Source organism: Flavobacterium sp. GW821-FHT11G01 (assembly GCF_058808175.1).
On sequence record NZ_JBXARK010000014.1, the window covers coordinates 57672 to 115342 of the forward strand.

Annotated in this window: 44 protein-coding genes (2 of these 44 cut by a window edge); 30 read left to right on the forward strand and 14 right to left on the reverse strand. The window is 32.1% G+C overall.

The genetic code is table 11. From position 1 onward, the window contains the following. The 12 genes from AC1RRN_RS20410 to AC1RRN_RS20465 all read right to left on the reverse strand — a co-directional run. Window positions 1–1926, reverse strand: partial view of a DUF6443 domain-containing protein gene (locus AC1RRN_RS20410; protein ID WP_492969066.1) — the start only. The gene continues 2088 nt to the left of window position 1, outside the view; 1926 of the gene's 4014 nt are visible here — the first part of the coding sequence; the start codon lies at window positions 1924–1926; the stop codon falls past the left edge of the window. Between the two features lie 202 nt (window positions 1927–2128). Next, window positions 2129–6283 carry a DUF5977 domain-containing protein gene (locus tag AC1RRN_RS20415; RefSeq protein ID WP_492969067.1) on the reverse strand — a complete coding sequence of 1385 codons (4155 nt, stop codon included), beginning with the start codon at window positions 6281–6283 and terminating at the stop codon, window positions 2129–2131. A 660-nt stretch (window positions 6284–6943) separates the two neighbouring features. Then, window positions 6944–7861, reverse strand: a complete 918-nt coding sequence (locus tag AC1RRN_RS20420) for a hypothetical protein (protein ID WP_492969068.1) — start codon at window positions 7859–7861, stop codon at window positions 6944–6946. A 48-nt stretch (window positions 7862–7909) separates the two neighbouring features. Beyond that, entirely contained in the window at window positions 7910–8977 is a 1068-nt protein-coding gene (locus tag AC1RRN_RS20425; protein WP_492969069.1) for a hypothetical protein, read from the reverse strand. 2 nt (window positions 8978–8979) lie between these two features. Beyond that, window positions 8980–9963, reverse strand: a complete 984-nt coding sequence (locus AC1RRN_RS20430; protein WP_492969070.1) for a hypothetical protein — start codon at window positions 9961–9963, stop codon at window positions 8980–8982. Window positions 9964–9967: 4 nt separating this feature from the next. Then, the gene (locus tag AC1RRN_RS20435; protein WP_492969071.1) at window positions 9968–10978 is read right to left on the reverse strand and encodes a hypothetical protein; all 1011 of its coding nucleotides are present in this window, start codon (window positions 10976–10978) and stop codon (window positions 9968–9970) included. 36 nt (window positions 10979–11014) lie between these two features. Next, complete coding sequence (locus AC1RRN_RS20440) at window positions 11015–11536, reverse strand: hypothetical protein (RefSeq protein WP_492969072.1); 522 nt, start codon at window positions 11534–11536, stop codon at window positions 11015–11017. A gap of 1 nt (window position 11537) precedes the next feature. Beyond that, window positions 11538–12734 (reverse strand): hypothetical protein, encoded by a 1197-nt coding sequence (locus AC1RRN_RS20445; RefSeq protein ID WP_492969073.1) that lies wholly within the window; start codon window positions 12732–12734, stop codon window positions 11538–11540. Further along, on the reverse strand, window positions 12734–14926 hold the full coding sequence (locus tag AC1RRN_RS20450) for a type II secretion system protein GspD (RefSeq protein ID WP_492969074.1): 2193 nt from the start codon (window positions 14924–14926) through the stop codon (window positions 12734–12736). Before AC1RRN_RS20450 ends, AC1RRN_RS20445 begins: the two co-directional genes overlap by 1 nt. Window positions 14927–14966: 40 nt before the next feature. Next, window positions 14967–16370 (reverse strand): GspE/PulE family protein, encoded by a 1404-nt coding sequence (locus tag AC1RRN_RS20455; RefSeq protein WP_492969075.1) that lies wholly within the window; start codon window positions 16368–16370, stop codon window positions 14967–14969. Further along, on the reverse strand, window positions 16371–16847 hold the full coding sequence (locus tag AC1RRN_RS20460) for a hypothetical protein (protein WP_492969076.1): 477 nt from the start codon (window positions 16845–16847) through the stop codon (window positions 16371–16373). Further along, window positions 16848–17258 carry a type IV pilin protein gene (locus AC1RRN_RS20465; RefSeq protein WP_492969077.1) on the reverse strand — a complete coding sequence of 137 codons (411 nt, stop codon included), beginning with the start codon at window positions 17256–17258 and terminating at the stop codon, window positions 16848–16850. Window positions 17259–17532: 274 nt separating this feature from the next. On the opposite strand from AC1RRN_RS20465, the gene AC1RRN_RS20470 reads away from it, so the two are divergent. The 6 genes from AC1RRN_RS20470 (at window position 17533) to AC1RRN_RS20495 (ending at window position 28624) form a co-directional block, all read left to right on the forward strand. After that, entirely contained in the window at window positions 17533–20808 is a 3276-nt protein-coding gene (locus AC1RRN_RS20470; protein WP_492969078.1) for an RHS repeat domain-containing protein, read from the forward strand. Window positions 20809–20815: 7 nt separating this feature from the next. After that, window positions 20816–24436, forward strand: coding sequence for a DUF6443 domain-containing protein (locus AC1RRN_RS20475; protein WP_492969079.1), 3621 nt, complete (start codon window positions 20816–20818; stop codon window positions 24434–24436). A 23-nt stretch (window positions 24437–24459) separates the two neighbouring features. Then, entirely contained in the window at window positions 24460–24966 is a 507-nt protein-coding gene (locus AC1RRN_RS20480; protein WP_492969080.1) for a hypothetical protein, read from the forward strand. Between the two features lie 608 nt (window positions 24967–25574). After that, window positions 25575–26204: an REP-associated tyrosine transposase gene (locus tag AC1RRN_RS20485; protein ID WP_492969111.1), complete on the forward strand. Its 630-nt coding sequence runs from the start codon at window positions 25575–25577 to the stop codon at window positions 26202–26204. 250 nt (window positions 26205–26454) lie between these two features. Continuing rightward, complete coding sequence (locus tag AC1RRN_RS20490) at window positions 26455–27354, forward strand: RHS repeat domain-containing protein (RefSeq protein WP_492969112.1); 900 nt, start codon at window positions 26455–26457, stop codon at window positions 27352–27354. Between the two features lie 670 nt (window positions 27355–28024). Next, complete coding sequence (locus tag AC1RRN_RS20495; RefSeq protein WP_492969081.1) at window positions 28025–28624, forward strand: REP-associated tyrosine transposase; 600 nt, start codon at window positions 28025–28027, stop codon at window positions 28622–28624. Window positions 28625–28918: 294 nt separating this feature from the next. On the opposite strand, the gene AC1RRN_RS20500 is transcribed toward AC1RRN_RS20495, so the two are convergent. After that, entirely contained in the window at window positions 28919–29833 is a 915-nt protein-coding gene (locus AC1RRN_RS20500) for a hypothetical protein (RefSeq protein ID WP_492969082.1), read from the reverse strand. A 13-nt stretch (window positions 29834–29846) separates the two neighbouring features. Next, the gene (locus tag AC1RRN_RS20505) at window positions 29847–30785 is read right to left on the reverse strand and encodes a hypothetical protein (RefSeq protein ID WP_492969083.1); all 939 of its coding nucleotides are present in this window, start codon (window positions 30783–30785) and stop codon (window positions 29847–29849) included. A 333-nt stretch (window positions 30786–31118) separates the two neighbouring features. Between AC1RRN_RS20505 and AC1RRN_RS20510 the strand changes: the two genes are divergently transcribed. From AC1RRN_RS20510 to AC1RRN_RS20625, 24 genes are all read left to right on the forward strand, one after another. Beyond that, entirely contained in the window at window positions 31119–31847 is a 729-nt protein-coding gene (locus tag AC1RRN_RS20510; RefSeq protein WP_492969084.1) for a hypothetical protein, read from the forward strand. 56 nt (window positions 31848–31903) lie between these two features. Next, the gene (locus AC1RRN_RS20515) at window positions 31904–32839 is read left to right on the forward strand and encodes a hypothetical protein (protein WP_492969085.1); all 936 of its coding nucleotides are present in this window, start codon (window positions 31904–31906) and stop codon (window positions 32837–32839) included. Between the two features lie 51 nt (window positions 32840–32890). Continuing rightward, on the forward strand, window positions 32891–33778 hold the full coding sequence (locus AC1RRN_RS20520; protein WP_492969086.1) for a hypothetical protein: 888 nt from the start codon (window positions 32891–32893) through the stop codon (window positions 33776–33778). 18 nt (window positions 33779–33796) lie between these two features. After that, window positions 33797–34756 (forward strand): hypothetical protein, encoded by a 960-nt coding sequence (locus tag AC1RRN_RS20525; RefSeq protein ID WP_492969087.1) that lies wholly within the window; start codon window positions 33797–33799, stop codon window positions 34754–34756. 1 nt (window position 34757) lies between these two features. After that, window positions 34758–35708 (forward strand): hypothetical protein, encoded by a 951-nt coding sequence (locus AC1RRN_RS20530; RefSeq protein ID WP_492969088.1) that lies wholly within the window; start codon window positions 34758–34760, stop codon window positions 35706–35708. 4 nt (window positions 35709–35712) lie between these two features. Continuing rightward, a complete protein-coding gene (locus tag AC1RRN_RS20535; RefSeq protein WP_492969089.1) occupies window positions 35713–36639 on the forward strand; it encodes a hypothetical protein in 927 nt (308 codons plus the stop codon). Further along, window positions 36632–37570, forward strand: coding sequence for a hypothetical protein (locus AC1RRN_RS20540; RefSeq protein ID WP_492969090.1), 939 nt, complete (start codon window positions 36632–36634; stop codon window positions 37568–37570). The genes AC1RRN_RS20535 and AC1RRN_RS20540 overlap by 8 nt, the downstream gene beginning before the upstream one ends. Before the next feature lie 51 nt (window positions 37571–37621). Further along, window positions 37622–38365 (forward strand): hypothetical protein, encoded by a 744-nt coding sequence (locus AC1RRN_RS20545; RefSeq protein ID WP_492969091.1) that lies wholly within the window; start codon window positions 37622–37624, stop codon window positions 38363–38365. Between the two features lie 10 nt (window positions 38366–38375). After that, window positions 38376–39227: a hypothetical protein gene (locus AC1RRN_RS20550; protein ID WP_492969092.1), complete on the forward strand. Its 852-nt coding sequence runs from the start codon at window positions 38376–38378 to the stop codon at window positions 39225–39227. Next, entirely contained in the window at window positions 39227–40219 is a 993-nt protein-coding gene (locus AC1RRN_RS20555; RefSeq protein ID WP_492969093.1) for a hypothetical protein, read from the forward strand. The genes AC1RRN_RS20550 and AC1RRN_RS20555 overlap by 1 nt, the downstream gene beginning before the upstream one ends. Window positions 40220–40229: 10 nt before the next feature. After that, window positions 40230–41093 carry a hypothetical protein gene (locus tag AC1RRN_RS20560; RefSeq protein ID WP_492969094.1) on the forward strand — a complete coding sequence of 288 codons (864 nt, stop codon included), beginning with the start codon at window positions 40230–40232 and terminating at the stop codon, window positions 41091–41093. Further along, complete coding sequence (locus AC1RRN_RS20565) at window positions 41090–42109, forward strand: hypothetical protein (protein WP_492969095.1); 1020 nt, start codon at window positions 41090–41092, stop codon at window positions 42107–42109. The genes AC1RRN_RS20560 and AC1RRN_RS20565 overlap by 4 nt, the downstream gene beginning before the upstream one ends. Window positions 42110–42115: 6 nt before the next feature. Further along, window positions 42116–43168: a hypothetical protein gene (locus tag AC1RRN_RS20570; RefSeq protein WP_492969096.1), complete on the forward strand. Its 1053-nt coding sequence runs from the start codon at window positions 42116–42118 to the stop codon at window positions 43166–43168. Between the two features lie 4 nt (window positions 43169–43172). Next, window positions 43173–44174 carry a hypothetical protein gene (locus tag AC1RRN_RS20575; RefSeq protein ID WP_492969097.1) on the forward strand — a complete coding sequence of 334 codons (1002 nt, stop codon included), beginning with the start codon at window positions 43173–43175 and terminating at the stop codon, window positions 44172–44174. A gap of 5 nt (window positions 44175–44179) precedes the next feature. Next, window positions 44180–45127 carry a hypothetical protein gene (locus AC1RRN_RS20580; protein WP_492969098.1) on the forward strand — a complete coding sequence of 316 codons (948 nt, stop codon included), beginning with the start codon at window positions 44180–44182 and terminating at the stop codon, window positions 45125–45127. Between the two features lie 7 nt (window positions 45128–45134). Then, window positions 45135–45620, forward strand: coding sequence for a hypothetical protein (locus AC1RRN_RS20585; protein ID WP_492969099.1), 486 nt, complete (start codon window positions 45135–45137; stop codon window positions 45618–45620). After that, a complete protein-coding gene (locus tag AC1RRN_RS20590; protein ID WP_492969100.1) occupies window positions 45617–46900 on the forward strand; it encodes a hypothetical protein in 1284 nt (427 codons plus the stop codon). The genes AC1RRN_RS20585 and AC1RRN_RS20590 overlap by 4 nt, the downstream gene beginning before the upstream one ends. Next, window positions 46888–47232 (forward strand): hypothetical protein, encoded by a 345-nt coding sequence (locus tag AC1RRN_RS20595; RefSeq protein ID WP_492969101.1) that lies wholly within the window; start codon window positions 46888–46890, stop codon window positions 47230–47232. The genes AC1RRN_RS20590 and AC1RRN_RS20595 overlap by 13 nt, the downstream gene beginning before the upstream one ends. Further along, complete coding sequence (locus AC1RRN_RS20600; protein ID WP_492969102.1) at window positions 47214–47690, forward strand: PulJ/GspJ family protein; 477 nt, start codon at window positions 47214–47216, stop codon at window positions 47688–47690. Before AC1RRN_RS20595 ends, AC1RRN_RS20600 begins: the two co-directional genes overlap by 19 nt. Then, complete coding sequence (locus AC1RRN_RS20605) at window positions 47680–48816, forward strand: type II secretion system F family protein (RefSeq protein WP_492969103.1); 1137 nt, start codon at window positions 47680–47682, stop codon at window positions 48814–48816. Before AC1RRN_RS20600 ends, AC1RRN_RS20605 begins: the two co-directional genes overlap by 11 nt. Before the next feature lie 157 nt (window positions 48817–48973). Beyond that, on the forward strand, window positions 48974–52396 hold the full coding sequence (locus AC1RRN_RS20610) for an RHS repeat protein (protein WP_492969104.1): 3423 nt from the start codon (window positions 48974–48976) through the stop codon (window positions 52394–52396). A gap of 7 nt (window positions 52397–52403) precedes the next feature. Further along, entirely contained in the window at window positions 52404–56012 is a 3609-nt protein-coding gene (locus AC1RRN_RS20615; RefSeq protein WP_492969105.1) for a DUF6443 domain-containing protein, read from the forward strand. An 11-nt stretch (window positions 56013–56023) separates the two neighbouring features. Beyond that, on the forward strand, window positions 56024–56509 hold the full coding sequence (locus tag AC1RRN_RS20620; protein ID WP_492969106.1) for a hypothetical protein: 486 nt from the start codon (window positions 56024–56026) through the stop codon (window positions 56507–56509). Window positions 56510–56870: 361 nt separating this feature from the next. Continuing rightward, window positions 56871–57671 carry the 5' portion of a hypothetical protein gene (locus AC1RRN_RS20625; protein WP_492969107.1) on the forward strand. Its footprint extends 432 nt past the window's final position, so 801 of the gene's 1233 nt are visible here — the first part of the coding sequence; the start codon lies at window positions 56871–56873; its stop codon lies beyond the right edge, outside the window.

Genomic DNA, 57671 nt, shown 5'->3' on the forward strand with positions numbered 1-57671 from the left:
AAACTGATTTTTTACTGTACTTTCTATATTGAGAAAATTATTTTTATTATAGTTGTAAATAGTTCTCAATTTATTGTCATAATAAATGACATTTGTTATCCAGTTAGCGGTTTCTAAAACACGAATTTTAGAACAGGTACTCAAACCTTGTACATTACTGACAGGCGTTACTCCATATGAGACCGCATTTGCTGCAATACCATTTTCCAGATTTATATTGAGATAATCATCATAGTAATAAATAGTAAACAAATCAATTCCTGAATTAGGAAAAGCGACATTGGTATAATTTATACTTGTTCCTAAAATTGCTTGGGCTGTAGCTTGTCTGGTTTCGAACAAAATACTACCATTAGCCAAACTTTGCACATTAGCTCTGGTTATTTGGCTGTCGTTAAAATATTCACCTGTATAAACAGGTCTGTTAAGTGCATCGTATTTTGTGAATAACCATTTTTTCTTCGCTCTTAAATTTGCATCTTGTGTTAACACAGGCCTGTCAAGCATATCATAAACAATATATTCCCAGTCTTTACCTGGTAATTTTTTCTCAACCAATCGATTTGCACCATCATATTTATATTGATAGCATAAATTATCTAATACCGTATTACCAGAGATAATTTTTGCACTAAAAGTACTGCCTGCCTGTGCATGAAATCCATTAATTAGTCGAATGGAATTGGTAGCTGTTAAATTAAGCGGGGCATTGCCTGAATTTATAATTACTGTAGATAGATCGTCAACAGGAATCTGAGTAATTAGATTAGGGGCCTGTGGACTACAGTTTGTTGATAGTGGAAAAGAAAAAGTACCACCGAAACTGGTGACCGCTCCACCAGTAATATAATTTAATTTAAGTTTACCGCCAATAATTACCACACTATAGTTTCCTGCACAAATAGTTCCCAAATACATATCAGGCAACATGCAGGGAGTTGTAGGAAGATCCTGGGGAGTTGTGTTCAACATTGATGGAGAAAAACCTCCGCTGAAGGCTACTGTTAATGTATTATTAGTAATATCTATAGTAACGCCGCCCCCGCCGCTAGCGCCTGAAAAAACATTTTGATAAATATAAGTAGAAAAGTTATTATAGCCCGTTGTAATGATGTTAGGGTTAACCTGACTTTTGGGAGGCAATACATAAGTTAAATTGCCAAAATCATCATATACATAATAAGTGTCGTGTTTTACACCTGTTTCATATGTTCTTTTTAGAACTATCTGATTTTGCTTATTTTTAAATTCTACTGTTGAACCGTTTATTTCATTAGGAGTTGCAGCTGTGTTTTCATCGTATGTTATTGTTTTATACAATTGGTTGGCTTCATAAAAAACACTACCATCATTATTCCCTAAACTGGTGTTGTATATTTTTTTATCTGAATCCCAGGTTGTGATAACAGTATATAATTTTACTTCTCCTGCGATATTAGATTGATAATCAAATTTTATTTCATGTCCTGAACTTAAAGCCCAATCGCTGACACTTCCTGGTGATGCTTGTTTAAGTACTCTGCTTAAAGGAGAGGCTTCAATTAATTTTTGGCTAAAAGGATTTTGACCTGCATATTGAGTGTAATTCTTAACATCGGTCAGTGCGGTGTTGATAAAATTCAGCGAACCTGCAGAAATAGGAACATATGGCAAATATTCTTTTTCGGAGCGACCAAAACCATCATATTCTATAGGTGTAACAATGTCTTTTCCAGATCCTGACTGTAGATAGGCAATCTCTTGTAAAGGACGACCAAGTCCATCGAAATAAGTAATATTTTGATTGGCTTGCGTAATTGTTGGTGCCGTAATTACAGTTTGGGAAGGAACTTTATAAACTGTAGTTTTAATGTAATTCTCTGTTTGAGTTTGACATGCGGCTACAATTGGAAATAAAACCAAAAAAAGGTTTAATATTTTTCTCATATTCTTTTTTGTTATTGTTTATAGCAGAATTGATTTCGAGCAATCATTTATATTTTGTTCGCGTGAATCTTACTGCCTAAATTAAATATGTCATGTATGTATTTTATAATCTCTTTAATAATAAAACAAAATTCAGTAGAAGAGAAAGCATTCAATGAAGGTTTAAATAGATCTCAATCCTCTTAGCTTCTGACCTATTATATTAGTGGCTATTCACATAAGCCTGCCCATTAGTATTAATGTCATTCTGTGCCATTTGATTTGCAGCGGCTTGTGTATCTGCAGTATATGTACCTGCATGTACTGTATAAGCAACTGGGCATGAGCAACTGGCTTTGATGAAATTTTGGCTCATCGTAACATTTCCAAAGGATTCAAAAGAGAAATTCCTACCATCAGATGTTGAATAAACTCCATATTTTGCGGTTATACTAATTGTGTAAGTTCTACCTGTTGCAGGCAAATTAATTACAGGAGAGGTTGAGCTTACCGGAGTTTGTCCACTATATTGATGATACGTTATATCATTCCAACTCACTACAAATTCATTTGAACCTTCAGGGGGGGTAAAACCAATAGTAATTGAAGTGCCTCCATTTTCTTGTATGTAGTTTAAGTAAAGTTTTGGAACACACACTCCTTGACCGCTTCCTAATGATTGGGCAAGGGCATTAGATTTGCCATCTGCATCAGCTTGAGAAATTAAAGAATAGTTCTCTGCTTCGGGGATTGTAATGGTGACTGGTATCCCAAAAGCATTAGAAGCACATTGAGGATAAACAGATGCTACTGCTTTTTTGCTCAAAAAAATGTTGCACGAACTTCGGGATCCTGTCAATTTATATTCATTTCGATTGAGAATGTTCTTGTCTCTATCCTTTGTTATAGAGAGTCTGTTCCATAAATCGTATTCATAATATTTGATATTATTATTGGCGCTGTTTTCTGAACTCATTCCAACAAAAGGTTTGAAGGTATAAGTTGACATCAATGATCCTGTAGGATATAGTCTTACTTCATCGATATTCAATCCGGCTACAGTTACGCTAGATGATCCAGTTACCGTCAGTTCGTATTGATTGTATGTTCCGGCAACAGCCTTTACCTGTAGTGCTTGTCCGTTAATTGTTATTGTCGTACCTGTTTTACCCCATACAGAAACCAGATAACTTTTTGCAGGATTTGTTGGAAAGCTTACAGATCCATTCAATGATCGAAGACCTGTTACCCCATCAGTTAAAATGGTACCACTTCTTGTCCATCCGCCATCATCATCGGTTTCAAAGCTTGTGTAAGCAATATCTGCTGCATCCGCGTTCTTAGCCTCAGCAACCGGATACGATTTTTCATAATTCCACAAATAGGAAACCGGTGCACCACCGTTTCTTTTTGCTTCTTTCAAATTCCCCTGGTTATCGTATTTGTATGTTGTTTCATTTGTCAGTATTTGCTGCTTATATTCTTTTGTTGTGACAGGCTTAAATATTCCTGCATTAGTAACAGCAACAGAGCCTACTTGTTGAGAGATTGTTTCGAAAGCATTCATTAATGTACTACCAGTATAATTCTCAACTTTTACCGGCTGGTCAATTTGATTTTGCAAGGTCATTTGCGAATATGTTGTTGCGGGTTGACCAGGAAAATTACCAGGTGTTAAAACAATATCCTGAGGATAGAAATATTTTTCTTGTAATGGCTGTCCTTTACTATTGTTTTTTGATTTTGCTGAAAGTTGATTATCTGCATTGTAACTCATGTTGACGGTTTCTGTAATCTGGGCTGCACCTTCAAAACTTGTAGTTACCTGTGTTTTTAATAAATTTACCGACATTGGTACTTTATAAAAGTAGGCTGCACATGAAGAATTATCGCCGCCAGGAATATATTGTCTTTCAACTAAACCTTCAACATAACCTTTATCAATTTTTTCATATCCATACACAGTTTCTGCAATAGGAGATGAAGTACCGGAAATGGTTTTGTAAATAATTTTTTTTATCAAAGCCCCGTTCGAATAATTTATTATATTAGGTACGTTTGATGCCGAAAAGTTTATTTGAGAACGATTATATACATATTGAGATCCTGTTATTTGATAAGAAAACATTCCAGGAATATATACCAGACATGGGAGTTCAAATGTGCCACATCCCTGTTGTATACCAAAGTGAAAACCTGAGTGCTGTTTTTCAACTTTATTTTCAAAAAAATCTTCTTCCTGAAGCTGCCCATTGATAAACTCTTTGACATTTGAATACCCAACAGGCGATCCTTGTGCGCCGCTGCCCAAACTGTAAGTACTATTTGAACTTACTCTTGTCACATATTTTTTTGAATAAACAGTTCCGCCTTGCCCTCCATTAGTATAAGGATACGAATAGTTTTCTTCATCGCTTCCGTGAAATATCATTTGAAACATTAGTTTTCCTGTACTTACTCCATTATTGCTATATTCATATCGAGTTTCTTTTACCTTGTCCGAATTACAATCATATGTGAAAATTTTTTTTATTCGTATTCCCCCGCCCTGAATATTTCCATAGTTTAAAGGATAACTAGGATCAGCTGTATCATAACCTACAGGTGGACCAGTTAAATTTGATAGTCCCTGAACATTACTACTAGTAATTGAAGCCACGTTGGAGAAATCGTTAGATTCATAAACAAATTTGGTAACCCCTCCAGTTGGATATGTAATTTGTGATAGCGCCCCAATGGCGGCATACTTTGCATCAACAGATCTGTCCGAAAATTTTGTTGCAATATCAGATGCATAACTTGGATATAAACTAAACTCTTTCAGGTTAGGTACCAAAAACGGTACATTGTTGGCTTTACCGTTATAATATCCCCAATAATCCTGGCTAAAAGCGTCTTTTTCTGGTAGGTTTTTTGTAACGCCATCGACTTCAGAATTATACGAAAAAGTATGTGTTTCAAATTGTCCCTGACTAAATTCGCTACATCTATACAGTCTTAGACGCTTATTATATAAATCTCCACTGTTGGTACCGGCATCAAAATAATCCTGCCATAACATGAAAGTCTTAAAAATTGCACCATTGTAACCAATAGCAATTTGTGATAATCTGCCGGCCTGCTGTGTTTGCGGTTCACAACGAATATCGGTTCGATCATTTATTTTGGTAAAATTTATAAGAAGACCTCCCAGTTTAATAGAATTGATAAGTTTTTGTGTAGTGATAGATTTTGTAATAATGAAAGGAGGTATATTAGTGAAATATCCCAAAGCTTCATTCTGAATATCATCAGCAGGCTTGTTAACGGCCATAGTAATTGTCTGATTTCTGCTAAAGGATACAACATCTTCGCTTGTATAACCAAACTCTACGATTTTTCCATTTGTCAGAACAATTTTTGAAAGATACCAAGTAGTTGTATACTGGCGCTTTTTCGATGCTGGATAATAAAAATAATTCTGATCAAAGAGTTTTTTCCCAATAACTTCAGGTCCATCTGTTGTCATGTTTTGTTGTAAATCTTTAACAGCATACTCATAAAAAACACCGTCAGGTGTAATGATTGTAAAGCTATTATCCGATGTATTAAGAGTGATTTTTAATTTACTTTCACTACTTAACAACTTAATTGAATAAGTTTCACCAATTACACTCGGTCGATCAATAATGAATTTACCGGAATAACTGCCTGCCTGAAAATTAAAAATATCAGGCTCTCCATCGGGACCTATTTGACTCCCGAAATCATTCGGTTGTCCAATACCGTAATATGAACCATCTCTGTTGATATACAATTCGGTTGTTCCGTTTACCGCTTTCAAAGGCACATATTTACCATTGATTACCTGAGTATTAGGGTACAATGCGTTGGCAGCATTAGGATCTTTAAATGGCTTGGCAGTTTTAAAGAAACCTTTAACTTCAAAATCGTCTCGACCTCTGATTACACGGGATATCTGTCCACCATAATTTAATGACCAGCCGAGTCCTGCCCATGAAGCTTCTTCTTCAATTTTAATACCTCCGGCATGATAGGAAAGTACTATAGGCAAATCAAAATTATCACTACTAATAGTATAAATAGGAATAGATATACTGGGAATCCCTGTGTATTTACTTACAGGTTGATCTCCATATTTCAAAAAAGCAGCCGTATTTGGACTATAAGCTGCTAAATTAGGTCGAAAATCACGAGTTTGATCCTGGGATAAACTTTTTAAAGGAATGAATACAATAGTAAATAACAAAAATATACCTAGCTTTAAAGTATCACTAATATGATTCGTTTGAAGCAAATTTGTGTTTTCTGATTGGTTATAAAAACTCGATCTTATTTTTTTTAAAACAGTAATATTAAAGGTTGGTCTAATTTCCATTTATAATTTAAATTGTTTTTGTGAATAGTTAGTAACTTAATTGTTGGCAATAATTACAGCATCAATTGGTGCAATAAAATGCACTAAATATCAGATCTACAATATCAATCAAAAGAGATAAAATGTAATATTGTTTAGTGAGTACATTTTATCTAAATACATTTTACAGTTATAATAAAATGCAAATTAGATTGGTTGAGGTATTAAAAAATAGCTTGAAAGGATTTCTCTTATTTGATTTTTTGAAGAGAATAATTTGAAGTAGTTTAAATAATGATAAAAAAGGTTTTTCATATCAATTGGTTAAATTTGGGAAGAATAGTTCGCACAAATCTAAGTATCTGCTTTACAAAAACCTTACGGGTTTCCACATTTTAGCTAATTATTTATTAAAATAATTTATTTAACCCGTTTTTTAAGCGCATTTACTAGGAATAAAAACAATATTTAACAACTATTGCAATAATTTAATTTTTATAAAACTAGTAAGACATTATTGTTTTAGTACTACACCACCAATAAAATAATTGATTAATAACGGCTCTACTCCCTTTTTTATTCAGTCGGGAGGCTTTTTATCAGTTAGTTTCCCAGCTAATTCAAAAGTCCCTAAAACAAAAAGCCACTTCAATGAAGTGGCTTTGCTATAGTAAAATAATTCTATTTCTTTCCTTTTTCAAGAACTTCTAACCTCTTATTCTGCTCTTCAATTATTTTAGTGAGATTTTGCGTATTTTTTTGTTGTTCTATAGCATAAAGTGTTAACTCCTCGACTTTCTTCAAAAGTGCCATATTCATTTCTGCTAATTGTATTCCATTCTTCTCAAATTCTTTGGCAGAAGGAATTTCAGGTAAATGATTATTTTGATTTACATACGTTTCTACTTCTTTTAAACTTCTTAATTTATAATCATTAGCGAAAACATAATCTGGTGCAGGAACATTTAAATCTACTTTTACTTCTTTAGAGTGAATTGTTCCGTTTACGGCTAATTTAGCATCTGGATTTTCAGTTCCTATTCCTACACTGCCTGAAGCATTCCAAATGCTATTTCCAGATAGATAAATATTGCCTTTGAACCTGTTTTGATATGGAATTTCGACTGTTTTTGTTCCTGTCATTGGTTCATCGACTGCTGTCCAACCTTGAAACCAGCCGCTATTTTCCAGTATCCCATGAGCAAATACACTTACAGTAAATCTTTGAAAATATGATTTATCATTTATAAAAATGACTACTTTTCCATTTTCATTTGATAAATAAACTGGAGGGATATAACTTCCTGATGAAGATGCTACATAATGTGTGAAAAAATAATTTACAGGATCACTAAAATTTGCTCCGCCAGAATAAACATAATAAGCAATAGTTAGATTGATAGTTTCACTTGTATTATAATTATACCCAGTTATATTTATAGTTGGCATTTGACTGGAAGGAGTAAATGGTATATTTGTTTTTATCTTAACTCCATAATTGGGAACATTACTTCCTGTATAGTTAATAATATTATTATAGTTTTGAGCATTACTTAGCATTGTAATAAACAACATTAGAAGTAGGGCATATTTTTTCATAATAATTTAATTTATAATTTTAATAAAAGATTATCTGTAAATCGATTGTTATCTATTTTTTGCTTTCAAAGCTTTGTTTTCTTCTTTTAGAATAATAATATCTTTCTTCATTTCAATCATATATAAAGTCAACTCTTCTATCTTCTGCAAAAGCTTAGCATTCATTTCACCTAAATTCACTCCATTTTTTAAAACTTCTTCTTCACTTGGAATGTTTTCTAAATGTCCTTTTTCAGTAATATGTTTTTCAACTTCTTCGAGTGTTGGCAAATTGTATTCTTTTTTGAAAACAAAATCTGACCAGCCTGTCATATCGACTTTTACTTCTTTTGAATGGATTGTTCCGTTTACGGCTAGTTTTGAATCTGGAGCTAATGTTCCAATGCCAACGTAACCATTTCGATCGATACGCATACGTTCAGTACCATAAGTTCCAAAAACAATATTCCCGTTCATGTCTGGTACTGTCGAATAACCTGACAAATCTATATAAGATTTAATTCCTGGAGTTGTCCCACCTCCAGCTGAAATTCTTAAAAAACCATCATCATAATCATTTCCACCATTACTATAACCTCTAATTTCCCCTGTTAGCAAGGCCTTATTAGTAATTGATGGCCTAGCCAAAGTATTTGTTAATCCTCCATTTATTGTTAGTGAGCCAGCAATAGATAATTTGCTGACAGGCGAGTTTGTGCCAAAACCGGCGTTTCCTTGTGTATCAAAAGCTAACACCTCCTTATTTACACCAGATGATGAAACAATACCAAAAGACATAGAATTATCTAATAATCTAAGATATGATCCTCCTCTTATAACATTTAATAAATGCATTCCTCTACTTGTAGATACTGCAACATTATTACCAATTCCAACTCCGGAATAACTTACTTCTGGTTCACTCGACCAAAGCATTAGATCAGCCTGGCGCGCATCGTCACCACCTCCTAAAGAATGCACTAAAATTTGAGAATTATTATGATAACCATTTATATGTAACATGTATAATGGACTAGTTGTTCCTATTCCAACATTTCCTGAAGGTAACGGAAAACTATTTTGGGCAAAATTTATCTGTGAGGCCAATGTTACAAAAAAAACTATATATCTCTTCATAATTATTTTTTTACAAGATTTTTAATTTGTTTCTCTAAATCAATCTGATTTTTTTTAATTAAGTCATTTTCAACTTTAATTAAATTGTTTTGTTTTTTCATCTCCTCATTTTCTTTTTTCATTTCAATCATATAAAGTGTCAACTCTTCTATTTTTTGCAAAAGCTTAGCATTGATTTCACCCAAATTAATTCCGTTTTTCAAAACTTCTTCTTCACTTGGAATATTTTCTAAATGTCCTTTTTCAGTAATATGTTTTTCGACTTCTTCCAGTGTTGGTAAATTGTATTCTTTTTTGAAAACAAAATCAGACCAGCCTAACATATCTACTTTAACTTCTTTGGAGTGAATGGTTCCGTTTACGGCAAGTTTTGCATCTGGAATTGATGTACCAATTCCAACATTCCCATACTTGACATTTAGTATTGTGTTATTACCAAGTTCATTGATATAAAGAGGTAATGACATATGTGATTGTATCCAACTATATGTTGTATTTCCACCAAACTTAAGAACCGTACCATTATATGTCTCAATAGTTAATGCTCCCCCTCCAGATTGATCATCCGGCACTTTAAAATGTCCAGCTCCAAACACATCTAGTTTATAAGCTGGATTTGTCGTACCAATACCTACATTACCATTTCCTTGAATCCTTATTTTTTCAGTTTGGCCTGTCAGGAAAGATTCTTGTGTGAAAAATTGCATCCCATAAGTATTATAACCAGCGCTTTGAGTAATGCTTCTTATAGAAGTTCCGAAGGTATCATAATTACTAAAATTAATAGAATGTGCAATCATTATCGAAGATTCATTCTCTGCATTTGACAACAAATTTCTAACAAGTATATTGCCGCTATTCACTTCTAATTTTGCTAAAGGGTTAGTAGTGCCAATACCAACATTACCTGAAGGTAAAGGAAAAACATTTTGGGCAAAGTTTATTTGTGTAGCAAATGCCACAACTAGTAAAATTGTCTTTTTCATTGCATTATTTATTTTCGATTTTTATAATTCTTCTCTCTAGCTCTAGTTGATTTTTCTTCATTAATTTATTTTCCTTTTTTACCATTTCATTCTCCTTTTTCATTTCAATCATATAAAGTGTCAACTCCTCGATTTTCTGTAAAAGCTTAGCATTCATTTCTCCTAAATTGACTCCATTTTTCAACACTTCTTCTTCACTTGGAATATTTTCTAAATGTCCTTTTTCAATGATATGTTTTTCTACTTCTTCAAGTGTTGGCAAATCGTATTCTTTTTTAAAAACATAATCTGGCCAACCTGACAAATCTACTTTTACTTCTTTGGAATGGATTGTGCCATTTACAGCTAGTTTAGAATCTGGGTATGATGTGCCTATTCCTATATTCCCTCCTGTATTTCCATTAATTACTAATGCATCATTAGTAATTAATGTTCCATCAGTATTATAAATTTGAAAATGAAGATTTTTATCGTAGACATTATTTCCATTATTTATCTGAAATGCAAAAGCTCTGCTATCAAATATTTCTCCAGTTCCAGATTCTCTATTAAAAGCTATTGTTCCAAAATAAGAATTTGTACCCGAGCCAGGGTGAATACTTACACCTGAAGTACCTGATCTTATAGTTAATTTTGAATTTGGAGATGTAGTCCCTATTCCCATGTTGCCATTTTCAGCGATTCGGACCTTTTCTGTTAAATTTTCTGCATTTCCAGCCTTTGTCCAAAAAGTAAAATATCCTGTATTGGTTTCACCAGATCTGGGCATACCTATCCTAGATACTTCTACTGCTCCTTGTTTTGCACTTATTCGTCCAACATCTACATATTGAAAATCATTTCTTAAGCTTTTTAAAGATAAAACTCCTGGGGTTGTATCTGAATTGTAAATTTCCAGTTTTTCACTTGGGTTTGTCGTGCCAATACCTACATTAGCTCCATTGGTAGGAAAAACACTTTGGGCTAAGCAAATCTGGGTGGCAAATGCCACAAAAAATAAAATAGTCTTTTTCATAATTTATTAAGGTTTGGTTTTGGTCGTAAATGTGGTTTAAACTCCTTTGTTTTTTTGCATAATAACTTCTACAAATAACTGATCTGTATTGGTTTTATAATTTTTCTTTTTTATAAAGTTTAAATGTCTGATAATTCCAAGAGCTGGATTATTTTCTACTTTATTGAGTACTGCCAAACAACCGTTAAAGGAGCCTTCTAATGAAAATATATAGCTTGTTGTAGTAAATCCTTTTTCTGATATAATATGTGGTTCCTGAAAATCAACGATTTTTAAATGATAACCATCGCTGTAAGAAGTCAGCTGTTTTAATAAATCATTCTGGAAAGATTCTGAAACATTTATGTCGTAATTGGCCAATACCTCATCTAATTGCTTTTCTTTTTGGATTAACTGACCCACCAGTTTAGGCATATTACTATCTGCAGCTATCTGCTCTTGTTTATTCTTGTATTCTTGATAATAATTTACAGTATTAGAGATCGCAAATGAATAACAAACGTAAAGCACTACAAGAAATCCAAGCAAAAGCAATTTATTTTTTTTGTCCAGTTTCATATTATTTCAGTGTTACTTTTACAGAAAATGTAGTTTCATTCTCTTCATTTTTTCCAAAATGAGTAATCAATACCTTGTCTACCCAATTTAGTTTTTCTATTTCTTCTACCCAATTTGTAAAGGCCGAATTTGCGATCGTTGTTCCTGAAATGCTAATCGTTTTTTCCTGAGCAATTATAGGTTCATCAATCTTAACTTTTTTCTCTAATGGATTAAAGGTCATTTCTGTCAACAAAATAGAACTTGGAACTTTATTGGCAATTTCATTAATAATCAGAGAACTTTGAGAAGTGGTTTTGCCAGCAATCGTTTTAACCTTTTCTTCTTTGACAAGTATTCTTTGACGTAATTTAGTGACATCTTCAATGGAAGATTTATTAACCAATAACGTTTCAGATGTTTCCTGAGCGAGTTTATAATAGTGTGTAAAAAAAATGAAGTTTAATAGTAAGATAGCTAATAATGTTCCCACCATAACTTTCAGTCCTTTTACAAAGAATGCTTTTTGCGTGTATTCGTAATACAAAGTTTCGCTGTATGAAATAATCGAACCTGTATTTGTAGTCGTACTCATAATCAATCTTAGAACCCCTGAAAAAGTCAGCAATTGTCTATTCTCTATCTGAAGATCGTTTATCGTATACGATATAGACCTATCCTGAACACTTGAAGTAATGAGCTGTTGTTGCTCTTGTTTAGAAATTAATTGTGTATTGGTATGTAATTCATCTTCATTTGTATAATCGATAATATCCGAAATAGAACAAATGCCAAGACTAATTCCGGCTATCGCTATATTTTGAGTTTTATAGTTTGAAACGATAGCATCCAAATATGACTTTCTGGTAATGGCAATTATAGATTTGGTTTTTACTCTCCAGATTTCAAAATAAAACTCGTCCCAATTTGTGTTCGGAAATGCTTTATGCAATAATTTTTCATCTGAAGGTTCAATACCTGAAACCTCTTTTTGAATGACCTGATTGGTATTAATTATTAAAAAGAAAGGTAATTTGGCATCCCACTTTTCTGCAATTTTACCGTTATAAGTAACCCTGTTCTTACTAGAAATTACCAGTCCTTCCTTTTTATTTTCAACTAACAACAATGCAACTTTATCTTCATTATTTAAGGTAAAGTGCTCAACGCCTATGTAATGCCTGCCAAGCAAAAAGGAGGTTATTGATGGTAAAGCCATTAGTAAATAACAGTCGGTTTAATTAATACACTTAATTTTTTCTTAGAATCTTCCCGTTTTCTTGAACTGAACAGCCATTTAATAATAGGAATTCTAGATAACAATGGTACTCCTGTACCGGAATCATTTTTTACCGATTCTTCAAGGCCACCCAACACAATTAAATCCTGGTCTTTTACTCTGATTATCGAAGTAAACTCTCTGGAATTGATTCCCGGAGGCGCATCTTTGTCTACTTTTTGTCCATTAAAACTAGACTGTATTACTTTAATATCCATAGTGATTTGTCCGTTTCCGGAAACTAATGGCATAATAGTTACTGACAATTCAGCATCAATAGGCTGATAATTTTTAACCTCTGAAGCTTGTGGAATTTGTGATCCATAATAATTTTGATTAGTAACTACATAATAAGTAGTTTCACCAATAGACAAATAAGCTTTATGTCCATTTAAAGTTGATAATCTTGGGGAAGATCTTACTTTTAAATTTCCATTAGTCTCCATTGCCTTCAGACTTAAATAGAAATTAGGCACTACTTTCCCTATATTTAAAGATCCAAATCCGCTAAAACCATCGATAATTTTGTTGATCGTTTGTGCTCCTAAATTAATATCAGCATTAGGAAAAACGGTTCCCGATGTTGTAACCGGTTTATCTCCAATTCCAGCTTTGATACCCGTTTCAACTGTAGCACTTCGGTTCACCTCCAAAAGCATTACTTCAATCAAAATAACGGGAACTGCTTTGTCAATATATTTTATAAAAGATTCAAATCGCTCAATATTAGCCGCAGGACCATTTACTAAGAAACTATTTAATTCCTTATCAATTTTTATGTCAAGATCTTTTTTAATTTCATCAGGAATAATCGTTAAAATGGATTCAGATGGATTACTACTGTAAGAAGACGAAGAATTATTGTTGTTGTTATTATTGTTATAATTACTGTTCTGATTCTGGTAATTTGAATTGGTTCTATTGTCAGAAGAATTTGAGTTAGAGCTATAATTCGAATAATTATTAGTGTTGTTTAATCTGCCTGCACTTCTTCCCTCTTTTGAAGGGTCACTCAAAATTTCTATAGAGCGGTGCATTAAGGCAATCGATTTAATATTTCTAACTACTAGTTGATCTTTGGTTCCAAAATAATAAATAGAACCATTTTTCATAAAAGTAAAAGAACCACCAGATTGTGATTGCGATCCATTACCTGCAGAATTACTACTAAATTGCTGTGAATTATTGCTTAATGAAGGCGCATTTTCTGTTTTAGTCTCAAATAATTTTACCAAAAGATCATCAAAAGTGATGTTCTTGGCTTTTACTGTCCCGTTGCCTGCATTTTCTAACGGAGAAGAAATGAACATATCAATATCAAGCTCATGGCCAATATCATAAACAATACTTGAAATTGGCGTATTTTCAAAATCTACATCTAACAACTTTCTGTCTGCGTCAACAATTTTAAAGAAAAAGTTAGATTTTCTTGGTCGTTGTGGTTTATTTAGTCTCATTGCACCATTAGCATCTACTGTGCTTTCTGCCACAAAATTTCCTTCTATTTTGTCAAAAATATAGAAATTATCTCTTGACTTATTTACGTTCAAATTATTTGCAAATGCCAATTTGTTCAAAGCAGCATCAAAGGGCATATTTTTGATGTAAACTGTCAATAACTGGTTCTCAAGACCTGGTGCAAAAACTAAGTTTTTACCACTTTCATCCATTATTTTTTTAAAGACATCATATAATTTATCGTCTTTTAAATTTAAAGAGAGTAAATCATTGGCTAAATCGTAACTAACTTCGATTGTTTTTACTGTTTTAATTTCAACAGGTTTTTCATAAGATTTTATAGAAAGAATATTTCCTGTAAAATCAATAGTAAGATTATATTCTTTACATAAAAAGATAAGAAGATCACCAACAGTAACATCTGAAAAATTATTGACGATATTAATTTGAGCCAAATTAGGCGCAACACTAATATTTAATTTATGCACCTGAGAAACGGCCAGTAAAAAACTAGACAAGGATGCCTCTTTAATGTTAACATTAATTTTTTCATTTAATCCCGGCGCATCAGCGGTAATTGATTCTATTTGGTTTTTAAGCTGTCCAATTCTATTTTCCTGCGAAAATGAAGTTTGAAAGAGGAGTAGAAAAATTAGGGCAATTATTTTTTTCATGAATTTATTTCCGTTGTAAGGCTTTTATTATGTAAATAAACTACAAGAGTAAAGAAAAAACTTCATCAACCGAAGTAATTCCTTCTTTTATTAATAACAATGCATTACGTTTTAGTGTAAATATGTTTTTTTCTTCAAGATACTCGTTAATATCGAGTTGGTTATTTTTAATCAAATTAGATAATTCGGCATCAATTGGTAAAATTTCATAAATAGCTTTTCTTCCTGAATATCCCGTATGATAACAGTGTTCACATCCGACCGCAATGTGATGTGATTCCAGATCTTTTGAGATTTTAAATCCGGTTGGAAAAACGGCAGACGAAATAATTTCTTCTTTTTTACAAGAATCGCATAGTTTACGAACTAAACGTTGTGCAACACTAATATTTAAGGTACTGGCAATCAAAAATGACGGAATTCCCATATCGATTAATCTGGAAACTGTCGCCCAGGCGGAATTGGTGTGAATAGTTGATAAAACAAGGTGTCCGGTCAAAGCTGCGCGAATTGCCATATTGGCCGTATTAACATCACGAATCTCTCCTACCATTATAATATCAGGATCTTGTCGCAAAAATGTTCTTAAGGTAGTGGCAAAATCAAGTCCTATGTTTTCTTTTAATTGTACCTGATTGATTCCCTCAAGTGTATATTCTATAGGATCTTCAACCGTTAAAATATTCGTGTTCGGGACATTTAATTTTTTTAAAGTGGCATATAATGTGGTGGTTTTTCCAGATCCTGTTGGCCCTGAAATAAGAACAATACCATTTGGGCGTTTAATATTTTCAAGATAAGCAGTTAACTCTTTTTCAGTAAAACCAAGCGAATTAATATCAATATGACTGGTGTCTTTACTTAAAATACGCAATACTACTTTTTCTCCATGCAAAGTTGGCAAAACAGAAACACGGACATCAAAATCCTGATAATCCGTTACCATGGTGATACGCCCGTCTTGTGGCAAACGTTTTTCAGAAATATCAAGCTGCGCTCGTATCTTAATTTTATTGACAATAATAGGATATTCTTCTACCGAAATATGAAATTGTTCTTTCAGTTTTCCATCTAAACGAAAACGCACACGGGCATTTTTTTCATAAGGTTCAAAATGAATATCACTGCTCCCTATTTCTTTTGCATTCAATACAATTTTTTCTAAAAAATCAGCGGTATAGTGAATTTCTGAAACACTATTATTGCTTGTTTTTCTATAATTGGTACTTAAGTAACGATTTATATTTTCTGTGGAATCAGCTTCCAATTCAACTTGAAAACTAAGCAAAATTCCTAATTCATTTTGCAGACTGACAATATCAGAAGTATCTGTCTTCAATAAAACCGTTTGCTGATTTTTTCCAACAGGAATAATTCTGTAGTAATAAGCCTGTTCTGATTTTACAAGCTGCTGAAACTCTATTGGGATATCAAAATGCTCCATTTAATAAGCGTATAAAAAAGTACTCGAATAACAAAAACTAACGGCATATACTGCGCCAAAAAAAAGTGACATGTAACCGGCTAGCGGAACGGTTTGCTGTTGCTTTTTATTACTCAATACAAAATGAAGAATCAATGAAAACAAGAGAGAAAAAACAAATAAAACGAAAAAAGAAACTATTGAAAAAGTACAGGAGATAAAAACAAAAAACAAGATATCTCCAATTCCAATAGCATTTTTAAAATGCAGATTTCTGTATTTTACATATAAATAACTTACTCCTAAAATAAGCGTAATAAATAACAAATTAATACCCAGATTAAAAAAAACGATTGTTAACGGTAGATTGTATAACTGAATTACGAAAGCTAAAATTCCGATAATAGGATACAAAAACCAATATACCAAACGACTGTTAAAATCCTGATATAAAACGATTATAAAAACGAGGATTAATATTAATTTTAAATACCACATTTAGTCGTTTATAACTTGTTTTGGAACCCCATTTTGATCGATCTCCCAAACATTAAAAACACCGTTTCCATTAAAGTCCGTAATAGCGGTTGCCTTTACTTTAAAAGCAGTATTATCAGACTGGATAATTTCGTAAACATAGTTGGCACTACCGTTGTCTTTTGTAGTTTTTGGAGCTTCAAAATCTATTTCAGTAAAATTAGGGCTGTATTTCGAGTACATAAAATAGTACTGTTTTTCAGCATTATAGATAGCTTTTAGCTGTACTTGTGCTTCTACACTTTTAGCCTTTGTGATTAAAGGCATCAGGTTAGGCAAGGCGATTAAAAGCAAGATTCCTATGATAGCTAAAACAATCAACATTTCCTGAAGATTGAAAGAAGGCAGTTTTTTTAGTAGATTTTTTTTCAAAACAAAAGATAAATTAATTTCTACAAATATATCTTTTTTATTGAAAAATGGTTAGCGTGGTATTAAGAAATATTCTGTTAATATTTTAATAAAATTATAAGAAAGTTTTCTTTAATATTGCCACCAAAATAATGCAATTTAAAATATAGATTTTAAAAATCACTATCTAACTATCTCTTACCAACTTAAAAAAAAAGCATGAAAATATAATTATCACAAGCAAACAATTTAGAACTCACTTATAAAAACAAAAGAAAATAGAAACACCAGAATTATGAAAATATTTCGAAAAAAAGTTAAAGCTCTTATATTATTAATTTTAATAGTCAACAACTACACCGCTTTCTCTCAAATAATAAATCCTGTTCCAGAAAAAGTGTTTAGTGCTTCTCCAGACGTAATGGCTTTTCAAAAATATAATATTACGGAAGTAAATTTATACACAGGAAAAACAGATGTTAAGATTCCGATCTTTGAAATCAGTTCAGGAAATATCAACGTTCCAATAAGTTTAAATTATGATTCCAGTGGGATTAAAATTGATGACCGAGCCACTTCTGTAGGTTTAGGCTGGGTGCTAAATGCTGGGGGAAACATTATTAGAATTATTAACGACATTCCTGATAATGATACTATGATTGGAACAGACTATATGAGTGATTGGGATACTGGCATACACATTTATCCGTACGTTAGTCGACAAGGAAATAACAGGAAAGTAAATACAAGAATTCCTGTATTTTCACCTTATAACAGGTATTCAAATTTTCCAGGAGATTCTCCATGTTTTGTTTATAGAGAAGATGTTGACGAAAATGAAACTGATGGCTTAAATGGACATTATTGGGCTGAGGCAGCAACATCAAATCCAAGTGGTTATGAAAAAGATTTGCCAGATACATTTATAGTAAATGCTCCTGGAATTAGTTCCAAATTTATAACTATGAATAACACACAAAATGATATTTATCCCAATAATAATTCTGGTTTTACTACCACATTTTTAGATAATTCAGGCATAAAAATGAGCTCCTTGATTGTAGACAAAAGAACAAATCCAGGTTATGGATTTTATAATTATGTAAATCTCGGTGAGAATAATTTAAATCTTTTAAATGCAAACCCATATCATCAAGTTACAGCAGGAAAAAAAATTAAGGATTTTTATGAATTTAATGTTGTTAATACTAATGGAATTAAATATAAATTCAATGAAGAAGAGGTAAATGAAACCTTTTATCGTCCTTTTGGAACTATCCCTATACCATCAGGAGGTTGTAATGACGGTAATTTAGATCAAATATTTAGTTATCATGCAAATTATTATAATAAAAGAATACACACCTGGAATTTAAGTAAAATTGAAGATGACAAAACTAACAAATCAGTTGATTTCCTTTATGAAACTTATGCAAATGCTAATATTGAAAATAATATCCTGATTAACACTAAAATAAACCTTACTGTAAGTTCTCCACAAAATGAAAATTTATTAAATAAATGTGTTTTATCACCATTTGCTCCTGGTGATCCATACAATTATTTAAAGATGAATTCGATGACTAAAAATCCTAAAAGAAAAAGATTAACTACTATCTCTTATGATGAAGGTACAGTTACTTTTCAATATGGCTTAAGTAGACAAGATTATTTAGGAGAAAATGCTTTAACAGAAATAATTGTAAAAAACAAACAAAATGTTATTATAAAACATTTTCAATTAAATTATTCTTATTTTGATTCAAAAGAAAATTGTACGGATCCTGATTGTAAAAGATTAAAACTAGAAAATATTAAAATTCTAGGTGCTGACAATACATCAAATTCATATGTTCTGGATTATGATTACACCATTAAATTACCAAAAAGAGGATCTTTAGAACATGATTTTTTAGGTTACTATAATTATAACGGAACTGCCAGTAACTCAAACGTACTTCTAACGCCAACCTTATATTTTTATAAAAACAACTATACAAATTCGACATTACCTTTTCAATTAGTAAATAATAGTAATTTTCAAGTAATTCCAGGAAATTTTAGCCTTTCTCCCAATAGTTCCTCTTTGACTGGGTTGCTGAAAAAAATTACCTATCCAACTGGTGGAAGTTCTGAATTTGAATATGAAAACAATCAGTTTCAGTATCTGGGAGAAAATTATCTTTCAGGAGGTGCAAGAATAAAGTCTCAAAAATTGACTGATAATAATAATGTAGTTAAAAAAGTAAATTACTCTTATGTGGATGAAAATGGAAAATCTTCAGGTTTTATTAATAACATTCCAAAATTTGCTAACATAATTGACTTTTATGTCGACACCATGGTGGGTAAATCATTTTCGGTATATGATGTAGCTAAAGGGGGAATTGAATTAACTTCTGGGAGCTTTGTAGGCTATTCAAAAATCACAGAAACAGAAATAAACAATGGGTATACAAAGTACGAATTTTCTTCTCCTCGTGAATTTCCAAATACTCCTGAAGTCAGAACTACTCCAAGTGGATCTGATCCAAATTGCACCGCTTGTGGATGTCTTTTTATAAAAAACAGCTCATATCCAATGCTAACTTATATTGATAACGAAAACAGAAGAGGTAAGTTACTCAATAAATCGATATACAATGCAAACAATCAAATCGTAGACCAGGAAACAAATGAATATTCTTATCGAATACTTAAAACATTCCCATTAGAGACATCACTTGGTTATGGTGGACACGGTGAAAATTGTATAGAAAGTGCTACTATAAGCTATGAATTTAACATTAAATCAAACTTGCCAGTTTCTCAGAATTTGTTAGTCAAAAAAACAAATATTAAATATCTTAATAATAATTTGGTAACTACAAGTAAAGATTTTCAATATGATAATAATTTTCCTTTTATAACAAATGAATATTATAATAATGGACTATCAACTATTGAAGTAAGAAGAGCATATTCCTATTTTTCGAGTGAATTTTCTTTACAGCCACTACTCAATAACCTGATAACCAAAAATAGAATTGATGAGATAGTAACAGAAAAAGTATACAGAGATAATACTTTAATAGACACAAAACAGGTTAATTATAAAGACTTTGGCAATGGACTAATTTTACCTAAGAGTATTTCTACATCAGCTGGTGCGCAAGCATTAGAGGAACAAAGTGTTATTGATTTAAGAGACACTAAAGGAAATATTCTTCAGTATCATGATAAAAGTGGAGTAAATATTAGTATAATCTATGGTTATAATCAGACGCAACCTATTGCAAAGATTGAAAATGCAGCTTATAGTGAAGTTTTATCTTATGTATCAAACTTGCAATCTATTTCGAATACAGGAACTGAATCCAGTATGATTACAGCACTAAATAATTTTAGAAATGCTTTCCCAAATGCAATGGTTACTACTTATACATATTTACCACTCGTGGGTATAAGCTCTATTACAGATCCAAAAGGAAATTTAACAACATATACCTACGACTCCTTCGGAAGGCTTGAATTTGTTAAAGACACTCAGGGAAATTTAGTATCACAAAACCAATATCATTATAAAAACTAATAACATGATGAAAAATATCTTAAAAAAAACAGCATGTTTATTGGTCCTTTTTAGTGCAAATTTATTTGCTCAGACACCAGTTGCAATAACAAAGCCAGAGGCGCCAGCGACAGAATATATTGTATCGGGAACAGAAAACCTAACAGCTTCACAGAGTATAATTTTGAAACCTGGTACCTGGATCAAATCAGGAAGTACATTTACAGCAAGTTTGATACCTGATGCTTATCTAGCCGTAGTATTAAGTAATGAAAATTATATTTATACTAGAAATTTTCAAAGGGCTATGAATAACACTTCTTCTATTTATTATAATAGCGATGTAAGTGAAAATATAACTTATTTTGATGGACTAGGCAGGAACATACAAAATATTGCTATCAAGGCTTCTCCAGATAGGCAGGACATTATAACTCATATTGGATATGATGTATTTGGACGACAAGACAAGGATTACCTTCCTTATAAAGCTTCTTCTGGAAATATTGCTTCTTATAGAACGGGCGCAGATGTTAATACCAATAACTATTACACCGCCAATTATGCTTCCGATATTAACATTGGATCTCCTAATCCATTTTCGCAGAAAATATTCGAGAACTCACCTCTAAATCGTGTTCTTCAGCAAGCGGCTCCAGGAAAAGACTGGGCAGTAGGTTCTGGACATGAAATAAAAATGGAATACCAAACCAATATAGCTAATGAAGTAAAATTATTTACTGCTACAACTACTTGGAATGCTACAACAAGTGTTTATGACATTGCTTTAGGAAATTCTGCAGGGAATGTTTACTATCCGGCAAACGAACTCTATAAAACAGTTATCAAAAATGAAAACTGGACCGCCGGGAATGAAAATACTACTGAAGAATTTAGAGATAAAGAAGACCGTATTGTTCTTAAAAAAACCTACGGTGTTTCAGTAGTAAATGGAAGTTCTGTAAGTACAAAACATGAAACCTATTATATCTATGATATTTATGGTAGTCTCACCTTTGTACTTCCTCCAAAGGCTGATAGTACAATTAGTAATATTGTTTTAAATGATTTTTGTTACCAGTACAAATATGATGGATATAAGAGATTGGTCGAGAAAAAACTTCCGGGTAAAGAATGGGAATATATTGTATATGACAAATTAGACAGACCGATTCTAACACAGGATGCTAATTTAAAAGCAGTAAATAAATGGCTATTTACTAAATATGATGCCTTTAACAGACCAGTATATACAGGTGATTATACAAATACTTCACAAACATCAAGAGCTACTGTTCAATCATTAGCAAATAGTGCCACTTACAAATTTGAAAGCAAACAAATAAATGCAATACCAATTAATGGAACTAATGTAAACTATTCCAATAACGCCTTCCCAAATGCTGGAATTGACCTGTTCACGATAAACTATTATGATGATTATAGCAATATTGATTTAGATGGTGGAAATGCTGTGGCGTCTTATGGCATTACTCCCATTACAAATGCCAAAGGATTAACAACATGTTCTAAAGTACGTATACTTGAAACTCCAAACTGGATTACTAATATCATTTACTATGATTCTAAAGGAAGACCTATTTATAATTATAGCAAAAATAATTTTTTAACTCTTACTACTACCGTTAAAACAAAACTTGATTTTGCTGGTAAAATTCTTGAGACAACAAGCACTCATCAGAAAAGAACAGATCCTTTAATAACAATAGTAGATATTTTCTCATACGATCATGCCGGACGTTTATTAACACAAAAACAAACAATTAATAATCAGGCTCAGGAAGTAATTGCAAGTAATACTTATGATAATTTGGGACAGTTGGTTACTAAAGGTGTTGGAGGTAAAATAACACAATCACGTCTTCAAAATGTTGGTTATAACTATAATATTAGAGGGTGGTTAAAAAGCATTAATAATGTCAATACTATTGGAAGCAGTTTGTTTGCATTCCAGATCAATTACAACACTCCTACTTCCGGAACTCCATTATTTAACGGAAATATCAGTCAGACTTTTTGGAAAACTGCTAATATTAATGATAGTACTTTAAAAGGTTATAGTTACACCTATGATGCCTTAAACAGATTAACCCTTGCTGTTGACAATTCCGCAATTAATCCTGGAAGATATAATGAATCTTTAAGTTATGATAAAAACGGAAATATCACAAATCTGTTGAGACTTGGAAACACGGATATTAATGCGACTCAGTTTGGAAATATGGATATTTTAGCATATACCTATACTGGAAACAAACTTGACAAAGTGAAAGATTTGTCAGGAAGTACTGAAGGCTTTAAAGATGGAGCAGACCTTTCAATCGAATATGGTTATGACGCAAACGGTAATATGAAAACTGATGCCAATAAAGGAATCACCGGAATTACTTATAACTATTTAAATCTTCCTACATCAGTAGCTATAAGTGGCGGGACAATCGATTATAAATATGATGCTACTGGCGTAAAACAAAGAAAAACAATCAGCACGGGAGGTACTACTGATTATGCAGGAAGTTTTATTTATGAAAATAATATCTTCAAACAATTTTCACAGCCTGAAGGTTATGTTGTATACAGTGACGGAAATTATAATTATATTTACCAGTACAAAGATCATTTAGGAAATAATAGATTAAGTTATCAGGATAAAGACAATAATGGTAGTGTAAATAGTACTGAAATTGTGCAAGAAAGCAATTATTACCCTTTTGGATTGACTCATAAGGGATATAATGGAGCGATAAATGGTATAGATAATAAATATAAGTATAATGGCAAGGAGCTACAAGACGAGCTGGGGCTTAACATGTATGACTATAGAGCAAGAAACTATGACCCTGCATTAGGTAGATGGATGAACATTGACCCGTTAGCTGAGAAAGGTCGTAGATGGTCTCCTTATAATTATGCTATGGATAACCCTGTATATTTTATTGACCCAGACGGAATGTGGCCTTGGCCATCAGGCCCAATTTTTATACCTATAGTTAATGCTGTAAGTAATTTTTTTAAAGGAGCAGATAGCGGTACTAAGCAAAGATATCAAACTGAACCTGTTAGAGGAGATACTAAAGCAGGTATAAGAGATACCAAAGCAGGAAGAACTAGTGCAACTACTGGTAAGCCTGTAGGAGATTGGGTCATTAGAGCAGACCAAGCTCACAAAAATGCTCCTGAGCCTCATTTTAATATTAATCCAAAAGCAACTGGATTGCCTGACCCACATACAACTATTCCAGGAGGGGCTAAAACATTAAAAGCTCTAGAAAAAACAGGAAAAACAATAGACGCTATAAGTAAAGTAGCAAAACCACTTGCAATAGCGACCGATGTTGTCAGAATTGGTAATGCAATAAATGAAGATGGTGGAACTATAGGAAAAAATACTGTTGTTACTGGTGCTAGTGTTGCAGGTGGTTGGGCTGGTGCATCTGTTGGAGCGTCAATCGGAGCAGAAGGTGGTGCAGTTATTGGTGGTGGAATTGGCGTATGGGCTGGAGGTGTTGGGGCAGTCCCTGGTGCGGCAGTAGGAGGTTTTATAGGAGGTCTTGGAGGCGGTATAGCTGGTGCTTTCGGAGGTTCTTGGTTAGCCGAAGAAGGGGCAAAAAAAGCAGTTCAAAACTAGAAAATAAATAGATAGAAAGACTTATGGATTTTAATAAATATAATGTTTTAAACGCTGACTTTTCAGATAAATATAATTATGAATATGAAAACCTGAAATATAGTTTCATTACCAATTTTATTTATGCTCATGTTCAAAATAAAAAATGTTTTTTATTTGAAATGATGCCAGAAAAAAATTCCATTCTGTACGATATAACTTTATCAAATAAAGAAATTAAAATAAATGGAAAAAAATGTTTACATACTTCAAATATAAATTTAAGGAAGGAAGATATATACAAAATCGTCAAAGAAGAAGAATTTTATCTAGGACATCTTTTAATTGTAGTTAGTGAAATATCTGAAAATAATTTATTCAATATTGCAAATTTATGGAGTAATGAAATTTTTAAAACAGGTTTAGAATTTTTTAAAATGGATAGCGATGGTTTATCTTTCTATTGGTATAATCCAAAAGATGATTTTGCAGAAATTGATTTTCAAACTTTTGTAAATGATTTTACAATTAGTAGTAATAATTTAATATAATCATTCCATTTGACATAAGCATCTTGCTTGTGAATGCAATCAAAAGACAAAAGCCATTCCATAACGGAGTGGCTTTTGCTTTTATAGCACTTTAAAATGTACCAAACCCCCGCTCTCCGAAGTCTTCCCTATGAAAGCTGCGCAAATGTCTCTGACTTTGCGCAATTTTTTTGTTTCTTAGAAATTGTAAACCTGACAAAAGTCTCCCGACTTTTTACGATTGCTTCTAAAGAACAAATTAAGCAAGAAAAATCTTTATTTTTGAAGGAAAATTAATTAAACATGAAGGACGGATATGTAATTCGGAATCAAAAGCTACCTCATTTTATAACCCCCGCTCTCCGAAGTCTTCCTTATAAAAAGCTGCGCAAATGTCTCTGACTTTGCGCATTTTTTTTTAGTTCTTAGAAATTCTAAACATGATAAAAGTCTCCCGCTCTCCGAAGTCTTCCCTATGAAAAGCTGCGCAAATGTCTCTGACTTTGCGCAATTTTTTTGTTTCTTAGAAATTGTAAACCTGACAAAAGTCTCCCGACTTTTTACGATTGCTTCTAAAGAATAAATTAAGTAAGAAAAATCATTATTTTTGACAAAAAATGAGTTTAAAAATGAAAGAAGGATATGTTATTCGTGATCAAAAGTTGCCGCATTTTATAACACCAACAGTTGTAGACTGGATTGATGTTTTTTCACGTCAAACTTATAGAGATATAGTTATTGAATGTTTTGATTATTGCATTAAAAACAAGGGAATGATTTTATATGGTTATGTTATTATGAGTAATCATATTCATTTAATTGTTCAGTCTGAAGAAGGAAAACTATCTGATTTAATAAGAGATTTTAAAAAGTTTATTGCAAAGAATATTTTAGATAAAATTCAAAACTGTCCTGAAAGCAGAAGAGAATGGATGTTGGAACGCTTTAAACTAGCAGCTGAAAAGCATCAAAGAAACAAGGAATATCAATTTTACTTCGTCAGTTCGCCTTTCAGGCTCGGGTGGCAATATGGAAATCACCCAGAAGAAATTTATTCAACAGCGTTTATGTGGTCTAAATTACACTATATACATTTGAATCCTGTGAGAGCCGGATTGGTTGCAAAAGCTTCGGAGTATATTTATTCTAGTGCCAGCAATTATGTTAATGATTCAGGATTGTTAGAAATTGAAAAAGTTGATAATCCAATCGTAAATGTATTAGATCCAAGATCAATAAGTCTTCATAATTTATATTAAATTTAGTTTAAAGTCGGAGACTTTGAGAAGTTTTCGTTTTTCAATTACATTTGTTTGAAATGGCGCAAAGTCAGAGACATTTGCGCAACGTGGAAAAGAAACACTTTGGAGAGCAGGGGTTTATGAGTATATTTACCAGTATAAAGATCACTTAGGAAACATACGATTAAGTTATAACAAAAACTTAAGCATTATTGAAGAAAACAATTATTACCCATTTTGATTAAAACAAAAGAGTCATATTGATATTATCGGAACTCAAGGAAACGCAACAGCACAAAAGTTCAAGTATAACGGAAAAGAATTTCAGGACGAGCTGGTGCTTAACATGACAGCAATGGATTATCGACAATATGATAGTGCGATTGGTCGATTCGTAGGAATGGACAGACTTTCAGAATTTACACATTCAATAACTCCTTATAGGTTTGCATTAAATAATCCAATTTATTTCAATGATCCTTCAGGATTAAGTGAATTTGAAAATGAAAATGGAGGTTTAACAATTTGTCCAACATGCCCAAATACACCTGAATTTAAGCCTCTAATTGATGATCCGAATAATGTATATGTATATGATGCTAAGACAAAGACTGCTACCCGAGCTGTTCAACTTGATGAAGTTGTCGTGCAAGGAAAACCAAAAGCAAAAAGTACTTCTGATTACTACAGTTCTTTTGAATTTAATTATAATGGATTAAATGATATTGTTGTTGGTGCTGGTTTAACTCAATTTCAAAAAAGTTACAATAATAATTATGCATTTATAAATCGTCAATATTACATTTTTTACAAAGCAACTAAATCAAGGTTGAATCTTCCAAAGCCCGGTCAACAAAGACAAATGCTTAAAAAATTATTATCTTCAAGTAAATTTTCCAAAACTTCTAAATTTATAAAAGGAGTAGGAGTTGTAGGAACAGTTTTAACGGTAGGTAATATTGCAGCTGACGGCTCGGATGGTAGCTTAAAAGCGTCTAGTATTATTGATGGGTCTATGTTAGCAGGTGGCGCTATAATATCTGCCGCATTCCCACCTGCTGCTCCTTTTGTAGGAGCAGGTTTGTTAATTTATGGCATCGCGGACTATGCTTTTGAAATTAATGACAAAATTGATGCCAATACTAATGAAGTTAAAATATTTGATTAATTAAACTATTATGATACAAAAAATCATTAAAATACATTATTCAGCAATGATGTATAAGCAAAAAGAACAACCCAGTGATTGGTTAGGCAGAATGGCTTTCATTTTTAACTTTCATCTTTTTTTTATAATATCGTCTATTATTTTTAATGCAATCCTCTTATTAAATTATCGTTTTGAGAATAAAATTATATATTATTTTATTGCAATTATATTAGGCTTTATTGTGTTTTATCTAAATAATGAGAATATGAAAAAGTATATTTTAAAGTTTGAGCCACAAAAAAAATATAAAAAAGAAAAACCATATATAAACTTGATAAATCTTTTATTTATTATACTATTAGGGTTTTTAATTTTTTATCTATTTATCCTCTCATTTAAAATACAGAATTATATATAATCGAGATAAATAAAAAAAGCCATGTTTTTTAAACAATAATTAAGCCCCGCTCTCCTAAGTCTTCCATATTAAAAGCTGCGCAAATGTCTCTGACCCCCGCTCTCCGAAGTCTTCCCCATGAAAAGCTGCGCAAATGTCTCTGACTTTGCGCAATTTTTTTGTTTCTTAGAAATTGTAAACCTGACAAAAGTCTCCCGACTTTTTATGATTGCTTCTAAAGAATAAATTAAGTAAGAAAAATCGTTATTTTTGAAGGAAAATTAATTAAACATGAAGGACGGATATGTAATTCGGAATCAAAAGCTACCTCATTTTATAACACCAACAGTTGTAGACTGGATTGATGTTTTTTCGCGTCAAACTTATAGAGATATTGTTATTGAATGTTTTGATTATTGCATTAAAAACAAGGGAATGATTTTGTATGGTTATGTAATTATGAGCAATCATATTCATTTAATTGTTCAGTCTGAAGAAGGAAAACTATCTGATTTAATAAGAGATTTTAAGAAGTTTATTGCAAAGAATATTTTAGATAAAATTCAAAACAGTCCTGAAAGCAGAAGAGAATGGATGTTGGAACGCTTTAAACTAGCAGCTCAAAAGCATCAAAGAAACAAAGAATATCAATTCTGGCAATATGGAAATCACGCAGAAGAAATTTATTCAACAGCGTTTATGTGGTCTAAATTACACTATATACATTTGAATCCTGTGAGAGCCGGATTGGTTGCAAAAGCTTCAGAATATATTTATTCTAGTGCAGGTAAATATGTTAATGATTCGGGATTATTGGAAATTGAAAAAGTTGATAATCCAATAGTAAATGTATTAGATCCGAGATCAATAATTCTTTATGACATATATTGAATTGAGTTGTAAAGTCGAAGACTTTGAGAGGTTTTTGTTTTTTAATTACATTTGTTTGAAATGGCGCAAAGTCAGAGACATTTGCGCAGCGTGAATAAGGAACACTTTGGAGAGCAGGGGAACCTCAAAAAAATAGAAAAATAGTATTCAGAATATCCCCGTCCCGCTCGTGAACGCAAAGAAAATCGAACATAAATTATAATAAATCAATGACGAATATTTCTGTTTAAAATTTAGCAATCAAAAAGGGCAACTCAAATGAGTTGCCCTTTTTAGTTTTATGCTATAGAAGTATCATTTTCTTTTCTCAATATTCTCAACCTTATCAACCAATACCCTATTTTCATCCTGAAGTTTTACATTATCATCTTTAAGCTCATTCACTTTTTTATTAATCTCAATCACATACAAAGTAAGTTCCTCAATCTTCTGAAGCAACTTAGCATTCATTTCTCCTAATAAAATTCCATTTTTAAGAGCTTCCTCCTCCCTTGGAATATTTTTTAAATAGCCTTTTTCAGTAATATGTTTTTCAACTTCTTCGAGTGTTGGCAGATCATATTCTTTTTTAAAAACATAATCTGGCCAACCTGTTACATCTACTTTTACTTCTTTAGAGTGTATAGTTCCGTTTACGGCAAGAGCAGTATCTGGTGTCATTGTGCCAATACCTACTCTGTCTTGCATTATACTCACATATTGTCGGGGTCCGGGAGCAACAGCTGTTACTAATGGACTAATGGTTGTACCAGTTTTTAATGTATTTATATCATTTGGATAAAGCGACATACCCTCTATCTTAATTGTTAAAGAGTTAGATGAATTTACCAAATGATAAATAGGAATACTATTGGTATCATGATTAAAATCGCCAATATACCATTGCGCTGCAACAGGACCAAATGCTTCGGGAATTTCAGTAGCTTGACTAAAATAACCTGCAGAACCAACATTATGGCCTATCTGATATCTTTTAGTAAACTTTCCTGTTGCCAATTGACCATTATAACTTGAAGTAATAGTTATTTCTAACCAGCCCCATATTGGCACACTAGGAAATTGAATATTAACCGCTAAATTAGCCACTCCCTGAGTAAATTCAGGTGAATTTAAACTAAACTCAAAATGATTTGCGCTCTGTGAATACGAAGAAACACAAACCATAAAGAAGACAAAAAATGAAATTATTTTTTTATAACTATTTTTCATACATGTATTTATTTTATTTGTTATTTGTTATTTTCAAATTGTTAATTTCTTCTTCTAATATTGTAAGCTTCTTAAACATTAACGTACAATCAGAATGGTTTCTTTTAACCATTTCAATTTCTTTATTTTGCTTAATAATGTAAAGCGTTAATTCCTCAATTTTTTCAAGCAATTTTGCATTCATTTCTCCTAATAAAATTCCGTTCTTAAGAACTTCATCCTCACTTGGAATATTTTTTAAATAGCCTTTTTCAGTAATATGTTTTTCAACTTCTGCAAGTGTAGGCAAATCATATTCTTTCTTAAAGACATGATCAGGCCAGCCGTTTACATCTACTTTTACTTCTTTGGAATGTATAGTTCCGTTTACATCTAGTTTGTTTATTGGATTATTAACTCCAAATCCAATATTTCCACTTCCCATAAAGGAAACTACGCTTTCAGGATTACTGATAGAACTCCATGCCCAATTTTGACTTGGTGGAACTTCTTCAATAAAGTATTCCTCATAGTCCCCACCTCTAACTAAAAATGTAAGTCCAAGGTTAGCTGGAGATGTTTTAACGTATACATCATAAAATTCTTTACCAGAGACATCGTTATTTTTCAAAACATACCATGAAAAATCATTGCTTGCATTTCCTGTTTTTATGATATTTGGTTTCTGATTTGCGGTTAAAGCTTGCGGAAAAACAAAATCTACTTTAGCTCCACCTTCGCCTTGGTAATCTACGTAATATACTGTTCCTGAAACACCACTCTTTCCCCAAAATCCAGCTGCTGGATTATAATTTTTAATTCGAAACAACTTTATCCATTTAGATTCATTTACATGATTATAATATTCAAATAATTTGAGTTGAGTACTAGTATTTGTGCCTAATACAGCAGTTTGTGATTGCGAAACATTCCAGAAAAAAATGAAAAGAAATGAATAGAAAAAAAGTTTCATAGTATATATTTAAAATGATTACTGTTAGAAAAATAACATAGGATATTACTCGCTAATATATAATTAAAAATTTAACAAAAAAGCCGGAAGATCACAAAAAAATATATTATAACTCAGTAATCCAATAGAATAAAGGGATCCCCTAAAAAGTAAGAAAAAGAGAAAAATTAAAATTGAACAAAATGCAGTAAAATCTTAAAATAAACATAAAAATTTAACAATCAATTACTTCTATTTCATTAGATTTGTTAAAAAAATAGTATTAAAATTTAGTGCTCTAAAAATATTTTTTCATCAAAATAAAATTACACTATATAATTAAAAATCAGCCTTATGTTAAAAAAAATTGTTGTTTTGGCAGTGCTTATCTGTTCTGCTTGTCAGACAACCAAAATTAAAAATGAAGATTATAAATTTTCCTCTTCAGTTGTAGAATTAGGAAGCATTGGAGAAGCAAAATTATCATACAATCAAAATACATTTGAAACTAAAGCCCTGGCCAAACTTGAAAGTAATATTCGGGTTGAAATTGGCGTGGTTCCTTACAACAAAAAATTAAATAAAATCTACAAGTCAAAAGCGAAATACAACCAAAATCATAAAAAAGTAGCTTATATTGATAGTTTACCTATTAAACCCGAATTGGTAACCATTCAGATTCTGGATGTTGCGGGACTTGCAAAAGAAATAAATGCGGATTATAATGCGGACATTTTAAAATTATTGGTCAACACACAAAATTCGAAAATAATTTCAAGTCTAGCTGTTAGCTTGTCAACTGATGACATAGCAAAAATCAGACAATCTGATGCTTTTTATCTAACTAATTCTCAATATAAAAAATATACTATTGCTTTATTTAAATTAGGCAAAAAAGTAGATACTATCGATATTAATCCTGAAACTATTGTGGCATATCAGGTAAGTAAATTTTGTTGGGCATTATCAGACCGAGGCAATTATTATGTGGCAGATATTATAAAAGATCAAAATCGATGCTCAGGAATAACAACAAAAAAAATTCAAGAAAAGAAAAAATCTAAAGCTTTGTTTGACATGTAATTTTATGTTATTAAAACAATTACATCTCATTTTTAAACAATTATTGCCTATTCATTATGACTAAATTCCATCTTAACAAATACTTCTTTATTCTATTATTACTGTGTTTTATTTCGTGTGAAGAAATACTCATTGTCGATGATATTTCTTCAAAAGAAGTTGTTCTGGTTGCACCTTCCAATAATGCAACCTTATCATCATCTGGTGTGACATTTTCCTGGGAAGCTGTTGAGTATGCAGACAAATATCGCTTACAGATTGCAACGCCCAATTTTGATGCGCCACAACAATTGGTTGTGGACACTCTGGTATCAAAAAACTCTTTTACACAACAATTAAATATCGGAAAATACCAATGGCGTGTAAAGGCCGTCAACAGCGGATACGAAACAGCTTATTCTAAATGGAGTTTTGAAATATTAAATAACGATGATTTTCAAAACAATACCGTTGTATTACTTACTCCAGCCAATAATATTATTACCAAAACGGCCCTACAAAAATTATCATGGGATGCGATCATAGGAGCGACAGCTTATCAACTTCAGGTTTTAGATGAAAACAGTACAGTAGTAAAAGAGCAAAGTACAGCTGCAACCTTAATAAATTTCACTTTTGATGAAGGAAAATATACCTGGAAAGTAAGAGCTAGTAACGGAACTGCGCAAACTTTATATACTTCACGCACTATTTTGGTAGACACTAAAGCTCCCAACACTCCTACTCTATCCAGTCCGGCCAATGCAAGTACGACCACAAGTACCGATATAAATTTTCAATGGAGCAGAACTGCAATTGCCGGAAGCGCTGAAAAAGACAGTATCTATGTTTATACCGAAAGCGCTTTGACCAATTTAAATTTCAAAGATAAAGGCAATAGCCCTTACAGCAAAACCTTAACAAAAGGAACGTATTACTGGTTTGTAAAATCATTTGATGAAGCCGGAAATGAAAGCCCAAAAAGCACAGTTTTTAATTTCACTATAAATTAATAGTTAAAAACTAATCCAATTTTTTGCACAAACCTCATCCTTAAAATTTTCATGAAAAAAATCATTTCACTAAATATTGTTTTTTTTTGCATTAGCATTGTAACGAATGCACAAAATACAACTTTTAATAATGTTTCAATAGGGTTAGATTATCCTGTATATGGTACACAGATAAAAGCAAACTTCCCGGGTTACACAGGTGGCTGGAGTAGAGCTTATTTTATTACAAATGAATCTGGTAATCAATCTTTTTTTGCATTAGGTACTGCTGGTTATTCGACTAATGGAGTCTCTAGCGTTACGAGTAGTTTCATAGGAAAAGACCTGGACAACAGATACATGACATTTTTACCTAATGGAAATATTGGAATTGGAACTACAAATCCATCCAACATACAAGGTTGGAGTAAAGTACTCGATGTTGCAGGTACTCATCATTCAAAAATTTTGGCAACTGCAGAAGATGCATTGTATAAAGTGGGGATATTTTCACACAATCAGGAATGGTATGGCGGTGGCGGGTTTGTTGGAACAGAAAGCAACCATACATTGCAACTAATAACAAATTATAATGTAAAAATGTCTATACTAACTAATGGAAATGTCGGCATAGGCACCACAAACCCAACCTCAAAACTAACCGTTGCCGGTAACATAAATTCGCGTGAAGTAAAAGTAACCGTAGATGCCGGAGCTGATTTTGTTTTTGAAGACAGTTATAATTTACCTTCTCTTAAATCTGTTGATAACTACATTAAAGAAAACAAACACTTGCCTGAAATTGCTTCAGCAGCTGAAATGAAAAAAGAGGGTATTAATTTATCTGAAATGAACATCAAGCTTTTGCAGAAAATAGAAGAACTCACCCTCTACTCTATAGAACAAAATAAAAAAATTGAAGTTCTTGAGAAAAAAGTTGAAACGCTTCTAAATAAATAAATCTTAAACTATTTAAAAATGAAAAAAATACTCTTTTTTACCCTTTTAATTTGTTGTATCTCTACAAACCTTGTAGCAAAATCTTTTAACAATTATACTTCTAATATTGTAAATGTTACTGAATACGAATCCAGCGTTACTTTTCCAGCTGGGTATGTAATAGGAGATTATATTGAATTTTTAAAAGTTGCCCCAATATCTGCTGCTGCAAGTGGTAATTATCAAATCTCCATAAGTTATACCAGAAATGGTGTAGCGGCGGGTTCTACTCATGTAGCTTCAATTTCTCATTCAAATCCAGCAATGTGGAGAGAAACAGGACGCGTAAATAATAATCCATATGTAGGGACTATGGTCAATTTTACTGTTGATTGTAATACTGAATATGCTAATCCTCGTTTTAGAATTAGAGCAATAAATACATGGGGATCAACAGACACTAATCTTACTGTCTACATAAAAGTAACTTCAATAAATATAAATAGCAGTTACACTCCAATTAATAGTACAGGAAATGACTTAACTGTTTCAAAATTTCTTCCCATGACATCAGATTGGGATTTATATGTAGGAGATGTTTTTTCCGCAAATGGTGCTTCTCTTGCAATAAAAGCAATTCAAAATGGCAACGTAGGTATTGGCACAGCAATTCCAGATGAAAAACTTACGGTTAAAGGAAAAATTCACACACAAGAAGTAAGAGTTGATATGTCTGGTCCGTTAGTTCCTGATTACGTTTTTGCAAAAGATTACAAACTTAAATCTTTACAGGAAGTCGAAAATTATATTAAAGAAAACAAACATTTACCCGAAATTCCTTCTGCTCAGGAAATTGAGAAAAACGGTTTGATGCTGGCAGAAATGAATATGAATTTGCTGAAGAAAATGGAGGAAATGACACTTTATATGATTGAGCAAAATAAAAAAATTGACGATCTAAAGAAAAAAATCGAAACCATAACAAATAAATTAAACTAACATGAAAAAAATAATACTTTTTGCCTTGTTGATTACTTTATCTATTACAAAACTATCAGCAAAAACAGATAACAATAACAACTCTTTTTTATACACCACAGAATATGAAAGCAGTGTTACTTTCCCAGCTGGTTATGTTATTGGAGATTATATAGAATTTTTAAGAGTAAATCCAGCATCAGCAGGAGCAAGTGGGTATTATCAAATTTCAATTAGTTACACAAGAGGTAATGTGGCATCAGCTGCAACTCATATCGCTTCCATATCACATTCAAATCCGGCATTATGGAGAGAAACTGGCCGTATTAACAACAATCCTTATACTGGAGGAGGAACTAACTTTACTATTGACTGTAATACTGAATACGCTAATCCTCGTTTTAGAATTAGGGCTATCAATACCTTGGGAATAAACACTTCTCTTACAGTTTACATAAAAGTGACTTCACTAAATTTAAATGGTGTATTTACAACTTTAAATACTACCGGAAATGATTTAACTGTCTCAAAATTTATCCCCATGACATCAGATTGGGATTTGTATGTAGGAGATGTTTTTACAGCAAATGGTGCTTCTCTTGCAATAAAAGCCACTCAAAATGGCAATGTAGGTATTGGCACCGCAATACCAGACGAAAAACTTACGGTTAAAGGAAAAATTCACACACAAGAAGTAAGAGTTGATATGTCTGGACCGTTAGTCCCTGATTATGTTTTTGCAGAAGACTACAAACTAAAATCATTGCAAGAAGTTGAAGATTACATTAAAGAAAACAAACATTTACCTGAAATTCCATCTGCGCAGGAAATTGAAAAAAATGGTTTAATGCTGGCAGAAATGAATATGAATCTGTTGAAGAAAATAGAGGAAATGACACTTTATATGATTGAGATGAAAAAGGAGAATGAAGAAATGAAAGAAGATATTTTAAAACTAAAACAAAATAAATAGTAGTATGAAAAAAATAGTATTAATCTCAATTTTATTCATTACTTCTTTAATTTCTCACGCTCAAGTATCAGGTAGTTTTAATATTGGTGGTGATATAGATAAATTTTATCCCGTAACATTTGTAGATGGTGCTTGGTCTCAAAATGTTCCAACAAAAATTGTTATAGGCAGAAGCGATATACATCTTAATTCAACATGGAGAGGCTCATTAATGGCAACCTTTAATTATCATGTAACGGGATGGGGACATGGCTCCAATTTCATTGATGCTAATATTGTCCCTTCTAGAGGTTCTGTTGGTTATTTCATTGCCGGATGGAAAGACGCTACAGAAATGGGAACTTGTCAATGTATCATCATTTGGCTTCGTGGTGGAGGAACAACTTATTATTATCAATCAAATTTTGCGGTAAATCCAACAATATATGATGGCGTACAAAATGCATTACCTTACAATGAAGTAAATGGTCCTTCACATAGTTTTAAAACAATCATTGACGAATATGCAACCACAACAGGGACATATCAAAACCGAAATGCCTATTTCGTTGCCAACGTTGGTATCGGAACATTATCCCCAGATGAAAAACTTACGGTTAAAGGAAAGATCCATACTCAGGAAGTTAGAGTTGATATGTCCGGACCGTTAGTTCCTGATTATGTTTTTGAAGAAGACTACAAATTAAAATCATTAAAAGAAGTTGAAGATTATATTAAAGAAAACAAACACTTGCCTGAAATTCCATCCGCACAAGAAATTGAAAAGAATGGCTTGATGCTGGCAGAAATGAATATGAAATTACTCAAGAAAATTGAGGAACTAACACTTTACATAATCCAAATGAAAAACGAGAATGTGAATCAAGTCGAAATACAAAATGAAAAAATAAAAGCTCTAGAAGACAAACTAAAAAACAAAAACAATGAGTAAAAAAGTAAGGATTATATATGCGTTAATATTTTGTTTCCCATTATTTATAAATGCTCAAGCAACACCAGTAGCTGGAGATTATAAAGTAATTGATATTGGCAATAATGGTGTTGGAGATTACACGAGAAATTTAATTTTATTACATGAAATATATAATGGCACACTAATAGGCATGAACAATACTGTAGGTACAATAACTGCTTTTCGAGGTTCTGCAGGAGCTTTTAGTAGAATAAATGTTGTAGAAATAAACTCTACATCAGCTTATAGTGGTACATCAGCTTCAATTCAGTCTTTAGACAACAATAGTAACTGGCTATTAAAAACATGTCTTTATAACGGCAAAAAATATTTGGCTGTAGATGTTCCTTATATGGATGCTTACCATGATTGGGGGTTTAAATTTGCAGGATGGACAAGATCAACTGGTGAGAACATGAAATCTATAGCCTATCAAACCAATGGCCAACCAGTAAATACTAACGTTCTTTCAAACATTCAGGATTACACTCCAAATATGAATGAAACACATATGGTAAATAATTTTTTAGTAATGGGTAATAATGTTGGTATTGGAACTATGTCGCCAGACGAAAAATTAACCGTAAAAGGAAAAATTCACACACAAGAAGTAAGAGTTGATATGTCTGGGCCGTTAGTTCCTGATTATGTTTTTGCAGAAGACTACAAATTAAAATCACTAAAAGATGTCGAAAATTATATTAAGGAAAATAAACATTTACCTGAAATTCCATCAGCACAAGAAATTGAAAAAAATGGTTTAATGCTGGCAGAAATGAATATGAATTTGTTGAAGAAAATGGAAGAAATGACACTTTATATGATTGATTTCAAAAAAGAAATGGAGACACTGAAAAAAGAAAACAAAATTCAGGAAGAAGAAATCCAAAAATTAAAAAAAATAAAATAAGATTTGATTTTTTAATTCTATTAAAAATTTAATTAACCCTAATCTTAACCAATGAAAAAAATTATTAAAATTATTTGTTCTAGTTTATTTCTTTTCTCTATAGTTACAAATGCACAAACATTAACCGCCACCCAGCTACAAAATGCAAGAGCAACAGGTTATGCTATAGTAGCAGCAAAAAATCCAGGCAAAAGCTTGTCTGTTTATATGATAAAATGGGATGGTGTCCATGATTTAGAATATAATGCCAATACTCAAATCAATCCTCTTTGGCATGCACAAGCAGCAATTAAAGGGAATTTTTTCAGTCAGACATTTGATGGAAATGATTTTTCTACTTATAGCTCTGTAGTTGTAAGTCAGTCTGAATTTGATGCGTATAAAAGTACTGGATCTGATTGGTGGATTGTTTGTTCCTATTTACCCGCATTTAGTAATTCAAGTGTTTCGCTTTCAGATAATGGAAATCTAGGAATTGGTACAACCAATCCAGACGAAAAACTAACCGTAAAAGGAAAAATCCATACCCAAGAAGTAAAGGTTGATATGCTGGGACCACTTGTTCCTGATTATGTTTTTGCAGAAGATTACAAACTTAAATCATTGCAGGAAGTCGAAGATTACATCAAAGAAAACAAACATTTACCTGAAATTCCTTCAGCGCAGGAAATCGAAAAAAATGGTTTAATGCTGGCAGAAATGAATATGAATTTGTTGAAGAAAATGGAAGAGATGACGCTTTATATAATTGAACAAAACAAACGAATAGAAAAACTTGAAAAACAGCAAAAATAAAAACTCAATCATGAAATTTTTTACTCTTAAACAAACTTTAATTTTACTTCTACTATTATATTCTTCAATATTTTATAGTCAAAATTTTCCAATCGTGGGATTTGGAGACGCAGCAAATTATACCATTGGGTATTATACTGTTCCAGGTTCATCAGGATTAGATTTACATTGGTATGGAGGAATACGCTTTGGAGATAATACAAGTAATAGCGTTATGCAAATTACTTATGGTAAAGTTGGGATTGGGATTGAAAACCCACTTTTTAAACTTGATGTCAATGGAACTGTAAATATTACTAGTGAAAATAACGGAGGAGGATTACGATTTAATTCAGCTTCCAATGGACAATCCAATTCTAGAAATTGGCTAATATCTTCAGATGGCTACGCTTATGGAGATCTAGTTTTTAAATCATCACTAACCTCTATTGGAAATCCGGATCAAACAAGCTTAATCATTAAATCAAATGGTAATGTAGGCGTTGGTACAGTAATTCCAGACGAAAAACTAACTGTAAAAGGAAAAATCCATACTCAGGAAGTTCGCGTCGATATGTCTGGACCACTTGTTCCTGACTATGTTTTTGCAGAAGATTACAAACTTAAATCATTGCAAGAAGTTGAAGATTATATCAAGAAAAATAAACATTTACCTGAAATTCCATCGGCACAAGAAATTGAAAAAAATGGTTTAATGCTGGCTGAAATGAATATGAATTTGTTAAAGAAAATGGAAGAGATGACGCTGTATATGATTGAGATGAAAAAGGAAAATGAATTACAAAAAAATCTTTTAAAAGTTCAGGATGAAAAAATTCAACAACTTGATAATAAAATCAATCAAATTCTAAAACTGAAATAATGAAAAACTTATTTGTAGCAATTTTAGCATTCTTTTTTTTTAATATAACTTCATCGCAAACAACAATAAATCAAAATGGTGTACAAACTACTGTCATAAGTTTATTATCAGCTCAAACTACCCAGGCAAAAAGTTTTGAAATAGCCAATGTTGGTTATAATTCTTTTCATTGGCAATATGGAGGATTGATAATAATAGAAATCTATCAAGCCTATTTTTCTACTGATTATCAAAAATACATTATTGAAAATGGTTTTGAGCAAGGTGTTAATTCCGGTTCTCCAGTTCTTAAATTAGTAGAATCGCAGGGAATACAGCATTTGGGTAAAATTACCTTAGGCACTCCTGTTGACTTAAGTTCGACATTTGGCGGCTATATAAACAAACAACTACCAATATTATTTAATGTTCAAAATTATGCTGTTTATAATATTAAAATTACTTACACACAATCAAAATTAAATAACATAGATGGTCCTAATCAAATAAAAATAAATGAAACTCCTATCGGTGTAAACATTCCAGATTTTTCTGTTCCAACAGAATTAAATACCAATCTTATCACAAACGGTCTTTTAAGGATAAGTGGGCAAGGGAATCATTATGTACAAAACGGAAATTTTGGTATTGGCACAACAAATCCAACTTCAAAACTTACTGTCGCAGGAAACATAAACTCTCGTGAAGTAAAAGTTACCGTAGATGCCGGAGCCGATTTTGTTTTTGAAAATGATTATAATTTACCATCACTGGATTCTGTTGATAAATACATCAAAGAAAACAAACATTTGCCTGAAATTGCTTCTGCGGATGAAATGAAAAAAGATGGAATTAATTTATCTGAAATGAATATTAAACTTTTGCAGAAGATTGAGGAACTAACACTCTATTCTATTGAACAAAATAATAAAATCATTAAGCTTGAAGAACAAAACAAAAAATTAATTGATTTAGAAAAACGACTAGAAAAAATAGAATCAAATTCAAAATAAAAACTTATAAATGACTAAAAAAACAGCCTTTTCCATAATTGCATTTGGATTATTTAGTTTTTTCGCAAAAGCACAAACTTATTTTCCGCTACTAAATGTAGAAACAAATTTACAGTCTTTTTCAGGAATAAATGGACAATGGATCGCTGTCGCTCCAACAAACAATAATCTAGGTTCGATTTACTATCAAGGTTTAAATTTTGGGTTTGATACAAACAATTATGCGAGTATTGTAAATGGTGTCGGAACGAATGACTTTTACTTGGGCAGATGGGACTATGAATGGAAAGGGTGGAATAAAATATGGCATTCAGGAAATTTAAATAACCCAACTACTGATTTTACAGCAAAAACGCTAAATACTTCAAGAATTAATTTAAGTGTTCCGGGAAGCCAAGATTTAATAGATGCTTTTACTATCGATGTAAGCTCTTTTGGAACTGCAGAAAATGCTGCAAGAAGCAGTTACTTTAGGGTTAGAGATATTGGTGCTGGTTATGCCACTCCTTTTATTATAAAAGGAAATGGATATGTAGGCATAGGTACTACGAATCCTACTTCTTTACTTACTGTCGCAGGAAACATAAATTCTCGTGAAGTAAAAGTAACTGTAGATGCCGGTGCTGATTTTGTTTTTGAAAAAGATTACAATTTACCTTCTCTGGATTCTGTTGATAAATACATCAAAGAAAACAAGCATCTTCCTGAAGTTGCTTCTGCTGATCAAATGAAAAAAGATGGAATTAATTTGTCTGAGATGAATATCAAACTTTTGCAAAAGATTGAGGAGATGACTCTTTATATGATTGAACAGAATAAATCTATTGAAGAATTAAAACAAGAAATAAAAGATATCAAATTAAAAAATAAATGAAAAAAATATACTTTTTAATCAGTACTCTAATTGCAACGAGCGCCTTTTCACAGATTAATTCTCCCAATGGCACTAATATTTTTTCCTATAATGGTTTAGCCGATATAACTTTTAGATTTACAGAAAGAGGCTCTGGAGGGAGAGCATTAGTCCATGCTCCAAATAATACTCTAACATTAAATTATGGAGGAGATTTCACGGGTGGAACTTACATTGGTAATGATGTGTTTTTTAAAGATGGAGGAAACTCGTTTATATATTCGGGAAATTTTGGAATAGGAACTCCCTCACCTACTGGAACTTTAGAGTTACAAAAACTAAATTCAAATTTGGTATTTGATTTAAATACTAATGGAATTTCGCGAATAATAAGCAAAGGGTGGAATGCAAATATTGACATGCATACTTTTCAAATTAATGGTGTTGAAAATTTTAATCAATTACACTTAAACACTAACGGTTACGTAGGAATAGGAAATTCTGCACCTGATGCGCCTTTAACAGTTTATGGTATTTCAAATTTCTATCCCATTAGAATAGGCCCTGGAGATGGAAGACAATTTTCAATTAAACACTACTTTTCTAATCCTACTTTCATTAGTAATCAATATCCTGTTGTTATCGGTACAGGTGGAGGCAATCAACCCTTAATTCTCGATGCGGCAAGAATTGGTATTGGTACTACAAACCCTTCATCTATGCTTACCGTTGCCGGAAACATAAACTCTCGTGAAGTAAAAGTAACTGTAGATGCCGGAGCCGATTTTGTTTTTGAAAACAACTACAATTTACCTTCTCTGGATTCTGTAGATAAATACATCAAAGAAAATAAACATTTGCCTCAAATTGCTTCTGCTGAAGAAATGAAAAAAGATGGAATTAATTTATCTGAAATGAATATAAAGCTTTTGCAGAAGATTGAGGAGGTGACGCTTTATATGATTGAAATGAAAAAGGAAAATGAAAGACAAAATGAAGAAATAAAAATTTTGAAAACTAAACTCTATTCTAAATAAAAAAACATGAAAATAACAATAATTATAGCTTCTCTTTTTATTACTTCAATTTTATCTGCACAACAAATTGGTGATGGCCGCGCTATAGAAATTACAGATTTTTCAGCTCCGCTAAAATCAGGAGCTTATCAGGGGTCGCTACCAATTGGATTGAATCCTGACACACAAGTATATGGATGGCAACATTTATTTGTAATAAGACATTCTAATGATGCAAATAATCACCAATTACAGCTATCCTCATCTTATACAATGAATGATCGATTGTTTTTTAGAAAAATTGCTGGAGGACTTGAGCCTAATAATCCCACTTGGATAGAATTAGCAACTAGGGGGAGTAATAGTTTTATTGGTGACCAGTATATTAGTGGTAACTTAGGGCTAGGAACTCCTACTCCATCTTTTTATCAACATGGTGGAAATAATAAAGTTCTTGAAATATATAATCCCAATACTGCTATACACTCTCAATCTCATATTGTAATATCTTCAGGATCAGTTATTGCAAATAGCTCTATAGGAAGTATCACCTGGGCCGTTCCAAATGCCAGCAATAAATCAGTGGCGTATCTAGGTGTAATAACTACCGAAAACTCTACAAGTTCGAATCCGGGTGCTGATATGGTTTTTGCAACAAAAAGTGTTAGCAATAGTAATTGGGCTGAGCAAATGAGAATCAATAGCATTGGAAATGTTGGTATTGGTACCACAAATCCAACTTCAAAACTTACTGTTGCTGGAAACATAAATTCTCGCGAAGTAAAAGTAACCGTAGACGCCGGCGCTGATTTTGTTTTTGAAAACAACTACAATTTACCTTCTCTGGATTCTGTTGACAAATACATCAAAACGAACAAACATTTACCTGAAATTGCTTCTGCTGATGAAATGAAAAAGAATGGCATTAATTTATCTGAAATGAATATTAAATTATTACAGAAGATTGAGGAAATGACTTTGTATATGATTGAAATGAAAAAGGAAAATGAAGAAATCAGAAAAGAAAATAAAGAAATGAAGAAAGATATATCACTATTAAAATTAAACCAAAATAAATAGAAGAATGAAAAAATTACTTTTGTTAGTCTCGCTATTTTCACTACAAACAAATTTTGCTCAAAATACATATCCGACAACTGGTAACTTAAATTTTGACACAAGTTTAAAAATAGGTAATCAAATATCTACTGTTGCAGATGGTGAAATCGTACGTTTGTCACTTGTACCATATCGTCATACTGGTGGTCCCTGGAATTTTAAATCCCGAGATAATGGTAGTCTAGCTTTTTTTGACATTGATTACGGTGCAACCGGATCAGCTTTAACAATTACTAGCGATAAAAACATAGGAATTGGCACTTTAACTCCTACAGCAAAATTTGAAGTTACAAAATCATCAATAGCAGATAATAATGAAATCATTGCATCCCTGACAAGATTTGCCTCAGGAACTGGTGGAAGCAGTATAGTAAGATTTGGTTATCATAATACCTGCGATTTTGAAGTTAATTCCGGCTATACTAATGCCGGCAGTCGTTTTGGAACCTACTTTGATCTTAATATTGTAAACAATCATGCTGGAGGTGCACACGGCGGAATTAATTTCGTAACAAACTCAAGTGTAAAAATGGCTATAAATGTAAACGGAAATATTGGTATTGGCACATCAACTCCAGATGCAAAACTAGCTGTTAATGGAACAATCCATTCAAAAGAAGTAAAAGTAGATATGCTAGGATGGCCAGATTATGTCTTCAAAAAAGAATACAATTTACCAACACTTCAGGAAGTTGAAAAACATATCAAAGAAAAAGGTCATTTGAAAAATATTCCAAGCGAAGAAGAAGTTTTAAAAAACGGAATTAATTTGGGCGAGATGAATGCGAAACTGCTTCAGAAAATTGAAGAGCTTACCCTTTATATAATTCAACAAGAAAAAAAGAATACGCTACAAACTTTAGAAATTGAAAATTCTAAAAATGAAATTGAAATATTAAAAAAGGAAAATGAATCTTTTAAAAGTATTTTAGAAAGATTGTACCAAATTGAACAAAAATTAAAATAAATAATATGAAACTCAAATTTACTTTAGTATTTTTCCTTTTTATAGCATATGTAAATGCTCAAATTTATACACCAACTGGTACAATTCAAGGAGTATCTTCTAATAATAATATCGGTATTGGAATAAGTACACCAAACGCAAGAGTAGATATTTCAGATTTAACAGCAGGAGTTGGAACAGCAGTTATGTTAGGAATAGGTGAGCGTGGATATCATTCTTCTTCATATGGATTTAGATTTAAAACCGACAATTCAACCGGCGTACTATCGCTATTTGGAGTTAACGCAACGGTAGAAACAGCATCTTTATTTAATATATCCAGAATAACAGGTAATGTGGGTATTGGAACTTATACGCCGGAATATACATTAGATGTACTAGGAAGCATTGGTGTAGGTGGTGTAAGTGTTAATGCAAATACAACAAAAATATTTTTAAGAAATCCTGCTGGTAAAACTTGGGCAGTAAGTTCTGGTGCAAACATGGTAACACAATCTAGTTTTTCTATTTATAATTGGACTGACAATCAAAGTTCACCATACTTTCATATTGATGTTAATGGAAATATAGGAATTGGCACTGTTATTCCTGATACAAAGTTGGCTGTAAATGGTACCATACATACAAAAGAAGTCAAAGTTGATCTTCAAAGTCCTATGAGCGTACCCGATTATGTTTTTGCAAATGATTATAAATTAAGATCATTGGAAGAAGTGGAAACTTATATAAAAGAAAACAACCATTTACCTGAAATACCTTCAGCCAAGGAAATTGAAAAAAATGGATTAATGTTAGCCGAAATGAATATGGGATTATTAAAGAAAATAGAAGAATTAACATTATACAGCATCGAGCAAAACAAAAAAATTGAAGTGCAAAATAAAGAAATTGAATCTTTAAAAGAGTTAGTTTTGCGAGTGACAAAACTAGAAAATGAATTAGCCCGAAAATAAGCTATCAATGAAAAATAAAAAAAACATATATATTCTTTTACCTCTTGTATTGTTTGTTTGGGGTGCGGTTTTATATCAGGTTTTTTCTTTTACAAAATCAGATGAAATACCTGCTTTAAACAATTCAGAATTCACTATCAAACCACTAAAAATTAATAAAAAAGAATCTTTTGCTATTAATGTCAATTATAGAGATCCCTTTTTAGGAAAAATGTATGCTCCACAAAGTGCATCAAACACTAAAGCAAAATCTTCTAAAACAGTAAAAGAATCAAAACCAAAAGAGACTTTAGTGTGGCCCACTATTCTCTACAAAGGCATGATATCAGATTCGAAAGAAAAAAAGAAAATTTTCATGATTATCATCGATAATAAAAATTACTACATGAAAATTGGCGATACTGAAAATGAAATTTTCTTAAAAAGCGGGGATAAGGAATCTATTTATGTTAAATACAAAGGCAACTTAAATCTTATAATGCTTCAAGATTGAAACTAAAGCTAAAACTTAAATCGGGTGCCTTACAATTTACTGTTTTTATAGCGGTATTAATCGCGCTTCTTTTGACGGGATTAATACTGTATGCCTATACTTTTATTTATATGAAAGAACAGTCAAAAGGGGCTATCGAAAATATTCAATTGGCTGATATTGGTATTCAATCACTCTTAGAACAAAAAGAACTTAATTTAGATACGGTTCAAATTGATTTTATCAAAAAAGAAAATCAATCTATAAAAACCAACTTATCACAATGGGGAATTTTTCAAAAAGGTATTGTCGTAACGCAATTCCGCAAAAAAAAATTCATCAAAACTGCCCTAATTGGGTCTCTTATAAATGCTGACCTTTCTCCTACTCTGTTTTTAAAAGAAACACATAATGCCTTAACCGTTGTTGGAACTACAAGTATCAGAGGAATTGCATACTTGCCAATTCAAGGTGTAAATTCAGGCTATATAGCAGGAAACAGCTATTATGGTTCTCAGCTTATTTATGGAGTAATTAAAAAAAGTACTGCAGAATTACCTAAGCCTGAAAAAACGGTTTTAGAAACTCTCGACAATTATATTAAAATATACAAAATTGAAAATCAAGAAGATTATATAAACTTAGATTCAAACTCCAGAATAGTCAATTTATTTAAATCCAGGACAAAAGGATATTATTCTCAAAATCCAATTGTATTGGAGAATAAAATTATTTCCGGCAATATTATTATTAAATCAGAAACTTCAATTAAAATTAAAAAAACAGCATTACTTACAGATATAATTTTAATTGCGCCGATTATAGAAATTGAAGATGAAACAACGGGAAGTTTTCAGGCGTTGGCCTCGAAAAAAATTACAATGGGTAAAAAATGCAATTTAAATTATCCGTCGGCTTTGATGCTTTCTCAGGACAACAAAAATAGTGCTAATGAAATTTCGACAATTCCATTTGACAATCAAATTTTTATTGATGCAGGAAGTATTGTTAGAGGAACTGTATGTTATCTTCAAACCAAAGAAATTGCAGATTTTCAAACTCAGATTGTTTTAGAAAAAGAAGCCAAAATAAAAGGTCAGGTATATTGTAATGGTAACTTTGAAATAAGAGGAACTGTTTCGGGATCCGTTTACACCAAACAATTTGTAGCCAATCAATCGGGGTCTATTTTTATGAATCATGTCTACAATGCCACTATTGAAAACGAAACTATACCAAAAATTTATGGAGGTATAATTCTGGAACAGGAACCTAAAACAGTTTTGAAATGGTTATACTAAAAAAAGTAAAATCAGCAACTTTGATAGAAGCTCTTGTGGCTACCGTACTCATTGTAATCATATTTGTAATTGCAAGTCTGGTTTTGAATAATTTGGTTTTGAATACTTTTTCTAAAAACACGCATGCTATTGAAACCAGAATGAATGAACTTGAATATCAAATTCAGAATAATGTTATAAAATTACCTTATCAGGAAGATTATAAAGGTTGGAATATTAACATCAATCTCGAGGCGGTCGCATCAAAAAAGATGATTTTAATTGAAGCAACAAACAATGCTTCAAAAAAAGAAATACTAAAGCAACAAGTACTATGGCAGCAGGAAAATTAAAATCGTTTACACTGGCCGAATTATTAGTTGTTATGATTATTACAGCTATTGTAATAGGAATGGCATTTAGCGTTTTACGTTTGGTACAAAAGCAAATTCATACGATTCAGACCAATTTTGAAAAAACGAGCACATTAGTTCTTTTCGAACAAAAACTGTGGCAAGACTTTAATGAACCTCATAAAATAATATATGACGATCAAAAGCAAATTTTAATAATGACCTCAGAAATAGATACTGTTATGTATTCTTTTCAGGAAAAATATACAATGCGAAATCTGGATACTATTAAATTGAAGATTAACCCAAATAAAGTTTTTTTTAAAGGAAAAGAAATAAAAGCCGGAACTGTTGATGCTATTACATTATGGGCAGAAACAGAACTTCCCGACTATCAAATTTTTGTTTCTAAAAAAAATGATGTAACCCTTTTTATGAATCAGGAAAATGGCCTTTAAAATAGAAAATACCCCAAATAAAAAAGCAATTCAGCCTACAAGTCCGAATAGCATTGAAGCGCTACTGAAAAAAGAAATTACTTTTTTTGGAGAAAGTTTTAATAATAAAAAGAAACAGGCTTTTTATCAGGAACTTGCTGTCCTGTTAAAAGCCGGAGTAAGTTTTAAAGAAGGATTATCGCTAATCGTAGAATCATTAAAGAAAAATGCCGATAAAGAATTGATTCAGTCGATACTAAATCAAGTAGTAAACGGAAAACCATTTTCTGACGCTTTAGCAGCTTCTAAATCATTTACAGAATACGAATATTATTCCATTCAAATTGGTGAAGAAACCGGAACAACAGCACAAGTTTGTAATGAACTCGGTCATTTCTTTGAACGAAAAAATGAGCAAAAACGAATTATCGTGGCAGCACTTACCTACCCTTCTATTGTTTTAAGTACTGCGGTTTTGGTTGTTGTTTTTATGTTGAGTTATGTGGTTCCCATGTTTCAGGATATCTTCAAACAAAACAATATGGAATTGCCTTTTTTAACTCAGATAATCGTAAAATTATCTGTGGCAACAAAAACCTATGGAATTTATTTTTTATTGGCTATTGCTGCTTTTGTTTTCTCCACACAATTCTTTAAAGACAATGCTAAATACAAACGAACCTTACATTACTTTTTAATTAAAATTCCGGTGTTAGGCACTTTTATGACAAAGGTTTATCTGGCACAATTTACCCAGGCTGTAACTTTGCTGACAACTGCCAAAGTTCCTTTATTGAATAGTATACAAATGGTCAAAAAAATGATTCATTTTGTGCCACTGCAAGAAGCACTTGAACAAGTTGAACAAAGTATTTTAAAAGGGAACAGCCTAAGTTCGAGTTTAAAAAACACGCCGCTTTTCGATAACCGAATTATCTCCCTTGTAAAAGTAGCCGAAGAAACCAACCAAACCGAATATGTCTTCAAACAACTAAGCGAACAATACAATCAGGAAGTAGTACAGCAATCTAAAATTATGACTACAGTTTTAGAACCTTTTATTATTCTTTTTGTCGGAGTTTTGGTGGCTGTTTTATTGGTTGCTATGTATTTGCCTATGTTTCAATTGAGTAGTGCGATTTCATAATTATGTCACAAAAATCATTAAAGCATCCTTATTAACAATTAAGAATAGTTTTGTTAATAGTTAATTAATCAAACTAGGTCAAACTCAAAAATTATTGATTAAAATTGTATTTTCTTACAAAAAAACTAAACACAGAGACCCTTATAAAAGCGACAATATGCCTAAAACAACTACTCTAAAATTATTTTACTTAATTGCCTTATTTACAAATTCAGTATTTTCTCAAGTAACAAAAGATATACCGAATTATTTTCCTGTAAGTCCTAATGCAGCCTCTTTTGCTAAACAGGGTCTGTTTCCCGTTGATTATTCTACCGGAAAAATTAATATTGGTATTCCACTTTATACTATTAAAACTAAAGAACTCACTGTTCCAATTGACATTAGTTATAATAGTGCAGGTATCCAGCTTGATGAACTTGCTTCATGGGTTGGTTTAGGTTGGAATTTGAATGCCGGTGGAGCTGTTGTCAGAAATGTAAAAGGAATTCCTGATAATGGAAATGCTATACCAAATATAGCGAATTCACCTTTTACTGCCGTTGGTTATAATACTCTATACAATCAATTTAATCCTTATTGGACAGGAGGAGGAAGTGATTCTGCTTATGATGAGTTTATTGTTAATGCTCCAGGATTATCTGGCACTTTTTATTTCGTAAATAATCAAGCTGTATTTAAGGATTTACAAAATACTATAGTTCGAACATCATCAGTTAACAACAAATTATTAATTAATACATTAACTTTAGAAATAATTAAAGATGATGGAACAACATATCGTTTTGGACAGAGTCTGGATGGATATAATGCTAATGAAATTATACACAACAATTCAGATATTTATAAACCTGATTATGTTTCATCTTGGTATCTTACTGAAATTATTCCCGCAAACAGTAAAAGTCCAAATGATATTGTATATTTTAAATACAAACTGCTTGACAATACCACAGATTATGCAATAATTGTAGGAGAACAATTAGTAGACAATAATATTACGTCCAGTTATCCACCAGCTTTAAAATCAATTGTACCTGACATAACGCGTTCTAATAAACAATTTTTAACCTCAATTAATTTTAACAATGGAATAGTTGAATTTTCTTCTACTCAAAACAGAATAGATCTAATTGAGGATTATAAGCTGGATAAAATAAGTGTATTTTCATTAAAAGGAATTGTAAAAACTTTGATTCAAGAATATGGATTTGTTTATGATTACTATTCAAGATATGGAGGATTTACAACGGGTTATAATATACCCTCAAGCTATTATAGTGAAAAAAATACTAAAGGAAGAACAAAATCATTAAAATTAAATCAAATAACAAATAATCTACTTGGTGTCAGTCATAAATTTGAATATGAAGGTACTCAATTACCTGAAAGAGGAACTACCAAAAAAGATTATTGGGGATATATTAATGCCAATACAGGTAACCTTTCACCTCCCACAATAATAAGGCGTCAATCAGAATTTGCACCTCAAAATGTTGTTTTCACAGTCGGAAATGGAAACAGAAGTTCAGATGAAAATTTAATGAAATCAGGTATCTTACAAAAAATTACTTACCCTGAGGGAGGCTATTCTATTTTTGAGTATGAAACAAATCGATATACAGAAAATGTAACCACACCAACAATTGTTTCTAGAAGCGCTTCAGTGGTTGCCTATGGAAGCGGCTGTAATGCAAATTATGGTCCAAATACAAAAAGCACAACATTTACTCCTGTAAATTATGTTTCGGGAAGTGGAAAATTAAATATTTCCTTTATGGCGGCTACACAAGAATCAGGAGGAACTACAAATGTGAAATATGATAGTGAAACTTTTCAAAGACCATTACCTTTTACAACTGGAGGTTCATTTGAATATTCAAGAGAATTTGGAAGTTCTACTCACTCACTATATGCAGCAGAATATCGATCTGGTCAAATTAGCGCTTACGGATGTCCTTTAACTACTATTACTGCCTCTTGGAAAGAAAATTCTGGCAGTGTTACTACTCCAACAGTAAAACTTATTGGAGGATTACGTATCGTTTCAATTAAAAATTATGATGGAAAAGAACTTACCACTCCTTCTTTCTCTAAAATATTTCAATATGAAGACCCAAATGTAATTGTAAGAGAAGGAAATGGGAGCTTTGTAAGAGGGGTATTTGCTCAAAATGCTAAGTCTGATGTCCTGCCAATTTTCTCAACCTCTTCAATATTTGATAATAATAATGGCGGATCCCCTGCTATTACATACGGAAAAGTTACTGAATTTGATTTCAATACCAATACTAATCAAAACAATGGTAAAACAGAATATTTCTTTCAAAATATTCCTTCAGAGCGTATATTTGATATAAGTGCCGCAAGTCTTCCAACAGTTTTTAAAAGTCCAGGCTTTAATCCAAATTTAACCGATGGGTCTGGAAATATGGTCGCTAATATAACGCTTCCTTTAAGTTTTCTAGCCGATTTCAATTTTTATAAAAATGATCAATGGAATCGCGGATCACTATTAAAAACAAATATTTACAAGGCTGGTGCAACTGCAAACACATACAAAATAATTCGCAGCATTGCTAATCAATACACAATATTGGCACAATCGACATTACCTTACAATATTGTATTTAACAACTTCCCTTCTCAAGTATTTCCGGGAGATAATCTTGGTTCTTTCAATTTGCCATACAATCAGTCTAATGATTTTCATTCTGGACAATTTTATTATGCAGTTGGACAGACCTCTCAAGGTAAAAAACAAATTATAAGCACTATTGAAACAGATTACGACGCCAATGAGAACCCTACAAACCAAAAAACAACTACTTATGGTTATGAAAATCCAGCGCATTATCAGGTAACAAAAACGGAAACTACAAACAGTAAAAATGAAATTTTGAGAACACAACTGAGTTATCCTCAGGATTTGGTTTCAGCTGGCCAAACTACAGAAATGCAAAAACTGGTAACCCAAAACAAAATTAACAAACCTGTTAAAACGGAAACTTTTGTCAGCAATGTACAGACCTCCGAGTCCATAACCAAATATGAAGAAAGCACATCTACTGGAAATGCACTTCTGCCAAAAGAAATTCACTCTTCAAAAGGAACTGTCGAGACTTTCCCTTTTAGTGCTGCCAATCGCAAAATAAGTTTTAATTTATATGATTCTGATCTTGTAAACGGGGTTTCGGTCGGGAATGGAAACGTACTGGAATATTCTCTTGAAAACGGCACTCCAGTTTCCATTATCTGGGGATATAATAAAACTCAGCCTATTGCCAAAATAGAAAACGCAACTTTTACTCAGGTTTCAGCATACGTTGCAAATCTGCAGAATATTTCAAACACGGGAACTGAGGCCAGCCTAATTGCGGCTCTTAATACATTACGATCTTCTCTGCCTGGTGCTATGATCACCACATATACCTATATTCCGCTTCTGGGTGTCAGTACCATTACAGATCCTAAAGGAGATATGATCACTTACACTTATGACACTGCAGGTAGATTGCAATTCGTTAAAGATGCCCAAGGCAACCTGCTTTCTGAAAACCAATATCACTATAAAAACTAATAGCACGATGAAAAATATATTAAAACATATCGCTTTATTATTGGTTTTTATATCATCAAAAGCAATAGCACAGACACCTGACAATATAATTAAAACCGATTATACCGTTACAGGTACTGAAACCCTGCTTGCTACGCAAAGCATTGTTCTGAAACCAACAACGTGGATTAAATCTGGAAGTACATTTTTAGCAACTGTTAATTCAGATGCTTACATTCCATTAAATTTCAGCAATGAAAATTACATTTATACCCGAAAATTTCAGACTGCCATGACAAGCACTGCCGGAATTTCGAGCAATAGTGATGTAGCTGAATCCATCAGCTATTTTGATGGCCTTGGCAGACCAATGCAAAACATTGCCATAAAAGCATCACCTTCCAAACAGGATATTGCAACCCATATTGGCTATGATGGTTTTGGCAGGCAGGACAAGGATTATCTTCCCTATCTGGCTTCAGTAGGCGCAGTGGCTTCTTATAGAACTGGTGCAGATGTCAGCACTAATAGTTATTATATTTCAAACTATGCTGCAGATATTAACAGTGGCGCTCCCAACCCGTTTTCTCAAAAAAAGTTTGAAGATTCTCCTTTAAACCGTGTGCTTTTGCAAGGCGCTCCTGGGAGTGCCTGGGCAGTGAACTCTGGACATGAAGTAAAAATGGACTATCTGGCCAATATTGCCGCAGACAATGTTAAACTTTTTACTGCTTCAACAACATGGAATGCATCATCTGGAATTTACGACATTGCCTTAGGAAACAGCGCAGGAAATATTTTTTATGGAGTAAACCAACTTTACAAAACAGTTGTAAAAAATGAGAACTGGACTTCTGGCACCAATAATACAACAGAAGAATTTAAAGATAAGGAAGGTCGGGTAGTACTTAAAAAAACTTACGGGATTTCAATTGTAAACCAAACTCCTATAAATACTGCACATGAAACCTATTACATTTACGATAGTTTTGGAAACTTGACTTATGTGCTTCCACCAAAAGCAGACGGTTCCATAACTACTTTAGTTCTGAATGATCTATGTTATCAGTATAAATACGACGACAAAAACCGTCTAGTGGAAAAAAAACTACCTGGAAAAGACTGGGAATATATTGTATATGATAAATTGGACAGACCAATCCTTTCTCAGGATGCTAATTTAAGAAGTTCCAACAAATGGATATTTACTAAATACGATGCCTTCAGCAGACCTATATATACGGGTGAATATATTAATGCCGCTCAGACTTCAAGGGCTGCTGTTCAGACTTTGGCAAATGGAACCAGTACCATATTTGAAAATAAACAAAGTACTGCAATAGCAATATACGGAACTAATGTAAACTATTCTAACAATGCTTTTCCAAATACAGGAATTGATTTGTTCACTATAAACTATTACGATGACTACAATAATGTAGATTTAGACGGTGGAAGTGCTGTTGTATCTTATGGAATCACTCCTATTACAAACGCAAAAGGGTTAAACACCTGTTCGAAAGTGCGTATATTAGGCACTTCAAATTGGACTACCAATGTTATTTATTATGATGCCAAAGGAAGACCTGTTTACAACTACAGCAAAAACAATTATCTGTCTGTTACTGCCAATATGAAAATAAAGCTTGATTTTGCGGGCAAAGTTATGGAAACTACAAGTACCAATCAAAAAGGAACTGATGCCCTGATAACACTAGTGGATGTTTATTTGTATGATCATACCGGACGTTTGTTAACTCAAAAACAAACAATCAATAATCTGCCTCAGGAAGTAATTACAAGTAATACATATGATAATCTAGGACAACTGGCTACCAAAGGTGTTGGAGGTAAAATAACACAGTCACGTCTTCAAAATATAGATTATAGCTACAACATACGTGGATGGCTAAAGAATATTAATGATGTAAATGCTGTAGGTAGCGATTTGTTTGCTTTCCAGATCAATTACAATACCCCAACTTCAGGAACTCCTCTTTTTAATGGAAATATCAGCCAAACATTTTGGAAAACGTCCAATATAGACAGTAGTTTAAAAAATTATACGTACACTTATGACGATTTAAATAGGTTGACGCAGGCTACAGATAACTCCGCTAGCAGTCCCGGAAGATACAATGAAGGGCTAACTTATGATAAAAACGGAAATATCATGAGTATTTTAAGATTAGGAAATACAAATCCAGCTGCGACCACATTCGGTACTATGGATAACTTGGCTTATACTTATGATGCGGGAAATAAGCTTACAAAAGTGGAAGACACGTCAGGAAGTACGGAAGGCTTTAGTAATGGCAGCAACATAGCTACAGAATACACTTATGACCTGAATGGAAATATGAAAACCGATGTCAACAAAGGCATATCTGAAATAACGTATAATCATTTAAACCTTCCGACATCTGTCTCTTTAGGTGGTGGTACTATCAATTATGTCTATGATGCAGCAGGTGTTAAGCAACGTAAAACAATAAGCACCGGGGGTAGTACAGATTATGCAGGACCATTTGTATATGAAAATAATACTTTAAAACAATTCTCTCATCCTGAAGGATATGTAGCTTATAGTGCCGGAATTTTTAATTATGTTTACCAATACAAAGATCACTTAGGCAACAGCCGTTTAAGTTACCAGGACAAGGATAATAATGGAGCAGTAAACAGCTCTGAAATCGTGCAGGAAAACAATTACTATGTCTTTGGATTGACTCTAAAAGGATATAATAGTGCTATAAATGGTGTAGATAATAAATATAAGTACAACGGTAAGGAACTCCAAGATGACAATATTTCTGGTAATCAGCTGAATTTATATGATTATGGAGCACGTAATTATGACCCGGCGCTGGGGCGTTGGATGAATATTGACCCACTGGCAGAAACATCTAGACGTTTTTCCCCTTATACTTATGCTCTTAATAATCCTGTTTATTTTATTGATCCTGACGGAATGGAAGCTAAAAATAGTTACGTGCATAATAGTCAGAATGTAAATGGAAGACATCAAACTTGGTCAGACAGACATTCTAGCACAGGTGCCAAAGATGATGATACTTATACAGTAGATAAAAATGGTCATGTAAATCGTGCTGATCAAAAGGTTTATAAAGATAAAAATGGTAAGGAATATGATGTCCTGATAGCTTTGGATGATAAAGGTAAGCGAACTTCCAAAACCATGAATGTAGACAAAAATATTATTAATGGAGAAATAGGAGGAGAAAAAGGACAGTCTAAATCTGTTAATTACAGATATTTTTTTGGAAGTAATAATGTTAATATTAAACAATTGTTCAATTTTCTTGCCTATAATACAAATGTTGAATGGTCTATAATAACATCTTCAAAAGAATCATATATAGCAACTAGTTCAATGACGGATACTGAATTTGGTGGAGTTGACTTATTAACTAGTTTTTTAAAAGAAAATGGCACTATTAAATATACATTCACACATAGTCACCCAAATGGCTCTTCACTAACGCCTTCAGGTGTTGATGGAAAAAGCAATGCTCATGGAGGGAATGATATTAAAATGAAAACTTGGTTTGATAAATGGTATCCAGGACGTGTTACAAATTACATTTACAATATGGGTACTACAGTAAAATTTTAATAATGATGAAAATGAAAAAATTAACATTTAGAACTATCATTTTAATGGTTATAATAATAGTAGGCAGCTGTGATTCTAGTTACAAGAATATTTCTTATACTGAGTTGCTAAATTTGGAGAGTACTCATTATATAAAAGATTCTAATTTAGAAAAATCGCTTAGTGAGGTATTAATAGATAGTATAAATTATAGTAAGTATAATTTTCCAATTTTATTGGTAATTATTAAAAAAATGTCTAATAAAGATGAATTATGTATTTCAAAAACCGATTATGATATTTTTAAAAGCAACCGACCAGATACATTTAACAAGTTCATCGGTTACTCCAAATTTGAAGAAATTCCAGTACTTTTATTTGGCGATAACAATAATGCTATCATTAAAAACGAAAATGCTGATTTTCATGATGTTTTAGGTAAGATGCCTGAATATGGACGTGATAATCCACCTATAATTTTTGAACCGAGGATGAAATGTTATGAAGAGAAACTATAGAATATCTCTGTAATAATAAAATAATTTGCAGTAGGGCATATCAAAATTAATTAAATCCCCTGCTGGCGGGAGCGTCCCACTCGTGAACAAGACATCTAAAATAAAAAAGCCATTCCATAAACAGAGTGGCTTTTGCTTTTATAGTACAAAAAGCATCAATAAAATTCTTAAAATCATAGTTCTAATATTTAAACATTCAAAGCTTTATTGATACGAATAAACTTACCAAAACTATATTGTTGTCTAAATCATACTTGTTTTTTAAAACTTTCAACCAATTTTTTATTTAACAAAATTTTTATGACATTTGTTTTTGTTTAAAATATTTCTTTTAAAATTAAATTAAATTAAATTAACCTACATGATTAAGAATGCCCAAAATTGGCTGTTTAGTATTTTGCTATTAGCAAATGTCTTCTTTTTTACCAGCTGTGAAGATGAAAATAATGATAAAAACTACAAACCAAATTATTCAACAAGTATTGATGCTACGAATTTACCAGCTGGAAACAAACCAATGACAATGTTTGAAGATGCAGAAAGTTCTTCAAAAATGTATAATAAAAACGATCGTTGGTTTAGAGTAAACGAACCATTACAAATTATACAAAAAGGAAAAGATTCAGTTCAAATCTCATTGTATTCTCCAGTCGGGCTTACAGATGTAAAAATCTATGCCAAACTACCCAACTACGATAAGCGATTTGTAATTTACAGCTTTTCAAAAATCCCTGCCTTTCATCGTTCCTTCCATCAAATTCCTTTAACTGCAGCAAAAAATGATTACTTATCTGAAACAGGAAGTCCTGTTACGATAGATAAAATTGAAGGATTTTCTTCGGGTGGTATCGAATTTTCAGTTGAATCAAGCGATCCTTTATTTGCAAAATTTAAAAAAATAAAGTCTTCACGCTTGGTTCAGTTTAGCGATTCTTACCATCTGAACGAACCTGGTAAATATTTACCAATGAATCCCGTTTTAGCTAAAGAAGCCATCACCATGATTCTCAATTTTTCATATGCTATTAGTCATCCATTGTACTACGATACATTTATCAATTTTGACAGATACAAAAAAGAACAGGCCGCAACAGCGGGAACTGGTATAAATGGGGCAATCAATTGGCATGGGAATGTTGATGATGTCGATGGAGTTTATGAT

Coding starts and splice junctions, on each gene's coding strand:
- AC1RRN_RS20415 (WP_492969067.1), bottom strand. CDS start 6,283: ATGGAAATTAGACCAACCTTTAATATTACTGTTTTAAAAAAAATAAGA.
- AC1RRN_RS20420 (WP_492969068.1), bottom strand. CDS start 7,861: ATGAAAAAATATGCCCTACTTCTAATGTTGTTTATTACAATGCTAAGT.
- AC1RRN_RS20425 (WP_492969069.1), bottom strand. CDS start 8,977: ATGAAGAGATATATAGTTTTTTTTGTAACATTGGCCTCACAGATAAAT.
- AC1RRN_RS20430 (WP_492969070.1), bottom strand. CDS start 9,963: ATGAAAAAGACAATTTTACTAGTTGTGGCATTTGCTACACAAATAAAC.
- AC1RRN_RS20435 (WP_492969071.1), bottom strand. CDS start 10,978: ATGAAAAAGACTATTTTATTTTTTGTGGCATTTGCCACCCAGATTTGC.
- AC1RRN_RS20440 (WP_492969072.1), bottom strand. CDS start 11,536: ATGAAACTGGACAAAAAAAATAAATTGCTTTTGCTTGGATTTCTTGTA.
- AC1RRN_RS20445 (WP_492969073.1), bottom strand. CDS start 12,734: ATGGCTTTACCATCAATAACCTCCTTTTTGCTTGGCAGGCATTACATA.
- AC1RRN_RS20450 (WP_492969074.1), bottom strand. CDS start 14,926: ATGAAAAAAATAATTGCCCTAATTTTTCTACTCCTCTTTCAAACTTCA.
- AC1RRN_RS20455 (WP_492969075.1), bottom strand. CDS start 16,370: ATGGAGCATTTTGATATCCCAATAGAGTTTCAGCAGCTTGTAAAATCA.
- AC1RRN_RS20460 (WP_492969076.1), bottom strand. CDS start 16,847: ATGTGGTATTTAAAATTAATATTAATCCTCGTTTTTATAATCGTTTTA.
- AC1RRN_RS20470 (WP_492969078.1), top strand. CDS start 17,533: ATGAAAATATTTCGAAAAAAAGTTAAAGCTCTTATATTATTAATTTTA.
- AC1RRN_RS20475 (WP_492969079.1), top strand. CDS start 20,816: ATGAAAAATATCTTAAAAAAAACAGCATGTTTATTGGTCCTTTTTAGT.
- AC1RRN_RS20480 (WP_492969080.1), top strand. CDS start 24,460: ATGGATTTTAATAAATATAATGTTTTAAACGCTGACTTTTCAGATAAA.
- AC1RRN_RS20485 (WP_492969111.1), top strand. CDS start 25,575: ATGAAAGAAGGATATGTTATTCGTGATCAAAAGTTGCCGCATTTTATA.
- AC1RRN_RS20495 (WP_492969081.1), top strand. CDS start 28,025: ATGAAGGACGGATATGTAATTCGGAATCAAAAGCTACCTCATTTTATA.
- AC1RRN_RS20500 (WP_492969082.1), bottom strand. CDS start 29,833: ATGAAAAATAGTTATAAAAAAATAATTTCATTTTTTGTCTTCTTTATG.
- AC1RRN_RS20505 (WP_492969083.1), bottom strand. CDS start 30,785: ATGAAACTTTTTTTCTATTCATTTCTTTTCATTTTTTTCTGGAATGTT.
- AC1RRN_RS20510 (WP_492969084.1), top strand. CDS start 31,119: ATGTTAAAAAAAATTGTTGTTTTGGCAGTGCTTATCTGTTCTGCTTGT.
- AC1RRN_RS20515 (WP_492969085.1), top strand. CDS start 31,904: ATGACTAAATTCCATCTTAACAAATACTTCTTTATTCTATTATTACTG.
- AC1RRN_RS20520 (WP_492969086.1), top strand. CDS start 32,891: ATGAAAAAAATCATTTCACTAAATATTGTTTTTTTTTGCATTAGCATT.
- AC1RRN_RS20525 (WP_492969087.1), top strand. CDS start 33,797: ATGAAAAAAATACTCTTTTTTACCCTTTTAATTTGTTGTATCTCTACA.
- AC1RRN_RS20530 (WP_492969088.1), top strand. CDS start 34,758: ATGAAAAAAATAATACTTTTTGCCTTGTTGATTACTTTATCTATTACA.
- AC1RRN_RS20535 (WP_492969089.1), top strand. CDS start 35,713: ATGAAAAAAATAGTATTAATCTCAATTTTATTCATTACTTCTTTAATT.
- AC1RRN_RS20540 (WP_492969090.1), top strand. CDS start 36,632: ATGAGTAAAAAAGTAAGGATTATATATGCGTTAATATTTTGTTTCCCA.
- AC1RRN_RS20545 (WP_492969091.1), top strand. CDS start 37,622: ATGAAAAAAATTATTAAAATTATTTGTTCTAGTTTATTTCTTTTCTCT.
- AC1RRN_RS20550 (WP_492969092.1), top strand. CDS start 38,376: ATGAAATTTTTTACTCTTAAACAAACTTTAATTTTACTTCTACTATTA.
- AC1RRN_RS20555 (WP_492969093.1), top strand. CDS start 39,227: ATGAAAAACTTATTTGTAGCAATTTTAGCATTCTTTTTTTTTAATATA.
- AC1RRN_RS20560 (WP_492969094.1), top strand. CDS start 40,230: ATGACTAAAAAAACAGCCTTTTCCATAATTGCATTTGGATTATTTAGT.
- AC1RRN_RS20565 (WP_492969095.1), top strand. CDS start 41,090: ATGAAAAAAATATACTTTTTAATCAGTACTCTAATTGCAACGAGCGCC.
- AC1RRN_RS20570 (WP_492969096.1), top strand. CDS start 42,116: ATGAAAATAACAATAATTATAGCTTCTCTTTTTATTACTTCAATTTTA.
- AC1RRN_RS20575 (WP_492969097.1), top strand. CDS start 43,173: ATGAAAAAATTACTTTTGTTAGTCTCGCTATTTTCACTACAAACAAAT.
- AC1RRN_RS20580 (WP_492969098.1), top strand. CDS start 44,180: ATGAAACTCAAATTTACTTTAGTATTTTTCCTTTTTATAGCATATGTA.
- AC1RRN_RS20585 (WP_492969099.1), top strand. CDS start 45,135: ATGAAAAATAAAAAAAACATATATATTCTTTTACCTCTTGTATTGTTT.
- AC1RRN_RS20595 (WP_492969101.1), top strand. CDS start 46,888: ATGGTTATACTAAAAAAAGTAAAATCAGCAACTTTGATAGAAGCTCTT.
- AC1RRN_RS20600 (WP_492969102.1), top strand. CDS start 47,214: ATGGCAGCAGGAAAATTAAAATCGTTTACACTGGCCGAATTATTAGTT.
- AC1RRN_RS20605 (WP_492969103.1), top strand. CDS start 47,680: ATGGCCTTTAAAATAGAAAATACCCCAAATAAAAAAGCAATTCAGCCT.
- AC1RRN_RS20610 (WP_492969104.1), top strand. CDS start 48,974: ATGCCTAAAACAACTACTCTAAAATTATTTTACTTAATTGCCTTATTT.
- AC1RRN_RS20615 (WP_492969105.1), top strand. CDS start 52,404: ATGAAAAATATATTAAAACATATCGCTTTATTATTGGTTTTTATATCA.
- AC1RRN_RS20620 (WP_492969106.1), top strand. CDS start 56,024: ATGAAAAAATTAACATTTAGAACTATCATTTTAATGGTTATAATAATA.